Consider the following 46,494-nt stretch of genomic DNA (forward strand, 5'->3'; position numbering starts at 1 on the left):
TGGTTTTTTGTTTCGCTCACTTCGTTCGCTCAACACACTTAAGTGCACAAAAAAACGACTCATAAGAGTCGATTTCTAATAAATCTGAAATTATTGTCTTTGTCCCAATTCGTGGTCTAAAATTGCAAGACCTGCATTGCTGTTTTCTGTTCTTTCGATTTTTGCAATTATTGTTTCGAAAGTATCTTCTTCTTCAATTTGTTCGTCTATAAATTTTTGTAATAAAGTATAAACTTCATAGAATTTGATTTCTTGTGCTGCATCGAATAATTCTCTTATTCTTCTAGTAACTTCTTTTTCGTGAGCTAATGCTGCTTTGAAAATACTCAAAACATCTTTGTCGTATTCTGCTTTTGGTCCTTCAATTGTTTTGTAGATAATTTTTATACCCATTTGTTGTAACCAATGTTTGAAAAATTCAGCGTGTTCATATTCTTCATCAGCTTGTTTTTCCATAAAATGTTCAAATCCTTCCCAATTCATTTCATTAAATTCAGAAGCCATTTGTTTGTATTCATATCCTGATTGTAATTCAAATACTAGTTGTTCATCGATTTTCTTTAATAATTCTTCTCTGTTCATAGTTTTCATTCTCCTTTTAGTTTAACTGTTGTTATTATGATAATGAGCTTATTTTAGGAATATAAATCATACACTCCATAAACTCTCAAATTATTTTCAACCAATTGTTTCATAATTTCTGGTATTAGCTTAGCTTTTTGATTGGTTGTAAACCCATTGTAGTTTATTTCAGTGTTGTTTAAATCCATGTATTCAGATGAGCCTATTATTTTGATAATCTTGTCATGCACTTCTTGTAAGTGCATATCCGCAATAACAAATGTGATATTGCAAATTCTGTCATCGTCAATTTTTGGAATTATTCTGTTGATAAGCAATACATTATTCATAACTAACCCCTTTTTCTCTTCTGATACTAATATACCCAATTATAATTATTTTATTCAATTGACCATATGTTTTTTTTATATTATACTGATAAAAAAAGGAGTTTAAGATGAAAAATCTACATAAAAATACAAATACAGCCAAAAGATATAAAATTATTCGAATTGCTTTTTGTTTTATTATCTTTTTAATGTTCTTATTATTTGTACTCAAATATATAAATTCAAGGCCGGCTATTTATCGTGAAAACATTCCACAAAATTACACTCTCAGAGATTTTGATGTGCTGTGCAACAAGTTAGATAGTTCTTATATGAATTTAAACCAGACAATCAAATACAATGATATTGATTTCATATCATTAAAGCCAAATTTTAAGTCGAAAATCAAGCAAGCTTACTCAAGCAACAAGAAGGATTTGACTAGTCAACAAGTGTGTGGTCTGTACAATGATATTTTAGATAATTTATATGAATCAAATGTAAAAATTGTAGATAAATATACTTTTAATAAAATTTTATTACAAGAAAATAAAAATGAAATAATAAATAATTTATCTGCAAAAAGATATCAAAATTTAGAAAATATTTTTCCTAGTAAAAATTTCAGGGCTTTAGATGTAAAAGAGTACAAGGATGCCATTTATGTTAAGATTTCTGATTTTGATTCTGTTAATGTCGACAAGGATGCTGAAATTTTTACAAATATCCTAAAAAAATACAAGAAGAAATCTAAGATAATTGTAGATTTAAGAGACAACGAGTCGGAAAATTTGGATTACGCCTTGAATGTTGTTATTAAGCCTTTATTAAAATCTAGTATAAATGTTGATTTTAAGGTCGCAAACAAAACACACCCTATTATTTCAAAAAAACTTTTAGCTAAAAACAACATAACATTCAAGACTACAAATTATTCATCAAATTTAAAAATAAAAGATAATTCAAAGGATATAAAATACATAACGACTTTCAATTTGAAGGTCAATGCTTCAAATACAAATGAGCGTGATGTTTATATTCTGCAAAACAAAAATACAAAAAACAGCGCAGATTTTGTATGCCAAATAGCTAATCGCACTAGATTTGCATCTACAGTTGGCGAGACAACTTCGGGGAATGGTTTGAATATTGTTCACACTTACATCTCACTTCCAAATACTGGATTTTTAGTTCAACTCCCTCTCGGTCAGGGAATAAATGAAGATGGAAGCACAAATGAAGAAGAAGGAACAAATCCTGTGATTAAGTTGGATGATTCAGATGAAATTGTCAAACATTTATTGTCGCAAATCAATTAAAAAAACAACGATTAATTAAAAATTAATTAATCGTTGTTTTGCTTTATAAAATATTTTTAACTTTATCTCTGACTAATTTCATATCCACTGTTGGCTCAAATCTTTCTACTACATTTCCTTCTCTGTCAATTAAAAATTTAGTAAAATTCCATTTTATATATGCCTTTTCGCCGAATTTTTTGTTGTTGAGCTTTGCGAATTGATTTAGTGCCATATTTTTCAACCCTTTGCCAAAACCTTCAAAAGGTTTTTCATTAGCTAGAAAAACAAATAGAGGTTGTGCATTTTTGCCGTTGACATCTATTTTGTCGAACTGCGTAAACTCCGTGCCAAACTTCATTGTGCAGAAATTGTGAATATCCCCTGTGCTTTCAGGTGCTTGATTTGCAAATTGATTACAAGGGAAATCCAAAATTTCAAATCCTTTATCTTTAAATTCTTTGTACATAGCTTCAAGTGGCTCATAGTGAGGTGTGAATCCACATCCTGTTGCTGTGTTTACAATCAACAAAACTTTGCCTCTGTATTGTTCTAAGCTAACTTCGTTACCATTCATATCTTTTACTACAAAATCATATATACTTTTCATTTTAACTCCTTATCATTTTTTCTGAAACCTGGTCAAATAGTTCCACTTTTTTGAAGAAAACATCGTCTATTTGTTTTACAAATCGCATTTCCATCAATGAGTTTGTCACAAAACAGCAGTCCATATTTTTTATTTCTGATTTTTTAATCGATTCTATTTTTATTTCGTAGCCATTTTCAATCAAAAACTCTATCAGTTTTTCTCTGTAAATTCCATTCAACAAGCCATCTTCCACAGGAGGTGTTATAAATTCATTTTTCTTTATGAAAAAAATATTTGTATAAGTTCCTTCTGTGACATTGTCGTCTTGATTCAAGAAAACCCCTTCATCAAAGCCTTGTTTTTTAGCTTCTTTGTGAAGAAAATCATTGAGCAAGTAGTTGTTCGTCTTGTGAAAAATCAGTGGATTGTTTTTATCTCTAAGTGGTTTTAGGATTTTAAGCTTTAATCCATCATTGTATTTTTCATCGGAATAGTCTGTATTTCTGGTTGTTATTGCCAAATCAAACTTCTGATTGTCATCGAGAACCATTATTCTAATACAATCTACATCCATATCAGTTAAACTGAGTTGTTCTTTTATTTTTTCCCTCAAATTATGCGTATCAATTCCGAGAAATCTCATTGAATTTTCCAATCTGGCTAAATGTTCTTCGAGATAAATGGGCTTTTTATCGACAACTTTTATCGTCTCAAAAAGTCCCTTGCCGTATTTTATTCCATCGTTCATCGCAAGGCCTCGTATACTTTTCTCGATTTTTGAAGAGTTTCTTCGTACTCGCTATTCATCTCTGAATCCCAAGTTATTGCTCCACCGCCCGAAAAATAGCAGCGGTCTTTTATTTTTAAAATTGTTCTTATTAAAATATTAAAATCGCAATTTTGATTAAAGGAAATGTAACCAATAGAACCTGTGTAAACATTTCTGTTATATTTTTCAACTGTATCAATAGCTTCAATTGACGCTAGTTTTGGAGCTCCTGTGATGGAACCTCCCGGAAAAATATTTTTGATTAAACTAAAAACATCTTCATCTTCTCTTAATTTTCCGACAATTGTCGCTACCAAATGGTGAACATTTTCGTAAGTTTCAAGTGAATAATTGCTAATTGATTTCACAGTCTCATACTCACAACTCATTGCCAAGTCATTTCTCATTAAGTCAACTATCATCAGCAATTCCGAAATATCTTTGTGACTGTTCAATAGTTCTGCTTTTAATTTTTCATCTTCATTTTCATCGAGAGATCTTCTTATAGTTCCTTTAATCGGTCTTGCCTGCACAATTTTGTTCTGGCAATCGAAAAATCTTTCTGGTGATGAAGACAGTACACAATAGTCGCCAAAATCCATATACGCCATAAAATCCGCTTTGTTTACTTTTCTAAGCTTCTTGTATATATTGAACTTATCCTTTGTAGTGTCAACGATAAATTGCTGAGTCAAGTTTACTTCATAAACGTCACCATTTTCAATCATTGTCTTTATTTCATCGAAACTTTTAGCGTATTCCTCCTTGGTTACGGTTTTAATCAATTCACAAGTGTGGTATTCTTTTTCCTCAATGACAGGTTTTATAAACGCTTCTTCTAATTCAGAAACATCAACATCATCCATATAAAAAATAGTGTATTCTTTCGTGTTGTTGTCAAATTCAATAATTTTGAAATAAATTCCGAAAAAAGCATCGTAAACATCCGTATTTTTTTCGCAATTCAAAACAACTTTACAATTGTTTTTTGTAAAATCATATGACAATAATCCGACTGCACCGCCTACGAATTGATTGCAATCTTCACAGTAGTATTCATCCATCAAAATCTTAAGTTGATTTAATGGATTATCTTCTATTTTTTTGTTGACAAGTCCTGTAATTTCACACATATTATTCTTGGATTTCAAAACTATCTCTGGATTGAATCCAATATATGATTTATTGCCTTGATTGTAGCTTCCCTTTGCGCTGTCCAATAAAAAAGGAAATTTCTTGTCTTTTATGTTGTACAAAATATCCAAAATAGTGATATCTGATTTTATTTTCTTAGAATGAATCATTTCGTACCTCCTCCAAGAAGTTTTCAATCATTTTCAATCCAAAATCAGTTCCCACACTTTCAGGGTGAAACTGAACAGTTTCTATTTTGTTTTTAGAATCTCTTAGTCCCATTATAATATTATCTTTTGTTTTTGATGTAACGACCATATCTTTGAATTTATCACTTTCAAAATTACTATCGTCGACGATTAGGGAATGATATCTCATTATTTTTACTGGATTGGGAATATTTTTGAAAATCCCTTTACCATCGTGATTAATCTCTGATATTTTGCCATGCATTGGTCGTGGTCCCTTAACTATTTCAACTCCATTTGAAAATGCAAAAGCTTGATGTCCAAGACATATTCCGAGAATAGGATATTTGCCTTTCAGTTTTTTGAAAATTTCCAAGCTAATTTTAGATTCTTTTGGAGTTTTTGGACCTGGAGAGATAACAATTATTTCAGGATTTAATCGAACAATTTCTTCTATATTTATTTCATCGTTTTTCTTTACTACAACATCTTCATTTAAAATTTTCAAATAAGTCACGACGTTGTAAGTAAACGAATCGTAGTTGTCTATCATCAAAATCATTTTATCACCCAATAAAAATATAAATTATTTTTCGCTAAAAAGCAAATAAAAAAGAGCCTATCAAATTAATAATAAGCTCTTTGAATTTTAAATAATATCTATTACATTTTTGTTCGCCGCCGCATTCGCTGGTGAATAAGTGAATACAACGCCGATGCCCAAAGATATTCCCAGCGAAATCAACACCGGCAACAACTCTAATTTTATTGGGAATGGCAAGAATTTTGAAACGATAAAAGCCGCAATCATACCAATAAAATATCCAATTATTCCGCCTATGACTGTGACAATTATTCCTTCTAGCATAAATTGATACAAAATTTCTTTTTTCTTTGCACCAATAGCTCTCCTTATTCCTATTTCTTTTATTCTCTCTGCAACTGAAATGTACATCATATTCATCATTCCAATTCCAGCAATCAAAAGAGAAATAGCAGCAATCAACGATATAAATAAAGTTATCGAGCCCAATACCTTGCTTATGCCTTCTATTTGTGAAGCTATATCAACAAAAGCATAACTACCTGCTGATTTCATCGGGCCATTTTTATCGAGATATTCTTTTATTTCTTTGGCCTTGTTCTTTACCTCAGTACCGTTTTTTAAAACAACATTAATCATAGTGATGGAATTTTTATTTTTTGGTTGGCGATATTCAATGGTAGCCTTTGGCAAATCTACATCGGAGCCTACCGAAAATAAACTCGCAGCTGAATTATTTTCTTTTACACCGACAATTACATAATAATCATTTTTGTAAGTGAGAGTTTTATTTATTGGATTGGTATCTTTGAAAACCTCATCCGCCAATTTTTCACTGATTACAGCGACTTTTTTGTCCAAATCCCCATCCAGTTTAGTAATTGCTCTTCCTTTTAAAATTTTCGTATCGGTTTTTTCAACCGGCTTTGCAAAAGCATTTTCAACTTGACCCTTTTCCTTCGTGATTGACACACTCATCAAATTATTTTGAAATTTATCCGGGTCAGATTCTACTTTTATAACGTTACTCATCTGAGATATTTCTCTTATGTTTTTTTCAGTAAAAACAGAAGTATTCTCACCGACAGAGCCCATCATATTATCCGGCTGAAAATAAAATCCGACACTCAACTCTTTACCCTGACCGCCCATCAAACTATCTACTACATAAGACTGAAATCCTCTACCGATAGCTACAATTGTAATAACTGCAGAAATCCCAATTATTATTCCGAGCATTGTTAGTATAGACCTTTTTTTATTTTTAACGATATCTTTGAAGGCAGTGTTCAACAAAACATTAAACTTCATAGCTGTCCCTCTCTTGCAATACTCCATCTAACATAAAATATTTCCTGTTGCAATTGTGAGTCACATTTTTGTCGTGAGTAACCATTATAATCGTTATTTTCAATTTTTTATTCAATTCATTGAACAACTGGATGATTTCTCTGCTTGTTTCTGAGTCCAACGCTCCAGTTGGTTCATCAGCTATTATAAATTTTGGATTGTGAACAATTGCACGTGCAATCGCCGTTCTCTGTTGTTGCCCACCTGAAAGTTGTTTCGGCTTCTTGTCAGCTTGATTTTTTATTCCTACAAGTTCAAGAGCCTCCAATGCTTTTTGTCTGGAGTATTTGTATGATTTACCCTGATACAATAGAGGCAATTCAACATTTTCTACAATCGTATAATTTTGAATCAATTGAAACTGCTGGAAAATAAATCCTACAGCTTCATTTCTGAGTTCCGATAATTTATTATCTGAAAATTTACTTATTTCTACGCCTTCAAATTTATAAGTACCGGTAAAATTTTTGTCCAAAAACCCCAATACATTGATAAGAGTAGATTTTCCTGAACCAGATTCGCCCATTATTGCAACAAAATCTCCACTGTTAATAGTCAAGCCAACATTTTTGAGAACGTGAAGCTTATTCTCTCCTGAATTGTAAAATTTATTTACTTTAAATAATTCTATCATGGGCTTAACTTTCTATTTTAATTTCTTGATTGTCTTTCAAATCAGCTACGTTGTTGATAATCTTGTCGCCGGATTTCAAGCCCGAAATAACTGTGTACGATTCACCATTTTTTTCGAGTTGAACTTCTTTTTTTACAGCTTTTGAATCTTTATATTCAAACACATAAAATTTTGAATTTTCTTCCTTGACAACATCTTTGCCTATTATAATATTTTTAGATTTTTTTCTGACTTGAACATTGAAACCAACGTGTACCGGCTTTTCTGTTTTAATCTTGAAAACAAAATTAGAAGAATTGCTCGATTGTGAGTCTCCGAAGTTTTGCATTTGGTTCGGATTTACACTTCCCATTGAAGATTCAGGTGAATTTGAAATCTCCGTAACAATTCCTGTAGTTTTTTCAGCACCATTGATAGGAATTATTTCAACCTTATCATTGACTTTTAAATTATTGTAGTCGTATTCAGAAATATTACCTTCAATTACATTGTCACTGCTTGTAACTTCAATAATGGGTGATTGGCTCATTGGGTTATTAACATCTTTTTCATTGACTTTGACAGTTCCAGCTACATTCGCTTTGATTGTTTTTCTGTAAGAATCCCTTAAATCATCAAGCTGTTTTTTTTGCATATTAACTTGGTCAATAGCTTGCTTGTAGGCTCTTTGTGCTTGATTAATCGAAGGTTTCATTTGGTCTATTTGTGTTTCCAATTCATCTGAAAAACTTTTGTTGTATTGCTCAATCAATTTATTGTAAGATTCATACGCTGTGTTTCTATCCTCTAAAGCGTAAGAAACTTGGCTTTTTGATTGGTCAAGTTGCATTTTTGCCTGTTCGATTTGTTTTCCAACTTCCTTGTTGACAAAACTAACCAAATAATCTCCTTTTTTTACAGATTGCCCGTCCTTAACATAAAATTTCTCAACATCGCCATAGGATTGATTGTTGAAAACTTGCTGCGATTCATCAGATTTTGAAATAGCACTAAAAACCAAATCGCTGTCTTCACTAACTGTGTACAAACTGTACTTTGAAGATGATTTTTTGTTTGTGTTTACAATTCTGTACGCCAAAGTTCCTATACAAATTATCGCAATTATCGAAAAAACCACGATGAATTTTTTATTTTTTTTCATACGTCCTCCTAAATTGTTTTCTCTGTAATACTATTGTAATACAGCATAACTATTTAGTCAACATATTTATCATTTCTTCGTAGAAATTTATAAATCTTTCAAGTGATTTAACGTCCAATCTTTCCTTTGTAGTGTGAACATCATAAATAGTAGGTCCTATTGAAATGCAATCAATGTGTTTGTGTTTTTCCGAAAAAACTCCACATTCTAATCCCGCATGAATAACTTTTACTTCTATTTCAGAATTTGTTGCTTTCCTGTAAGCCTGTTTTGCAATCTCCATTAACTTCGAATTTTTTTTAAATTCCCATGTTGGATAATAATTGTAATCGTAAGCTTTAAAACCGCATCTTGATGATACTGTTTTTATGTCCTCTCTTAAGTTTTTCAATTCGTCGTGGTCTGACGACCTGGTCGATAAAATTACTTCAAAATTATCTTCAGTCGAATTTACGATTGCCAAATTAGAAGACGTCTGAACAACATTGTCCAATCCTTCGATGTAAGCTACGACGCCTGTTTTTAAATTTAATACCAAATCCACAAAATCCTCAGTTGTTTTTTGGTCCAAACATTTTTGAGCTTTTGTTTTTTCGACAATTAATTTCAAATTTTTATCAAAATCTTCAAGAGACAATTTCGATATAAAATCTTCGGCTTTTGCTATGATTGAATCGGCATCTTCATCCGTCGATATAATTACATATGCATTTGTCGGAATCGCATTGTCCTTTGTCCCAGCCTCTACATCACAAATATAAAAATCATTTAATTTATCAATAAATTCAAAAACAACTTTAATAGCGTTCTGGTGGTTTTTATCTATTTCCATACCAGAATGGCCGCCCTTCAATCCCTTTACAGAAATCGAATAGAAGTTTGATTTTGTTTCAGATGTAAAGTGTTTTTCAATATCTACGTTTACATTTTCTCCGCCGCTGCTGCCGACGATAAGCTCTCTATCATTTTCAGAATCAATATTTATGAAGTATTTGCCCTCCAATTCAAAATTAAAATTCAATGCACCACTCATATCAACTTCTTCACTTGTAGTTACCACTACCTCGATTCGTGGAAGCTTCAAAGGCGATGTCAAAGTTGCCATAGCAATTGCAAGTCCAATCCCATCATCAGCACCAAGAGAAGTCTTATCTGCCATCATAAAGCCATCTTCTTCGATGATTTTTACCCCTTTGTCAAAATCATAATTTTCATCAGAAACGCATACCATATCCATATGAGCTTGCAGAATTATTCCACCTACATCTTTTAAGCTTTCATCTGATTCTCTTTTAATATAAATATTGTTAAATTTATCTCTTTTACACTTAAAATTATTTTTTTTTGCAAAATTTTCAAGATATTCAGAGATTTTCTCCTCGTGTTTTGAACATCTGTTGAGCTTGGAGAAATCTCTGAAATAATCCAATACTTTTTCTTTGTCCACTACGCACCTATAATTTCTGATACAACTTTGTTTACAGTCTTGCCGTCAGTAACCTTACCATATTCTCCCATAACAAATTTCATAATCTGTCCTTTTGATTTGTTTGATTTTTCAAGATTATTTTCTTCCATAAATTTTTCTATAATTTCTTTTAATTTATCTTCAGAAATTTGTTCTGGCAAGTACAATTTTATTACTTCGATTTTTTGCTTAGTTTCTTCTATGGCTTCTACTCTATCCTTTGGTGTTTGTTCCAATGTATCCATAGTTTGTTTTAATTCTCTCTTGACAAACGCCAATTGTTCTTCTTCTGTTAAATCCCTCTTTTGTTCTTTTTGTTCTAATAAAATATTGCTCATTATCAAGGAAATAACACCTGATTTTAGCTTATCCTTGTTTTTCATCGCTAACATTTTATCTTTTCTCAATTTTTCAATAATACTCATAATATCTCTCCTATCCAAAAATAAATGTAAAATAATAATTCATTCTAAACATATAAATAGACCAATATGCACATATAAGCCCTAAAAAAATCCCTATGATTACATCTGTGAACCAATGCACTCCCAATACCACTCTCGATAAAGCTATCATAAATGCAAAAATAATCGCAAGTAGCATCGTCACGAAGAAGAATTTGTAACCATAGCTTAGCACATAAGCTATCGTCAAATAAAAGCTCATACTGACACAAGAATGCCCACTTGGGAAAGAATAACCAAAATAATTTATTCCTTTGTTTATTTTAGGTCTTTTTCTTCTAAATACAAATTTAAGTGTGTGAACTGAAATCACGCTCAAGAGCACGCTCATTATAATTGCAGATGCAGAAACGTAATTATGTTGACTCACTGTAAAAAAAACAATCGGAATACTTATCATCATAAGTGTTTCAACATTTCCAAATTTAGTAACTTTTGCCATCATAGTAACCAGAGAATTTTGTCCCATATCGTTAAAATGCTCTTTTAATTTTCTGTCCCAATTTGTCTCTTGTTCTTTCAAAATAACAAATCCCATAAAAAAAGTGACGATTAACAGGACAAATGTCAATATTACTACAAACCAATCGTATTTGTTCATTTTTATTCCTTTCTTTTTTTCTTAACTTAAATTTTATACCAATAAAGTTCAAATGTATAGTGCCAAATTTTACAATAAAAAATGAACTACGACAAATCATAGTTCATAATTTAAATTTTTCATTTTAAAAATGTGATTTTCAAAGACATAAATCGTGATTAAATAACACACATAGCCCAATAGCATTCCAAAAATCACATCTGTAGGCCAGTGTACTCCAACTACAAGTCTGCTAAACGCAATGACAAATGGAATTATTCTCAGATAAATAAATTTTTCGTTTTTAATGCTGATTAAAAGATAGCTCAGAGTAAAATAAAAGCTCGTGCTTACCAAGCTATGACCACTTACATAACTGTAACCGCCTTGAGTTATCTTGAAAAATTCTTGCGGCCTTATTCTCAAAAAACTATACTTGTACAAATTCATAATCAAAAATCCAATCAAACAAGACAAAAATGTTGTCGTAAAAAATGAATTTTTGCCTATCTTTTTTGAGTAGGCAAGGCAAATCGCCAAAATAAAAATATATGTGCTGAAATTTCCAAGCAAAGTGAACAATTTAAAAATATTAAATAAAAAATTATCTGTGATAAATTGTGCAAATTTCATTATGCCTGGTTCAAATATAAGTCCAGATTTTTTCCTTATAAAAATCCCAAAAACCACAGTGGTTATAATTATAAACACAGAAATATAAAATTTCTTCTTACTTAAAACTTTTCCAATCATAATCCCTTTCCATACTCACAATTTGGGAAGTGACAGTCATCACACTGCATACAAAATCCACCATAACCCAAACTATTAATCATATCTTTCGTTACTTTAATATTTGCAAAAATATAAGGCAAGATTATATCGAATACCGTTGATTTGTTGAACATAACACAGCCTGGAAGCCCCATAATTGCAGTGTTGTTTTTGTAGGCCAACATAAACATCGCACCCGGTAGTACAGGTGAGCCATAAGTTATCACTTCTGCCTTTGAATCTTTTATAGCTTTCGGTGTCATATCATCTGGGTCAACGCTCATTCCACCAGAAACCAAAATAATATCGGATTTATTTTCCAAAGCTTTGTTGATTTCTCGTGTAATATTGTCGCTATTATCGTCGACAATCACATGACTTACAACTTCGCAATTGTAATCTTTCATTTTTTGTTTTAAAACAGGTCCAAATTGGTCTTTGATAAGACCTTTGTAAACTTCAGAGCCCGTTGTAATAATTGAGCATTTCTTAGTTGTATCAAACGGAATGATTTCCAGAATAGGAACTCCGTTCATAATTTTCTTCGCGTCGTCCATGACTTTTTCTTTTGTGAAAAGCGGAATAATTCTCATTCCAGCGATTTTTTGTCCCTTTCTGACAGGTTGATTTCCAAGAACAGTTGCAATTGAAATATCATCAATCGAATTTAACCTGAATAATCTATCTCTGTCGACTTTCAAAAACCCATCCACATCAGATATTATTTCTATCTTGCCTTCTTTTATATCAGATGAGTGCATATGTTCATTGATGCAAATATCTTTTAAAATAATTGCACAATCATTCTCGTGCAAATCATCATCGTCTAATTCCATAACATAAATATGTTCCTTGCCCATGCTCAACAAAACAGGAATATCTTCTTCTGTAACGACGTGTCCTTTTTTGAAGGCTCTCTCTTTTACCACGTCTTTTACAATTCTAGTCATATCGTGTGGTAAGATGTGACCTACCGCATCTTCTGTTCTAACTACTTTCATTTTTAAACCCCTTCTATTTGATACCCCTATTTTATCACGAAATCATTATTTTTAAAAACACATAACGAAAAAAAAACTGGATTTTCCTCCAATTTTATTCTTCGCTTACCAAATTATAGTAGACATTGCTCGTTATTTTAAATATTATAAAATACACGACGATTATTATAGCAACGCAAATAGAAAATGGAATTGCAAATTCAGATATATTTCTTATTCCGAAAAATCCACACAATTGATACAACATTTTAGATGCTATTGCTGAGTGAATTACTGCCACAAAAAGCGGTAAAAAGAACATCCAATAAATTTGTTGCGATGATGTCTTTTTTATCATTTTGTTTGAGAGTCCGACTTTTTTCATTGTTTGAATGTTTTTTCTATCTTCAATTCCTTCTGACAAATGCTTGTAATAAGCTATTATCGAAGTTCCAATTAATAAAACAAAACTTATGATGAAACCAATGTATAAGAACGCTCCAAACATAGTGTACACAGCTGACTTTGTTTCTTTTCTTGATACAAATTGAAGAGAACTGTCTTTGGAGATAAATTCTTTTCCATCTAGTTTTTTGTCCGAATCTAAAAAGTAAGATACCTCCACGTCCAAAGGTTTACTTGCCACTTCATTGTCCGTAGGCATTCTGAAATCATTGCAAAATCTTACCAAATCCTCATCGTTTTTTACAACGACGTAGAACATATCCACACCAATATTTCTTCCTTCTATCTCGTTGATTTTTTTGAATTTGTAATCAGCACTTCCCAATGTTATCTTATTTGATGTCAAATATTTCATGTAATTTGAATTTAATAAAATTTCTCCGTTGTTAAGAGTGTATTTCTTGCCAAATTTATTATTGAACGAATCTAATGTTTGAATCATAATATAGATTGGATGCGTATTATTCTTTCCCATTTTAGAGAATTTATTGCCTTCAAGGTTTGCAAATATCATCGTACTAACTTGATAATAATCATTTTTAGGATTTGTTTTTTCTGTGACTAAATTTTTTAATCTGGACTTTTCTTTTCCGGTATTTTGGGAAAAATCCTTATCCGGTGTAATGGTTCCTGTCAATTTGTAATCTCGGTTCACAGTTGAATCCACAACTTTTTCTGCACTGTTGTAGATAGCCATTGTAGTCGACAATGATACTACAACTCCTGTGCATAAAATCGCAATACTAGCTAACCCTACTGCATTGGATTTCATTCTGTAAAGCATACCAGACACAGTGATGAAGTTTTTCGATTTGTAGAAGAAATTCTTGTTTTTCTTCATCATTTTTAGTACAAAAATAGTTACTGCAACAAATCCACAGTACGTTCCAAATAGTACAAGTAGACTTGCTACGAAAAACATCAACAAACTTTCCAAGCTTCCTTCGATTGTCAACGCGATGTAATAACCAATTGCTGTTAAAACTATTGCTAGAATGAAAAATATTACATTGACTTTTGGTTCAGATTCCGATTTTTGTCCTTTCGCAAATAAATCCCTAGTTGTAGCAGATTTTATATTTACGATATCGAATATATAAGTTATAATGCAAATACCAAAGTTAAAAATCAATGTTAATATAACCGCTTTGATTGAAATTCCAAACTGCATAACATTGAAATTTTCTCGCATCAATTTCCCTACGGCTAAGAACAATACTTTTCCCAATGTGATACCAAAAACAATTGTTAGGATTGAAATAATCACAAAAAATATCGACTTTTCTTTTAACAATATTCTATTTATGTGTTTGTTCTCCAATCCAAAAACACGATATAATCCAAATTCCTGAAACCTTCTTTTTACCAAAAATCTATTCGCATACATAATAATTGCAAATGTAAATATCGCAATAATAATTGATCCGAAAACTATTATCGTTCCAAATTGGTCTTTTTGCATAACGTATTTGTTATCTAATAGAGATATCATAATAAACAAAATCGCCACCATAATACTCGTTGACAAAATATATGGAATATTTACGATTTTGTTAGCTTTTAAGTTTTTGAGCGCGAACTTCGTAGATAATTTAGAATTCATTATCTACACCTCGATTGTTTATAACAGTCAATGATTCATTAATTCTCTCCATAAATTCTTTGTTGTCGCTATTACCCTTGTAAATTTCATGGAACACAACGCCGTCTTTTATAAATATTACTCTGTTAGAAAACGAAGCTGCTTTCACAGAGTGAGTTACCATCAATATAGTTTGTCCTAATTTATTAATTTTTGTGAATAGATCAAGTATCATATCTGATGATTTTGAATCCAATGCACCTGTCGGCTCATCTGCCAATATCAAATCCGGTTTTGTAATCAAAGCTCTTGCAATCGCAATTCTTTGTCTTTGTCCACCACTAACCTCATAAGGATATTTGCCCACAAAAGATTCAATTCCTAACAAACCTTGAATTTCAGATAATCTTTTCTCCATTTCTTTTGGCTTATAATCTGAAAGTACCATTGGCAAAAATATATTGTCTTTGTTCGAGAAAATATCCAATAAATTAAAATCTTGAAATACAAATCCAAGTTTTTCTCTTCTAAATTTTGCAACTTCCGATTCTTTTAATGCGGAAATATCTTTGCCATTTAATACTACCTTGCCGTTAGTTTGCTTATCTAATGTTGATATTACATTTAGTAAAGTTGTTTTTCCAGAACCTGATTCTCCCATTATCGCTATAAATTCATTCTTTTCTACAGAAAAATTCACATCTTTTAATGCTACTGTTTCTACATTTTTCGTTTTGTATACTTTTCTTATGTTGTTTAATTCTAAAATATTCATAACACCCTCCATAACTATATGTTAAATGAATTTAGAAAAAGTAGCATTTATCTAAACTAACAAAAATCATTCAATCTTACAAAATCGTAAGATTAGTTATTCACAATTATATAAAATTTACTACCTTGACCTACAGTAGAATCTACTTTCAATCTAATGTCCAGTTTATCCGCGATAGATTTTGCCAAATACAATCCCAAACCACTCGATTTTTGTTTTAATCTTCCATTAAATCCCGAATATCCTTTATCAAAAATTCTATTGATATCTTCTTCTGGAATCCCTATTCCGTGATCTTCTATTAAAATCACAACAGAATTATCTTTCCTAAAAGAATCTAAAATGATTTGAGAGTTTTCGGAATATTTAATAGCATTGGAGAGAATTTGTTCCAACAAAACACTTAGCCATTTGCTATCTGTGATACATTTTAATCCGTTTTTTCTAAAATCCAGGCTTATATGTGAATTAATGAACAGAAGCGAGTATTTTTTTATCAACATATTAAGTAAATTGTCTACATCTACAGCACTTATATCCATGTCTTTTTCGTGCAAATTAAGCTTCAAATAATTTATAGCCATATTCGTGTAATTGTCGATCGATTTAAGTTGCATTTTTATTTCTGTATTATCTTCTGTCAGAATTTCCAAGCAAGTTATTGGGGTTTTAATCTGATGCACCCACATAGAAAAATATTCTTGGATATCTTTTTGCCATGAAATGTAGTCATTTCTAATGTTTTCAATTCGCATTTCCAACTCTTTAATTTTCTCATCATTTGATAATTCTTTTTGAAAATCAAAGTATTTAATTACCAAATAAATAAAAAATACTATCAAACATATTTCAAATCCCTGGACAAACACTCTTATATCCACATTGTTCAAATAACAGACTATAAAATAAATAGCGTTTATTGAAATAAAAAACAAAATCGAATTGAGATTTTTCTTCAAAAAACACATTAATTTATTCATTTTGATTACTTCCGTCATTTAAATAGTATCCTGAATATTTCTTCGTCAACAAAAAGTCATCCAAGCCAAGTTTGTTTAATTTTTTTCTGATTCTGTTGATATTCACGGCCAATGTATTATCATCAATGAAAAAATCATTTTGCCAACACTGATCCATCAATTTTTCTCTTGTTACTATTTCACCTTTAGCTTCGAATAACGATTTTAAAATTAGCATTTCTGTTTTCGTAAGATTTGTTTTCCCATCGTTGAATTCCAATCTGAATTCATTTACAAAAAGCACGACTGACTTAAATTCCAAAACACTTTTGATGATGTTATTGCCGTAATATCGTTTCATAACGGCGTTGATTTTCACCATTAGTACATCAAAATTAAATGGTTTGGTGATATAATCATCTGCTCCCATCTGCATTCCCATTATGATATCCAAATCTTCTGATTTTGAGGATATAAAAATTATTGGAATGTCTGTTGTATTTCGTATTTTTTCGCACCAAAAATATCCATTAAAACTAGGAAGTATAATATCCATCAATATTATATCTGGCTTTATGTTTTTGACATCCTCCATAATATCTATTCCAGAATTTGTGAACACTTCGTATTCCCAATTTTCTAAATATTTTTTTAGCGAATTTGAAATTATTTTATCGTCTTCTATAATTAAAACCTTCATACTAAAATTATACATAAACTAAAGTTAAAATGATACTTTTGCTATTTTTGCAATAAAAAATTAGTGAACTAATAGAAGTCCACTAATTTTATTTACTAATCGTTCATTATTCCCATTCTATCAAATACATAGAATAATAAGCTCAAAACCACTGCAACGACTGATGCCAAAACCATTCCTGATAATGATACTCCCAAGAAGTTTATCTTCAATCCTGAAAGTCCTGTTACGAATATTACAGAAGTTAATATTAAATTTTTGGATTGTGAGTAATCTACTTTTTGGTCTACCAATAATCTGATTCCACTTGTGCCAATCATTCCGTAAAGCAGGAATGTTACCCCGCCGATTACGTTTCCTGGAATTGATGAAATAAGTGCTGATAATGGTCCAATGAATGCCATTAAAATAGATATACACGCAGCTCCCGCAATTACATACACTGAATAAACTTTTGTAATTGCCATTACTCCGATATTTTCTCCGTAAGTTGTTGTAGGAACACCACCTATCAATCCTGACAAAGCCGTCGAAAAATTGTCAGCAAAAATAGATCTGTGTAGTCCAGGTTCTTTTAACAAATCTCTTCCGATAATGTTGCTGGTTACAACTTGGTGTGAAATGTGTTCACTTGTTATTACCAAGATTACAGGCAACATCGTAACAATTGATTTGATGTCAAAAATTGGAAATTGAAATTTAGGTATTGTGAATAGTGATGCTTGCATAACCGGTGTGAAATCTACCATTTTTAAAGCAACACTTACAATATATCCTGTTATGATTGCGATTAAAATTGGAATTGTAGCCAAGAATTTTTTGAACAATACAGAACCCAGTATGGCAACTGACAATGTAACCAAGAAAACAATAAGGTCTTTTGTAGTTCTTGTATTAGTCATTATATTCGCACCAATTTTCCCTCCAGACACTGTGGCTTGTGCGAGTTCGAATCCAATCAAACTTACTACACTTCCCATAGCAGCCGGCGGCAAAACCACATCAATCCAATCCGTTCCGAATTTATAAATTATGTATGCGAGAATGCAACCAATAAGTCCTATCGCAACGAAAGCTCCTTGAGCATATCTAAATCCCGATTGCCCAATTATAATTGTAGCAGGTCCTAAAAAAGCGAAACTACTTCCCAAATAAGCAGGTGCTTTTTTTTGTGTAATCAAAATAAACAACAACGTTCCTATACCATTCATCAATAAAACAATACTAGGATTAATCCCCAAAACAATTGGTACTAAAACACTAGCGCCGAACATCGCAAAGGTATGTTGGATACTAAGTGGAAGCAACAACTTAGGAGATACTTTTTCATCTACTCCAATAATTTTTTTCATAAATCCTCCTGAATTTTTTTCTTATATATTCTACATTGAACTGAAATTAATTTCAAGTAGTTTGACGATTTATACTCTAAGCTGATATAATAAATATCGATATTTGAAAGGATTTTATTATGGAAAGACAGGAAAATTATTTAAAGAATAAATTAGTAAAAAATGGAATAAAACCTACATATCAGAGAATAGTAATACTAGATTATTTGGAAAATCATCAAATACATCCAACCGTTGACGACATTTACAGATTTTTGTCGCCAAAAATGTCTACACTATCAAGAACTACTGTTTACAACACAGTCAAGATTTTTGTACAAAGAGGAATTGTTTCGGAAGTTAATATCGACAATATCGAATTGCACTACGATATTACAACAAAAACTCATGGACATTTTAGATGTGATAAATGTGGTAAAATCTACAATTTTTCTATAGAGGATTACATAGAATCGAGTGACTTGAGTGGATTCAAAATTGACTCTACAAACGTGATGCTCAACGGAATATGCAAGGATTGTTTGGATAAAGAAAATGAATAGCGAGTTTTACAAAATAGAACCGAGAGATGATTTGTACATCAAATTGTTATACATTTCCAAGACCACTCTCGAAATGAATGAACAAATTGAACGCGGAATCCTTCCTTTTCATCACCTATATTACTGTTTAAAGGGAAGCGGAACATTTGAAGTAAACGGAGAAAAGATTTATATACAACCATTTGATTTTTTGATTGTGTATCAAGAAAGTACTATAAAAGAGATTTCGAAGTCTGAATCATTTGAATTTTACACGCTTGCAATATCTGAAGTTTCATTTGATACGGAGCAAAAAGACAAGGCAGTTCTCAGCATAAAACACAACCACATCAACGACAGAGAAATGGTAATTTTGCACTATATCAACAAAATTTTGGATGAAGCGAAGTACAAGAGGTTCAGATATCAAAGAGTTTGCTCGTGTTTGGTAAGTATACTTATAACAGAAGTCCAACGACGTGGGGATTTGAAATTTACAATGGATGACCCAGCTCAAGACTCTTTTACTAAAAATGTTGAAAATTATATCTATGAAAATTTTAATCAAGAAATAACATTAGACTCAATTTCAGAAAAATTTATGGTCTCAAAATCACATCTCATTCACGAATTTAAAAATCACTACGGGAAAACGCCAATGCAATTTTTGCTTAAAAGAAGAATGGATTCTGCAAAGCTACTTTTGAAGACTTCGAACAAACCAATAAGCGACATTTCCAAATTATGTGGATTTAATTCCCAATCTTATTTTGACCAAGCTTTTAGAAGAGTAGTCAAAGTAACTCCAAATGATTACAGAAATAAATACAAAACAAAAATAAAAAAAATAAAAAAATAAACAGAGTAGAATAATTATAGCAAAGATTCTACCCTGTTTTTTTATTTCAATGATTTCACAAATACAAACCTGTTATTTTTTGATTGCTTCTGAGAATAAAAATAACCATCACAAGAAAATTCTTTTAATTTTTCAGTGTCTCTAACTTTATTTTTCGCTATAAAATTCACCATTCTTCCTCGTAAAATTTTTGACGAAGTGGCTTTCGTTTTTAGCTTAACGCTCCCGTTTGAACATACTTCTTCTTTAAAATCAATTTTCAAAGGGATTTTATCAAAATATTTATAGATATTTTCTCCATACTCTTTTGATGCCAAATCAATTATATCTTCTCCTTTAAAATGGTCTTTTATTTCTTTTTCCCAATATTCATACATATTGATAAACTTGTCTTCAAAATCCAATCTGTATTTGGAAATCTCATCCAACGGCCTCAATATCCCGTAAAGCCCCGACATTATTCTCAAATGTTCTTCAAGAAAATCAATATCGTCCCGATTAAAAGACTCTATATCCATATACTGATACTGAAGTCCACAAAAACTTGCTATTGCACAACCTTTTGGTGATAACTCAAATTTATCGTATAATTCAAAACCTTCATTTGCTATGTTTTCAGAGCACTTCCAAGTATTTCTTAGTTCTTCAAGCGTTTTGCCTTTTAACATAGACACTAATTTTCCTGTCTTTTTCTCAAATAGCAAATCTTTGTTGCTCAATTTCATTTTCTTAATTTTAAATGTTTTAGCTGGAGAAATTATTATTTTCATTATCCGTTCCTGTTCATTTTTTCAAATCACTCGTGATAAAATCGCTCGTAAGAATTTTCCATCTACTCAATCAAATCTTTACGAATTTCTTTTTGTCTTTATCTCAATAGTCTTATCAGCGATATTCAACGCAGATTTCCTGTGAGACACTATTAACATAGATTTGTTTTCTTCTTTCGAAATCGCATTTAAAATAATGCCCTCATTCAACGCATCTAAATTACTAGTTGGCTCATCTAAGATATATAATGGCGCATCGTGTAAAAAAACCCTTGCTAGACCAATTCTCTGCTTTTCACCACTGGACAATTTTTCTCCGAGTTCTCCGACATTTGTCTCATATCCATCTTTAAGCGAGCAAATAAAATCATGAATCGATGCTTTCTTGCAAGCCTCTATCACCTCATTCAAACTCGCATCTTTTTTTGCTATCTTAATATTTTCTAGTATGCTACCTTGAAAAAGATACGTCTCTTGGGTCATATAATTTTCTATATCGCGCAAATCTTTTGTGTTGACTTGTTTGATGTTTCTGTCCGATATTTTAATCTTGCCTTTGTCGACATCCCAAAACCTCATTATAAGTTTCAAAAGAGTCGATTTTCCAGAGCCGCTTTTCCCAAAAATCGCTAATTTTTCGCCATTTTCTAAACTGAGGTTGAAATCATTCAAAATAATCTCATCATTATAGCTAAAAGTTATGTCCTCAATTTTCAAATCACTAAAATACGTTTTATTTTGGTCGTAAACTTCAAGAACTTGAGGTTTTTCTTCAAGTATGTTTAGCACTCTATCTCCACTGGCAAAAGTGCTTCTAAGATTTGCCGACAGACTTGAAAGAGCTATCACCGGCCCAAAACTCGACATAAAAATAACTGTTACTACAATTAATTTATTTATATCAAAGATAGCTACCATTTCGTTTTTCATAATTACAAACATAATAAGACCAAGAAGTGCAACAATCGATGTCGTAAAACCCCTATTTTGTGCTTCAAAAACTTTTATGCGTTCTTGTTTTCTATTGAGGTTAACAGTCGTTTCATCAATGTAGTCGAGTCTTTTTTCTCCATAAGAGTATTGTATCACTTCCTTCATTCCTCTCAAAGAATCCAAAAGATATGAATTTAAATCTGCAAATTCATTTCTCAATTCCAACCCTTCCTTCTTGCCACTTTTTGAAGAAAAAAGAGGTAGAAATAGCCCAACAATTAAATATGAAATCATCGCAAAAATCGCAGCCTTAACACTGTATGCGAATAAAATCGAAACAATTATAACGCTTGTGATAAAAGCTATAAAAATTGGCGATATAGTGTGTGCATAAAAAACTTCAAGAAGTTCTATGTCGCTTGTAATAAGAGAAATAAGATTTCCCTTTTCTTTTCCTTCTAGCTTTGCTGGCGCAAGTCTCCTAAGCGCTCTAAAAACTTTATTTCTTATTATAGCTAGAAGCTTAAAAGCGATAAAGTGGTTGCACAACTGCTCTGCATATCTCAAAAACCCTCGTGAAATCGCCAGCACTAACAACAATATGAAGCTCATATTCAAATTAATTTGAACTGCTCTTGATACAATATTCGCTATTACATAAGAAGAATATGCAGGGATAAAAATTGCAGCCAAATTCCCAATAACTCCTGCTATTATTGCCAGAAACATAAACCCTATTAGCGGTTTTACAAGAGTTATCAATTTCATCATAATATTAAATCCACTTCTTCTCATATTATATTTCTCCTAGATTTTCTAATTTATATTGCTCTGTGAACATCTTTTTATACAAACCATCATTCGAGATTAATTGCTTATGGCAACCTTGCTCTATAATATTTCCGTTTTTCAAAACGTAAATTTTTTCTGATGAAGTAACATTTGCAAGTCTGTGAGAAATCAACACAACAATTTTGTCTTTTGAAATTTCATTTATCAGATTCATTATTATTTCTTCGCTTTCCAAGTCTATGTTAGATGTCGCCTCATCAAAAATATATACTTTGCTATCTTTTAGTATGGCTCTTGCAATTGCTAATCTCTGTCTTTGTCCACCTGATAGATTTGAGCCCGCTTCGTTAATTTTTGTGTCCAATGAGTTTTCAGATTCGAAAAAATCATAGAGATTTACTTTTTTCAGTATATTAAACATATCATTGTCTGATACATCTACATCTCCCATAGAAAGATTATCTCTCAGACTGCCTTTAAAAATATAACTGTTAGCTGAAACCATCGTCACATTTTTCATTAAATCAGATTCTTTAATGTCGAAAAGCTCGGTATCTTCATACGTTATCTTTCCGGAATCTCTTTTGTTTATACCGAGAAGAAGAGATGCAACAGTTGATTTTCCCGAACCAGATTCTCCAACAAAAGAAGTAATAGAATTGGAACTTATACCAAAAGACAAATTATTAATTATGTTTCTATTACCATCGTATGAAAAATCCACATTTTCAAATTTAATAGAAGATAGTTCTCTCGGAAACTCTCTATCCCCTCTTTCTTCAATATTAGAATCAAGTATTTTAAATATTTTATCGCTCGCTGCCATACCATTCATTGATACGTGAAAAAACGAACCGAGTTGCCTTAGTGGAATGAAGAAATCCGCTGCAAGTAATATCACAATAATCGCAGATTTTAGTGAAATTTGACCATTTGCAAGTTGAACTATTGATATGATAGAACCAATTGCAGCTCCTCCAAATGCGATTACATCCATTACCGTAATGGAATTTAACTGCATACTCAAAACTTTCATCGTTATCCTTCTGAAATCTTCAGCTTCCCTGTCCATTTTTTTCTCGTAGTCGTAATCTCTTTGATATATCTTCAATGTAGTAAGACCAGCTACATTGTCAAGAAATGTCTGTCCTAAACTTGCGTAATTTCCCCAGTATTTTCCCAAAAGTTTTTTTGCAAATTTCATAATTGCTACTATGGATAATGGAATCAACGGAACTGCTATTATCATCACCAAAGCTGCCTTTGGCGAAAAAAACATAAGTACCGCAAATAGAGTAACTGGTGCAAGAATGCTATATCCAAACTGAGGTAAAAATCCACCAAAATACATTTCAAGTTGTTCTATTCCATCGACTGCAAGTTGCAATAATTCTGACGTGTTTACGAATTTGTTATATGATGTACCAAAGCTAAGTAATTTTTCGTATAATTTATGTCTCAACTCTTTTTTCACAATAACAGATGCTTTCTGCGATAGAATATGACTATTATAACTTGTAAAATACCTTACAATTATTGTCAAAATCATAATAACCAAAGAAATGTAAAATGAGTCTCCAATTTCTTTTTTTTCATAAATATTTTGAATAACGCCTGAAATCGTTATTACAAAAATAACATTAAATACAAGCCCAATCCAGTTTAATAAAACAGTGTACAAAACATATTTTGTTGAATCTTTCATCATAGCAATAAGTCTTTTATTTATCATTTAAATTCCTCCAAAAGTGATTAAATGTATGTCTGAGAAGAGCTAATGGTCTGTAAAAAACCAACCTCGGCCCTGAATATTTCATAACTCTCTTGATATCTTCTCTTCTGTTTTTGCTGAAACATCGAATTGAACATGATGAACAAAAATTTCTTTTATCTTTATTCTGACAATTTTCCAATCTATTGTGAGAATACAGCCTTAGGCTTTCCATCGAATCTTTTTCACTGTTATGGCCTTTTATGTAAATATCAAACATCATATCCAATAACTGTTTCTTATAATCTATCGTAATTTTCATTGAGCAGTCCCTTTCCAAGTATAAAGTTTTATATTTAAAAAATTCTAATTAAAAGCGATTTTTAATAAAAAACAATATTTTAAAATAGTTCAAAAATTAAATAACTAAATCTGATAAAAAATTTTTTCATTTATCCTTCAAACTTAGATCAATACTACTAAAATAATAGCATAGTAAATAAATATTATCAACATAACTAATCAAAATTTTATGCGAAATTTTCAAAAAAATTTATCCAAAAAACAAAAAAAGACTGCATTTAATAATTTTATTTATCAAATGCAGTCTAATTTTAATTTATTAGCTTTCTTGTTTTGCTATAATATCTTTTACTTTCATAAGTCTAGTGATATTTGCACGTTCATTTTCGTCAAGTTTCGCTCTGATATATTTAATTGTTTCTTCCAAATCAGGAATAGTTCTGTATTCCAAAGCATTGACTCTTCTTCTCGTTTGCTCAATTTCATCTGCCATCAACTGAGTAGCTTTTTCGATTTGTGCTAGTTCTAGCATTTCATCCATTACTGAATTTAATGAATCGATAGCCAAATCCAAATCTTGAGATGTCTGTGCATATCCATAAGGATATATTTCACTAGAATCAGCTTCACCTTCACGAGTAAACTTCATTTGTGGAATAATTACACTCATTACGTTTTTTGTTTCGATGTCTACGTTTACTTTTGTTTTAGGAAACGAAACAGCTTCGTCCAAAAACTCTGGGCTCATTATTGCACTCGCCATTAGAAAATCGCTGAATGAATTTTGAAGTTTTGCTTCAACTCTTTCTCTTAGAGCTTTATTTTCTTTTATCATGTCGATGAATTGTCTCATAAGTTCGTCTTGTTTGTCTTTTAGTAACTTATGACCTCTTGAAGATGTTTTAAGTCTAGCTTTCAGCTCCGATAGAGCCATTCTCGTTGGATTGACGTTGAGTCTTGCCATTACTCATCAGTCCCTTCACCGTTTCCAAGATATTTATCGATTAATTCATCTTTGATTCTCTTCAATTCTGTACGTGGAATTTCTTTCAACAAATCCCATCCTATATTAAGAGTTTCTTCAATTGACCTATCAGTGTAATAACCTTGATCTACGTATTCTCTTTCGAATCTTTCTGCGAATTTTGCAAATGCCTTGTCTGATTCGCTTAATGCAGATTCACCAAGAATTGCAGATAATTGTTTTGCATCAAGTCCAGATGCGTAACCTGCATAGATTTGGTTCATTGTATCTGCGTGGTCTTCTCTTGTCTTGCCTTTACCAATACCTTTATCTTTCAATCTTGATAATGATGGAATAGCATTAATTGGTGGCTCATAACCTTTCTTGTACAATTCACGAGAAAGAATTATTTGGCCTTCTGTAATGTAACCAGTCAAGTCTGGAATTGGGTGAGTGATATCGTCTTCTGGCATTGTTAATATAGGAATTTGTGTTATCGAACCTTCTCTTCCCACAATTTTACCAGCTCTTTCGTACAATGTAGCAAGGTCAGTGTACAAATATCCTGGGTATCCTCTACGTCCTGGAACTTCTTTTCTGGCAGCAGATACTTCACGAAGTGCTTCTGCGTAGTTTGTCATATCTGTCATAATTACAAGTACGTGCATTCCCTTTTCAAAAGCCAAGAACTCAGCACAAGTAAGTGCCATTTTTGGAGTTGAAAGTCTTTCGATTGCAGGGTCATCGGCTAAATTCATAAACAATACAGCTCTATCTATCGCGCCTGTTTTGTTGAAATCTCCGATGAAATATTGAGCTTCTTCGAATGTTATTCCCATCGCAGCAAACACTACGGCAAACTTATCGTCTTTACCCAAAACTTTCGCTTGTCTAGCGATTTGTGCTGCCAATTTATTGTGAGGAAGACCTGAACCAGAGAATATAGGAAGCTTTTGTCCTCTAACAAGAGTATTCAAACCATCTATTGTAGAAACACCTGTTTCGATAAATTCTGATGGATAGTCCCTAGATACTGGATTGATAGATGAACCATTGATATCAACCTTATCTTCTGGGATAATTTTAGGACCATTGTCAATTGGTCTACCCAATCCATCAAAAACTCTACCAATCATATCTTCTGATACTCCAAGTTCCAAAGGTCTACCTAAAAATCTTACTGTTGTCTCTTTTAGGTTGATTCCCTTTGTACCTTCGAATACTTGAACCATTGCTACGTCGTGGTCGATTTCAACAACACGTCCACGTCTTTTTTCGCCACTTTGTAATTCTATTTCAACAAGTTCGTCGTATTTAACGCCTTCTACACCTTCTACCGCCATTAATGGTCCGACTACTTCTGTTACTGAATTATAATCTTTAATCATTAACGTTCACCTCCATTAACTAAATCGGCAATTTGTGATTTGATTTCTTGTTTTATTTCATCAAATTTGTCCAAATTATCTTCTGGAATATTTTTTGCTCTTGTGATTTTTTCTCTTACAGGAAGTTTTGAAATTTCAGATACATAAGCACCTTCATCCAAAGCTTTCAAAGATTCTTCATGGAATGTAAGAATCAAATCCAACATTCTAGCTTGTTTTTGCAATGAACAGAATGTATCTGTTTCATGGAATGCGTTTTGTTGAAGAAAATCTTCTCTCAAAGATTTAGATGTTTCTAATTTAATTTGGTCAACATCACTCAATGAGTCACGACCAACCAATCTAACTATTTCTAATAATGATGATTCTTCTTGTAGAAGCTTCATTGATTGTTTTCTGTAATTTGAAAAATCTTTATCTACATTCGCATCCAAATATTCGTCAATCTTATCTTGATACAAAGAGTAAGAGTTAATCCAGTTTATAGCTGGGAAGTGTCTCATATAACTCAATGCGTAGTCCAATCCCCAGAATACTTTTACAATTCTAAGTGTTGATTGAGTAACTGGTTCTGAAATATCTCCACCTGGAGGAGATACCGCACCTATAACCGTCAATGAACCATCTCTTCCGTCACTACCTAGACATTTTACTTTACCAGCACGTTCGTAGAAATCAGCAATTCTTGATGCTAAGTATGCAGGGTAACCTTCATCACCAGGCATTTCTTCAAGTCTACCACTCATTTCACGAAGAGCTTCTGCCCATCTTGATGTTGAGTCAGCCATCATAGCTACTGAATAACCCATATCTCTATAGTATTCAGCGATTGTAATTCCAGTGTAGATACTTGCTTCTCTGGCAGCTACTGGCATATTTGATGTGTTTGCAATTAAAACTGTTCTCTTCATCAATGATTGTCCTGTCTTAGGGTCAATCAATTCAGGAAACTCATTAAGAACGTCTGTCATTTCGTTACCACGTTCTCCACAACCTACATACACTACTATTTCAGCGTCTGCCCATTTTGCTAATTGGTGTTGAACTACGGTTTTTCCACTACCAAATGGTCCCGGAATTGCTGCTGTACCACCTTTAGCAACAGGGAAGAATGTATCTATTACTCTTTGACCAGTTATCAAAGGCTTGATTGGATCTTCTTTTTCTTTGTATGGTCTACCATTTCTTACAGGCCATTTTTGAATCATATTGATTTCAATTTCTTCATTGTCTTTTTCAATTACGCAAACTGTTTGTTCTACAGTAAATTCTCCAGATTCAATTGATTTTATTTTACCTGAAACATTTGCCGGTACCATTATTTTGTGAAGAATAACTTCAGTTTCTTGAACTTCTCCAATAATGTCTCCTGCTTCTACTTCATCTCCAACAGATTTCACTGGTTTAAATTCCCATTTTTTCTCTCTGTTCAATGATGGAGCACTAACGCCTCTCAACAAGAAGTCACCTGCTTTTTCTTGCAATGATTTTAATGGTCTTTGAATACCATCAAACATTTGCTCTAATATTCCAGGTCCTAATTCAATAGAAAGTGGATGACCTGTAGATACAACTTTATCTCCAGGGCCAATTCCAGTTGTTTCTTCATATACTTGAATTGAGGCTTTATCGCCTCTCATTTCAATAATCTCTCCAATGAGCTTATCGTCTGAAACCTCAACCACGTCATATACGCTTGCGTTTTCCATTCCTTCTGCTACTACTAAAGGTCCGGATACTTTTAATACTTTACCTTCTTTCAATATAAGCTCTCCTTTACAAAATGTTTGCTCCAACAGCCTTTTCAACATTAGTATTGATTCTTTTCATACCAATATTTAAACTACCTTGATTTGAAGGAATCAAAATAATAGCTGGTGAAACTTTGTCATTATATCTATCTATCGTTTCTTTAATTTTTGCTGCAATTTGTTCAGTTATAAAGATTACACCATAATCTTCCTTGGCAAGTCTATCGACCGTTTTTCTAGCATCTGTGCTTTCAATAGATTCAAATACATCCACTCCCAAAGCTTTAAAGACCAATACCGAATCTCTGTCACCTACTACAGCTACTTTCTTACGCATAACTTAACCTCAACTTACTTCTGATATAATCAGGTTTTAATGAGTTAATCTTACCCACGAAAATAATTCTCAAATTTTTAATTTCTGTTTCTTTTGCAAACAAATAACCAAACAAAACTTCAGCTCCATATGTCACTTTTTTGATTTCTTTGACTTTTTCCATCAAATAATCATCCATAGCTTTTTCAAAAGCAGATAAGCTATTTGATTTTTTGTACTCAGAAATAGCGTCTTTTACAGAGTAGTAAATTCTCGCTTGTTTAAATAAAGAACTATCTTCTGTGATTTCAGAGTGCAAATGTGCTTCGAATTTTTCTGATTCAATACTTCCACCAGAAATTATTACTTTTTTAAGAAATTCGAGATTCTTCTTTTGATTTTGAACCCTTAGTAGTGTCTTGATATTTGTAAAATCAATCAAATCTTCTACGTATTCATTAATCAATTTCGAATCTATTTTTTCTGCAATTTCCGATGTTTCTTCGAAATACTCTCTATCGGCAAAAATATCAATCATTTGTGGGTCTTTGTTTTCTTCAAAGTCATTTATAGATTGTCTGATAACCTTGTCGTAGTGTTCAAACTCTGTCTCAGTATTTTCTCTCAAAGAATCTCTAATACTTTTATATTCTATTCTAGTAATCTCACTAAGCATATGTGAGAAATCTTCTTTTTTTAGATATTCTTTGATTAAAACTTTCAAATTATGATAGTCGTATTTCAATGCCATCAAATCCACTGGGTATTGAAAATCACTCATATCATACATATATTTATACGTCTTTTTTAACTCGTTTTTTAGGGCTTGATCATAGTGTTCGTACTTATCAAGCATTGCAAATTCTGATTGATAGACTGTATCGGACAACAATCTTACAGTTTCATCAAGATTAGTTGCATCAATCAATCTCTCATAATCATTTCTTGTCAAAAGTTCTTTTTCTTTTACACGAGTTATTGCAGATTGGTGTATGAAATCTTCTTTTTTCATATAATCACCTACTTCTTAAAAAGAGTTTTTGCAATTTCAACTTCCAATTCATCTTTCATTGAATCAACCAGAGAAGAAAAATTATTATTAATTAATACATTACCTCTTTTAATACAAAATCCGCTTTCAACAGTTTCTTCAGAAATATCAATGTTAAAGTCCTCATTTTTAAGACTATCGTATTTATCAGCTTGCAATACTAATTTATCATCATTTGACAAATCCATTTTTGACAAAGTTGATTTTAAATATTTCTTATAATCTTCAGTAGGCAAATTCTTCAATTTGTCTTTGACTTTTTCTAATATATCGTCGATTACTTCTTGTTTAGCAAATAGAGCGCTGTCCCTAGATTTCAATTCAACTTGTGATAGATGTCTATCGTACACGCTTTTTGCTTCAGATTCTGCTTTTTTTAATATTGTATCTTTTTCTTGGTTTGCCTGGTCTACTTTAGTTTCAATGATTTTTTCTTTTTCTTGGTTTGCCTGGTCTACAATCTTTTGGGATTCTTTCTTGGCATCTTCAAGAATTTCATTAATTATATTATCTAAATTAGACATCTAAATCACCACTAAGCTTGGATTTGGTTCATCAATAAGAAAGAAATAGCGAATGCTAAGATGGCATATAACTCAACCATTACCGCATAGATAATACCTTTTGCTTGTTGAGGTTCGTTCTTTGCTAAGATATTGATACCACTTACGGCTACTTTACTTTGAGCTACTGCTGAAAAATATCCAACAACACCTACTGGCAAAGCTGCTGCGATATATACATAACCTTGTGCTAATGAAACATTTCCACCAACTAATTTGAATAATATCAATATACCAATTACAAATCCATACAAACCTTGTGTACCTGGCAATAATTGAAGTACTAATGATTTACCGAATTTTTCTGGTTCTTCAATAACTACTCCAGCTGCAGCTTCCCCTGCCATTCCTACACCTTTTGCAGAGCCCATTCCTGAGAATAAAACTGCTATTACTACTGATAATACTCCTAAAACTAATCCACCATTTTCTAAAAAGAATTTTTCCATAATATCCTCCTATTTATTTGTTATGTTAAAATATTCTGATTCTGTTATAAGTTTTTTAAATGGTACTCCGCCGCCTTCGTAGAATTTATTAAACATTTCTACAAATATCAATCTTGCAGAGTGAACATAAGCTGACAAATATGACAAGAATGCGTTGAATCCTTGGAATACGACAAATACTATAAGTCCAAATACAAAACCGATTATGCTCGAAGAAGCCATCATCTTTACTATCATATTGATTGCAACTGCAATGTATGCTCCAGATAAGCCAAGTGCCATTAGTCTCATATAAGATACGAAATCCCCAATCCAGCTAGATATTCCATACAACGAATACAATCCTGAGCCTAATTTGCCTCCGACACTTTTAGCATCTCTTCCTGCTGTAAGAACAATTCCCACTGCTGAAGCTATTGCAATCCATTTTGCAATTGTTAATCCAATAGCTGGAATCGACAATGATTTTCCAACTAATAAAACCACTAAACTAACTATAATTAAATACCACAATCCCACATCATAAAACGCATCCATAACTTTATGGTCTCGAATAAGCATATATGCTTTTATACCAAGTCCAAAGAACAAGTGTATAAAACCAAAGATTAAACAAAGAACAATCAATGTCATCGCATTTTTACTTGTGTCAAGAATTGGAGTCATAGGAACAATTCCTCCGAAGAACGAACCATATATGAATCCCCAAAACATTGATGTGATAGATATGAACATAAAGAATTTCAAAAATTGTTTTTTCTTTTCGTCAAGATTAAAAACTTTTAATGCAAAAATTATTGCTAGAAATACAATAAGTCCATAACCTAAATCTCCTATCATCATTCCAGAAAAGAAACAATAGAATGGTGCTAATAATGGAGTAGGGTCTACTTCATTATATTTTGGTAAAGAATACATTCCTGTGATGTTTTCAAAAGCTTTTGAAAAACCTTTGTTCTTTAAAATAATAGGTACTTTTGGATCGTCTTTATCTGCTGGATTGATTTCCAAATAATACTTGTTGTCCAAAGAATTTACTATTACTTTTTCAAAATCGGCTTTTTTTTCGGTAGGAATATATCCTTCGATTATATCAATCTTATCTGTTTTCTTAATTTTACTTGTAGCTTCTTCTTTTAAGCTGTTGTTTTCGAGATAATCATGATAAATCATAAAATTTTCAATCAAATTTGTTTTGGATTTGATTTGATTTTCAATTTCTTCGTGTTTTTGCTTGTTAGTGACAATGTTATCATCAATATTTTTGATTTCGTCTTTTACAAAACCTTTAGATTTGATATTGATGTTTACAAATCCATTATCTCTCAGAACATCTTGAACAGATTCAAAATTCTTTGAGATTACAAGCAAATAAACAAATCCTTGATTACGAGAGATTTCTTCGATGTAAATATCTTCAATGTCTTTTGTGTTTACCTTCAACTGGTCAATAAATTTATCGCTCACAGTCCCTGTAACAACCTTTACCCTATCAAAATCATCAATCTTCGAAATATCGATATCCAAATTTTCCCAAGGAATTAATTCGGATTTCTTTTGATTCAACATTTGATTGTTTTGATCCAGTTCATTTAGTTGTTTATCCAATGAAGATAGTTCACTGTAGTGAGCTTCAAAGTCAAACGCCAACGCTTTTTGATTGATTTCTTCAAGCTTAAATGTTTTCTTACCTTCTTTAAGTGCTTCAAAAGTATTTTTCTTTTCAGCATACTTTTGTAACAAATTGATAGCCCAATTCGTTTTGGTAAGCTTTTCACTGATATCAACCAAATTTTCAGAATTGTCCAACTTTGTAAGCAAGCTGTTTTCATCTTCAACATTATTTTCATCTATATGAACATAATTGAATTTTTGAAGATTCTTGAGTAATTTCTCTCTATCATAATCAAATGAATACAAATCAAATTTGCTCATTTTTACAATAGCCATTAACTCACTATCCTTTCAACGATTTTGTTTACAAGTCCGTCAACTGTATCTTTGTCAATGTTTTTAATACTATCATTATAAATGGATGCCTTTTTTTCAAGTTCTTTTGAATCTTCTATCGCTTTTTGCTTTGAGGATTCTAATTTTTCATCTCTCTTGGAATTTGCTTCACTTATAATGCTGCTGTATTTTTCTAACGCTTCTGAAGTAGCACTCTCTATTATACTCTTTCTTTTTTCGTTAGCTTCATTGACAAAAAGCCTAGCCTTCTCTTCAGCTTCTTTAATTTTAGATATAGCAGTATCTGACATTGTTTCACCTCCTAATTAGAGATGGTTTTAGCATACGTTGAAATATCCTAAAACCATAAATATATAACTAATAGCAAATACTATTTAGTTCCAAATAATCTATCCCCTGCATCTCCTAATCCAGGTACGATATATCCGTGTTCGTTTAATTTTTCATCAAGTCCAGCCACATATATATCCACATCAGGGTGAGTTTTCTTAATCATTTCAACTCCTTCTGGAGCTGCGATGATGTTGACGAGTTTTATATTTTTACATCCATGTTCTTTTAAGAAAGTAATTGCAGCTTCTGCTGAACCACCTGTTGCAAGCATTGGGTCTACGACGATTATATCTCTTTCTTCAACGTCTTTTGGCAATTTGCAGTAGTATTCAACAGGTTTTAAAGTTTCTGGGTCTCTGTACAAACCAATATGTCCTACTTTTGCTGCAGGTAACACTGACAAAAATCCTTCAACCATTCCCAATCCAGCTCTCAAAATTGGAACTACTCCCAATTTTTTGCCTCTCAATGTTTGTCCAGTTGTTTTTGCAATTGGAGTTTCTATTTCACAATCTTCCAATTTAAAGTCTCTGGTAACTTCATAGCACATTAATGTAGCAATTTCTGAAACAAGTTGTCTGAATTGATTGCTGCCTGTGTTTTTGTCACGTAAAATTGATAATTTGTGTTTAATCAATGGATGATCAAATACAGTTACTTTACTCATAATTCCTCCTATAAAATAAACTTTATACCTATTATTATAACACACTAAATTTCTTTTATGTTATTGGCACAAGATTTTTTAAGCCTATTCATTATACTTATACCCATTTTTTCTTCGACGACTCCCTCACAAATTAGCAGTTTATAGTTGAGTTTGTCTAATTTTCTTAGGTACGAAAAAATATTGTGGGCAAATTTCATAAATTCATTTCTTTTTGAAATCACTTCAATATTTTTGTAATTTAATTTCTGAGCTGTCTGTTCAGATAAAATAAAACCAATTTCATCTGGGCAAATCCCCAAGTCGCCTACAAATTTTTCTATGTTGTTCATATTTCCTTTTATTACAATTAATTTTGTTTTTGGGGCATAATGCTTGTATTTTTGTCCCGGAGATTTTGGAATAGTATTTGAATCAATCAATGATTTGTCGTAAACAACTTCATCCAGATACTCTTCTAAGTCTTCTTTTGTAAAAAACCCCGGTCTTAATATTGTGTATGGTTTTTCTGTCAAATCTACTACTGTGGATTCTATTCCGATGTTGCAACTTCCTCCATCTAGTATCATTTCTATTTCACCTTTCATATCGCTGTAAACATCTTGTGCGTTTGTCGGTGATGGCCTTCCGGATTTATTTGCTGATGGTGCTGCTATTGGACATTTTGACTTGTCTATCAGAAATCTTGCAATTTCATTTGATGGGTTTCTAATTGCTACTGTGTCTCCGCCACAGCTTACAACATCATTTACTTTGTCACTTTTTTTAAATATTATTGTGAGTGGACCTGGCCACAAATTATTCATTAGCTTTTTTTGGTCTTGTGTGATTTCAGAAGATAAGTCCTCTACCATTTTTTCGTTTGTTACGTGGAGAATAAGAGGATTGTCTCTTTTTCTTTCTTTTACGTCAAATATTTTCTTACAAGCTTCTTCATCGAGTCCATTGGCTCCTAGTCCGTAAACTGTTTCTGTTGGAAAAGCTACAACAGCACCGTTTTTAATCAATTCAGCTGCTTTTTCCAGTGCTTTTAGCCTATTATCCCCTGATAAATTTTCTATAATTGTGTTCATAATTAATTTCTTTCCAATAAAATTTTCATCAATTTATTTGAATCGTGTCTTATATAATCGTATTTTATGTCGCATATTTCAGCTTCGATTACTTCAATTCCAAGTTCATCCATATTTATATAATCTTTTTGTGTCATATATATTGGAGTAGAGTTTTCTGTTGACTTGTATCTCAGTTTTGCGTACTTGTCAATTTCTTGTGAGTTTACTACAATTTTGTTTATGATATTAGAATTTGCATGATTAATTATAGCTTTGACATGGTCTGTAACGCTGTATCCGTTTGTTTCTCCTGGCTGAGTCATTATGTTTAAAATATATATGACGTCAGCTTTGGTTTCTTTTAGTGCTTGTGATATATCGTTTACTAAAAGATTTGGAATGATAGAAGTGTAAAGTGAACCTGGCCCTAAAAGAACCATATCTGCCTGCATTATGCTATCAATGGATTCTTTTAGTGGAAGGATTAGTTTCGGCGAGGTGTATACTCTTTTTATTTTACCACCGTTTTTTCGATTTAAAAATGTTATGTTTGATTCACCTTCAATTGTAGAGCCGTCTTCTAATTCTGCAAATAATTTAACGTCATCAAGTGTCATGGGTAACACTTTGCCTGTTATAGCGAGTACATTGCTCATTTCCTTGATTGCTACCTCAAAATCCCCACATATATCATTCATCGCTGCAAGCAATAAATTGCCAAGGCTTTGTCCTTTTAATTGTCCATTGGAAAATCTGTAGTTAATCAACTTTTGCATTATTGGCTCGGTATTTGCGAGTGACAACAAACAGTTTCTGATGTCTCCTGGCGGAAGCATTCCCAAATCTTCTCTGAGAACTCCGCTTCCTCCTCCATCATCAGCTACTGTGACTATTGTTGTTATATTGGAAGTGTACTTTTTGACCCCTCTAAGCAAAATCGAGTTGCCTGTTCCACCACCAATAGTTACAATTTTTTTACCAGAATTTTTGGTCTCTGTGGGAAACATAAACTTTCTCTCCATTTTTTTCAAGTCCTTCGGTTAACGCTTGAGCAATTGCAACTGATCTGTGTTTTCCTCCGGTGCATCCTATTCCAATAACCAAACTGTTTTTGCCTTCTTTGGAGTATTTTGGAATCAAAAACTCCAACATTTCTAATAGTTTTTCTAAAAATGTATTTGCCTCTTCAAATCCGAATACATATTCTTTGATATCAGAATTTAGTCCAGATGACTTCTTTAAAGCATCGATGTAATAAGGGTTTGGCAAGAATCTTACATCAAACACCAAGTCAGCGTCTAATAGTATTCCGTGTTTAAACCCAAAAGACACTACAGAAATACCCATTCTGGTTTCTGCGTTTTCTGATGAAAATGCCGATAAAATTTTTCTTCTGAGTTCTCCAAGAGTCAATTTTGATGTGTCAATAATTGTGTCGGCAGAATTTCTCACTTCTTTTAGAAGCTCTCTTTCGTTGGAAATCCCCTCTAATAACGTGCCTTTTATTGCCAAAGGATGCGGTCTTCTGTGTTCTTTGTATCTTCGGATTAAAATCTCATCTTGTGCATCTAAATACAAAACTTTGACATCTATGCTTTGATTTTTCAATAGGGATATCGACTTCATCAAATCGTCAAAGAACACTCCTCCTCTGATGTCGACTACGCACGCTATCTTGTTGATTTTTTTCTTGCTTTTTGCGGTTAAATCTATAAAATTGAGAAGTAGAGATGGCGGCAAATTGTCCAGAGTATAATATCCCAAATCTTCAAAAATATCACTGCTAGCGCTCTTGCCTGCTCCGCTCATACCTGTAATTATTACAACTTCCATTTATTCTCCCTAATTGATGTTTATAATCCTGTCAATATCCAATCCCGATTCAATAACTCTATTGATGCTGTTACTTACGTTTGCAATGTCTTTTTTGTGATGTGCATCGCTTCCTAAACTAAATTTAACATTATAATGTGAAGAAATTTTGATTTCTTCTACGGATAAATGTGCGTGGTGATTGTTTATTTCCATCACTGTGTTTGTTTTTTCGCATACTTTTGCGATTTTTTCAATATCGACATCTATTTTATCTCCTGGATGAGTTATTATAAAAATGTCATTATCTTCTAAAGCTTTTATCATTGCATTTGTATTTAATTCAATCATCTCTTTTCTTTTTGATTTGCTCAATTTACTCAATTTTTTTAAAATATGATAATTGTAAAAAGATTTCGCATCTACAAATTTTACTCCATTGTGAAATCCGACATTGATAAAGTCGAAGTATTTTTTTTCTTCTTCTCTTATATCTATCTCTCCGTTATATCCGATTACATTTGCCTCTACACCCATCAAAATTTCAATATCATCGTATTTTTCTTTGAGTTTGTCGATTTCTTCACGTTGCACCGGAATTAATTCTCTTTTAATTCCATACATCATATGACCTGGACCATGGTCTGTGATACTAATTGTCTTCAATTTTTTTAATCGCGCTTCTTCGACTATTTCTTCGATTGTACTTTTGCCATGATTGTTGCGACTGTAAACGGAGTGCACATGATATTCTCTTGTTAGTTTGATTTTATTTTCCACCGATAATTCTCACTTCCGGTTCTAATTTTACTCCAAATTTCTCAAATACAGTTTTTTGAACGTGTTCTATGACTTTGACTACATCGTCGCAACTGCTATTTCCGACATTAACTATAAATCCGCAGTGTTTTTCGCTTACCATCGCGTCGTTGTATCTGTAGCCTCGCAATCCAGCTTCATCTATTAGTTGACCGGCATAGTGACCTTCGGGACGTTTAAAAACAGAACCACATGAAGGAAGTTCAAGTGGTTGCTTGGAAGTTCTTCTTTCAGTGAAGTCGTTGTAGTTATGCAAAATTTCTTCTTTATCGCCTTTTACAAGCATAAATTCAGACGCTAAAACAACGAGTTTTTCATCTTGAACTCTGGAGTGCCTATATGAAAAATCCATTTGCTCACAATCCAGATATTTTACATTCAAATCATTATCTATGACTTTGACTCTTTTCACAAGTTCTTTTATTTCTGTTCCATATGCGCCTGCATTCATTGTAATTGCACCGCCAACATCCCCAGGAATGCCACTTACGGGTTCAAATCCCTTATAAGAGTTTTTAATAGCAGTTTTACTTACACAACTTAGCAACGCTCCCGATTGCGCCGTCATTACATCGTCTTTTATTGAAACTTCACTGAAATTGTCGTGCAATTTGATTATAACTTCCCTAAGCCCATCGTCACTCACTAGCAAATTCGAACCATTTCCGATTATTCTGTAGGAAAGATTGTTTTCTTTTATTATTCTCAACGCATTTATAATTTGCTCTTCACTTTCCGGCAAAATCATAGCATCACACTTACCACCAATTTTAAATGTAGTGTGATTTTTCATTGGCTCGTCGTATAAAATCTTCCCAACATCCTTGTTTTGAAACACCTTTTTATAAATGTTCATAAGCTTTCTCCGCACTGTATAATGTTCCAAAAATAATAATCACATCGTCTTTGTAGTTTTCGATGGCATAATCCACAGCTTCATTTACATTTGATTTAGCTACTACATTATCCGTGAAAGCTTGGATTTGTTTTTTTAAGTCTTCTGCTTTCAAAGCTCTTGGTGAATCTGGCGTGAATGTAACAAAAGCCTTGGCATTGTTGTGAATCAATTTTATTTCATCATTGTAGTCTTTATCTTTCAACACTCCATACACGAATACTATTTTCTTATCGCCAAACACCGATTCAATCGAGGATTTCAACGCCTTTACTCCGTCGGCATTGTGTCCACCATCGTAAATTACTGTAGGATTGTGCCTAATAACATCAAATCTAGCTGGAATGTAAGCATTTTTGAATCCATTGATTATATCATCATCTGTCAAGTTTAATTCATCTCTCAAAATATCAATTGCCGTCAATGCTAATTGCGCATTGTACAGTTGATATTTCCCAACCAATCTTGTTTCTATGTGAAGATTTTTCCAATCAAATGAGTTGTGCATTTCATTTATCTCAATATTTTTCGCTTCATTAAAATCACAAATATACAACTTAGTATTGCGTTCTTGTGCTACTTCTTTGAACACTTCAAGCACAGATTCTTTTTGATTGTAAACGACGCATCTTCCGTTTTTTTTCATAATACAAGCTTTTTCGTAAGCTATCTCTTCCACAGTGTTTCCCAGATACTCTTGGTGGTCAAGCCCGATTTTAGTGATTACCGATAGCAAAGTCTCATCAGTCGCATTTGTAGCGTCCAATCTTCCTCCCATTCCTACTTCAAGCACAACATATTCGCATTTTTGTTCGGCAAAGTAATAAATTGCGCACAAAGTTATAAATTCGAATGTCGACACTTTTATGCCATTTTCTTCGATAGTCTTCTTGATTATTTCGAAAATTCTCATAAAATCTTCTTCAGTGATATCCTTGTCAATTTTAATTCTATCGTAAAAATTAACAATATGCGGTGATGTGAAAAGTCCCGTTTTATATCCATGTTCTTTTAATGTTTGGTAGATGAAAGTTGAAGTCGAGCCTTTGCCATTTGTTCCTGCAACGTGAATTATTTTGAATTTTTTTTCGGGATTACCCAAAATTTTCAAAGTTTTTTGCATTCTATCGAGTCCCAACTTGTATCCATCTCGGCCAATTTTATCTAAATATTCATATATTAATTCGCTATTCATTTTTATCTCCTAAAATTTCAATATAATACAATTATATCATTATTGGCACAATAAAAAAAACCCGAGTTATTAAACTCGAGTTAAATTTAATTCATCATTTTTAATTTTTCTGCTTGGTCGTAACTTGTCAAATCATCAATCATTTCTTCGATATCACCATCTAAGAAATTTTGCAATTGGAAAATTGTCTTGTTGATTCTGTGGTCTGTAATTCTGCCTTGTGGAAAGTTATATGTTCTAATTCTCTCTGAACGGTCTCCTGTTCCAACTTGAGATTTACGAGCATCAGCTCTATCTTTGTTTTTTTCTTCTTCCATCAAATCGTACAATCTTGATTTCAAAACTCTCATTGCCTTGTCTTTGTTTTTAATTTGTGATTTTTCGTCTTGACAAGTTACTACAAGGCCTGTTGGAATATGCGTGATTCTTACAGCCGAGTCAGTCGTGTTGACACATTGTCCACCATTACCACTGGCTCTGAACACATCTATTCTTAAATCTTTTTGCTCGATTTTCACATCGACATCTTCAGCTTCTGGCAATACGGCAACTGTCGCAGTAGATGTGTGGATTCTTCCCGAACTTTCTGTTTGAGGAACTCTTTGAACTCTGTGAACTCCAGATTCGTATTTCAATCTAGAGTAAGCTCCCTTACCTTTAACCATCATGACAACTTCCTTGATTCCCCCAACACCTTGTTGCTGAATATCCATAATTTCAGTTGTCCATCGTTTTTTGTCCGCATACATTTGATACATTCTCAAAAGTTCTCCAGCAAAAAGTCCAGCCTCATCTCCACCAGCACCAGCTCGTATTTCGATAAAAACATTCTTTTCATCATTGGGGTCTTTTGGCAACAGCAAAACCTTCAATTCTTCTTGGTCTTTTTCGATTTGTTCTTCCAATGTTGAGATTTCATCTTTCAATAGTTCTTCCATTTCACCATCTCCAGTAGTACCCAACATCTCCTTGTCTTCTTGTAAATTTTTCAAATTATCTTTGTATGACAAATATTTATTGACAACCGGCTCTAAGTCAGCGTGTTCTTTCATTAATTTCGTCCAATTTTCCATGTCAGCGATAACTTCAGGGTCAGCAACTTTTTTCTCTAGTTCTTTGAATTTATCAACAACACTGTCCAAATTTTCAAACATAATTACCTCCTCGCAATTACTACTCTATCAAATCCATTAAAATCCTTGATGCACTTATGATTAATATAACCGTGTTCATCGAGAATTTTAAAAATACTTTTCTTTTGATTATATCCTATTTCAAAGGCAATTACACCATTTTCATTCAAATACTCGTTTGCCTTTTCAATAATTTTTCTGTAAAAATACAACCCATCTACTCCACCATACAACGCAGATTTTGGCTCTTTTAAGATTTTTTTGCCGAGTTTTCGATAATCAACTTTGTCGATGTATGGAGGGTTCGACACTATTAAATCAAATTTCCCTTCAACATTTTCGTACAAATCCGAATATATAAAGTCAACATCCGCCGCCTTTAAATTCTCGGAATTTTTCTTTGCCAAACGTATTGCTCTTTCATTAATATCTACACCTAAAACTTTAGAATGAAGCTGCAAATTCAAAGTAATAGAAATAATACCTGAACCTATCCCCAACTCCAATATATTATCAAATTTTCGGTTTAATTTAATAATCTCATCTACAAGTATCTCAGTGTCAAACCTTGGAATCAAAACATTTCTATCTGTGAAAAATTTTCTGTTGTAAAAATATTTGAATCCCAAAATATATTCAATTGGAATATCATCGTCATATTGTTTCTTGTACTCTAAGATGGTTTTTGCTTTTGTGTAGTCAATCAAATCATTTGAATGGATTATTGCATCAGTAAAATTATAGCCAAACAATTCTTCTAAAATCATCAAACAATCGGATTTGTCGAACAAATTATACAAGTCTGAAATCACCATATATCTTCGTCTTCTTTTTCTGGTATAACACTTTTTAGTGCAGTAATGGCGACTTCAATCATTTTGTCATCAGGTTCTCTAACGGTGAAATATTTTTGTACCCAAAGACCCGGCTTTACAAGAACTGATGTCAATTTGTTGTCGTATTTTCCTATCAATCTATTTATTTCGTATGAAAAAGATACAATTACTGGAAGTAAGAAGATTCGATACAATATTCTCATAAGTGGATTGGGCCAGCCAACCATTCCCAGTACTAAAATTGAAATAATCATTACTGTAAACAAAAAACTTGTTCCACACCTTGGATGAAGTCTGATTTGTTTTCTGACATTTTCAATCGTCAAATCTAGCCCTTTTTCATAGCAAAATATACTTTTGTGTTCTGCTCCGTGATACTCAAACACCCTTTTCATATCCTTTGAATGCGACATGATAAATAAGTATCCGAAAAATAAAATAATCCTGAACACACCTTCTATTAAATTAGATACAAAAGATGAATGATTTCTGGTTATAAACGAAGTTAAAAAAGTTGGAATGAAAAAGAAGAATATCAGCGCCAACAAAATCGAAAATGCTATTTGGAATATATTTTCAACTTTTCTGGCATTGTTTTTGAAGTGCCTATCAAAAAAATTTTCTTCATTGTCTTCAAAAAAACTTGCAGAATACATTAACGCATCCATCCCCAATTTCATTGAATCGTAAAGGCTGACAACTCCCCTAATAAACGGAATCTTCATCAAATTTATTCTATTATTTTCTAAATTTTTTACAACCAAATCTATATCTCCGTCTGGTTTTCTAACGGCTATTGAATATTTTGAAGGCCCTCTCATAAGGATTCCTTCGATTAAAGCTTGTCCTCCAATTGTTGTTTTTTTCATTATAATAAATTTCCCTTTTCTATTTATAAAATTTACCTTTTCTATTTATAAAATTTACCTTTTCTATTTATATTATCTATTTTTTAACACAAAAATACCAGCACCTAAACGGTACTGGCTAAAATGCTAATCCATGTTGTATTTTTTCTTGAATTTTTCTACTCTACCACCATGTTCTACAAATCTTTGACGTCCTGTATAAAATGGGTGACATTGACTACAAACTTCGACATTTATGTTTTCTTTTGTAGATCCTACCTTAAAAGTGTTGCCACAAGAAGCGCAAGTAACAGTAGCTTCGTGGAATTCTGGATGTAATTCTTTTTTCATATTATCACCTCGTTTTTCTCTAAATTATTTTCGACTTACATATTATAACACACGAACAAGATAATGTCTACCTAATTTGCGTTATAAAAAAATATTTTCGTATATTTTACAAATTTTTTATCGACTTCACAAACTCCTCGTTTGATTTTGTGTTTCTTATCATTTTAATAATTTGGTCTGTGTTTTCTTTATTTTCTTGTGAATCCAACTGCCTTCTTATCATATTTATTGCTGATAATTCATCTTTTGATAAAAGCAATTCATCTTTTCTAGTTCCGGATTTGGCAATATCAATGGCTGGAAAAACTCGCATTTCGGATAATGACCTATCCAATTTCAACTCCATATTTCCAGTGCCTTTGAACTCTTCAAATATAACATCGTCCATTCTTGAACCTGTTTCTATCAAAGCCGTTGCCAAAATTGTAAGGGAACCTCCTTCTTCAATATTTCTTGCCGCTCCAAAAAATCTTTTTGGCCCATTTAGTGCCAATGGGTCAAGTCCACCAGACAAAGTTTTACCAGAATAAGGACTTGTAACATTATAAGCCCTCGATAATCTCGTTATCGAATCTACCAAAATCACAACATCTTTTTTGTGTTCAACAAGGCGTTTTGCTCGTTCAATGACAATCTCTGCAACCCTAATGTGGTTTTGTGGCATCTCATCAAAAGTTGATGCTACGACATCAGCGCCTTCTACAGACCTTCTCATATCGGTTACCTCTTCCGGCCTTTCATCAATCAATAAAATGATAACTTGAATATTCGGATAATTTTTTCTTATCGAATTTGCAATATTTTTCAATAAAGTTGTCTTCCCAGTTTTCGGTGATGCAACGATTAGACCTCTTTGACCTTTACCAACCGGACTAATCAAATCCATTATTCTCATAGAAATATTGTTGGAATCTCTCTCAAGTTTTAATCTCTTAGTCGGATAAATTGGCGTTAGATTTTCAAAATCCGGTCTATTTCTGAGATTTTCAACAGTATCGCCATTAACCTTGTTAACGTAAATTAACGCATTGAACTTTTCTTTTTCATTTTTCTCACGAGATAATCCCTCTACAAAATCACCCGTTTTTAACTTAAACCTTCTAACTTGCACTGGGGGAACATAAACATCATCTTCTCCTGAATCATAGCCCTCTGAACGCAAAAAACCGTACCCATTTTCGTGCAAATCCAAAATCCCCTCTACTTTCAAGGAATCTTTGACTTCCTTATCATCATTTTGAGAATTTTCTACAATTTCATCTCTAGAATTATTTCTCTCATTAATATCAATTTGATTGAGTATTTCCTTAATCAAATCTTCCTTATTGTATTTACTGATTCCAGCAACCCCAACAGCTTTTGCAATTATTTTCAAATCTTGGAGTTTCTTAGTAACTAAAATATCTTTTTCCAATAAATATCCTCCTAAATGCCTTGATACAAGAAATATAAGCCAAATGACATAAGTATAACACCAAGGCAAATCTCAATCACCTTAGAAATCCTAGTATAAGAATCTCTCTGAATGATTTCTTCGATTTTTCCCATCAACAACGCTGACACAAAAACCAAAAAACAATTACCAATTCCATAAAAAACAAATAAAACTATAGACAGCAAAATATTTCTCGTATTAGCAGCTATAGCCATCAATGAAACCAAAACCGGCGTAGAACATGGAGATGCAAAAACAGCTTGCAAAGCACCCGCAATAAATGCACCAAAAATACCGGATTTGGTCAATTTACTCGATTTATTCAGACTAATAATTTTAATAAAATGCCAATTTTGGAACGCCATCAAAATCAACAAAATCCCAATTAAGATATAAAAAACCCTGCTGAATTGATTCAAAATCTTACCTATTATCGCCGCTGTCAATCCGAAAACAGTGAAAACTAAAATACTACCAATGCTAAAAGCCAATGCAACTTTGAAAGACATCTTTTTGTCATAATTATTTCCCGACAAATATCCTATTATAATCGGTATCATCGGAAGAGAGCAAGGTAGAAAACTCGTCAAAATTCCAGCCAGCAAAGCAATAACTGGTGCAATGAAAATATAATCATTTAAAAGCTTAGACAAAATTTCTAAAATACTATTCATTTATCATATCCGCAATCAATATTTCCAAATCTTTTTCTCTCAATAATCCCTCATGAATAAAAGCTTTTTTACCATTTACCTTTATCTCATGAAAGTAATCATCTATAACAGACTTAGCCTTTTCAGAAAACTTGAAATCTTCCTTCAGTGGAACAAAAATTTGAGTCGGAGTAACTCGTATTCCAGCTTGTGATGCGAAATCATTGCTAACACTAACTTCAACATCCTTTATGATAGCCTTTCCTCTGAATTTATCGAAAGTGCTTTCAATAAAAGGTGCCATTTTCTTGCAGGGTCCGCACTCAATCCACGTGAAATTTACAAAAACAGGTTTGCCATATGAAAAGAACTTCTCAAAACCAGCATCCTTTCCCGCAAACATAACATCCTCACTGTCTAATCTTTCAGAAGCCTTTTTAAAACTATCCAAATCCAATGAACTATCGTTTTTTGAACTCTGTTTACTCTCACTACTCTTTTGTTGTGAATTACATGTATTAACTTCATTTGTGTGATTTGGTTTATTTTTAATAAATATTATAGCCAATACAGCTAAACAAATAAATCCTGCAACAAAAAAAATCTTTGACTTATTATCTCTCATAATCATTTCCCATCCTTATTTCAATATACTATGAATTGTTAAAAAAATTAATTTACTATACTATTATATCAAACTTGTATTCTGATTGACACCTCATTATTTTCAGTTTTACATTTATGTTAATAAAAAAGACACAGCACAAATATTAATAAATTTTTTTCTCAGTGTTTTCTTTGCAATATTTATCCCACAAAATCTCTGAATAATTTCCTCTTACACTCCATCAATTTCACAACAAAAGTAACTATAAAGCAAAAATCGAGCTGGAAATAACCATATAAAATTTAATGCTTCTTATGAGCGAAATTTCGAACAAGGGAATTATCATTTCATTTTTCTTAAAAGAAGATTTCCGAAGTGAGGCTGAGGGAGTGAGAGCATTAAATTTTACCTTAGATATTCGTGCGAGATGTTTGCGCAAATATTGAGCTATGTGTGTCTAGCAACTGTTACCCCGCGAAATCTTTGCACCATTTTCTACCATTGTCTGACAAAAACAACACAAAAAAGACCTAGCGGACATTGTCATCACTAGATCTTAATTTGTTTTGCGACTACCTACGTGCCGCCAGTTCCTACGAATCAAAGATCCGTGGCAACTCGTTGCACCAGACTCCTTATATAACTCAGAAATTTAATGTTTTTCATGAGCGACGCTTCGAACGAGGAAATCTTCATTTCATTTTTCTTAAAAGAAGATTTCTGTAGTGAGGCTGAGCGAATGAAATTATTAAATTTCCTGTCTTGCTCTCCCACAAGTGGGCTCGTAGGTCTTTTTTGTAAAATAAAAAAAGATCTAACGGATTAAATCACGTTAGACCTTAATTGTTTGGCGACTACCTACTCTCCCACGACG

49 protein-coding genes are annotated in these 46,494 nt (G+C 32.3%); 3 read left to right on the forward strand and 46 right to left on the reverse strand.

Features of this window, described 5'->3' with window-relative positions:
* Positions 1–90: 90 nt before the first annotated feature.
* Both Q0X02_RS03345 and Q0X02_RS03350 read right to left on the reverse strand, forming a co-directional pair.
* Positions 91–591, reverse strand: a complete 501-nt coding sequence (locus Q0X02_RS03345) for a ferritin (RefSeq protein ID WP_297811532.1) — start codon at positions 589–591, stop codon at positions 91–93.
* Between the two features lie 44 nt (positions 592–635).
* On the reverse strand, positions 636–911 hold the full coding sequence (locus Q0X02_RS03350; RefSeq protein ID WP_297811535.1) for a hypothetical protein: 276 nt from the start codon (positions 909–911) through the stop codon (positions 636–638).
* Positions 912–1,099: 188 nt separating this feature from the next.
* On the opposite strand from Q0X02_RS03350, the gene Q0X02_RS03355 reads away from it, so the two are divergent.
* Positions 1,100–2,209 (forward strand): S41 family peptidase, encoded by a 1,110-nt coding sequence (locus Q0X02_RS03355; RefSeq protein ID WP_297811538.1) that lies wholly within the window; start codon positions 1,100–1,102, stop codon positions 2,207–2,209.
* Positions 2,210–2,252: 43 nt separating this feature from the next.
* On the opposite strand, the gene Q0X02_RS03360 is transcribed toward Q0X02_RS03355, so the two are convergent.
* The 17 genes from Q0X02_RS03360 to uraA all read right to left on the reverse strand — a co-directional run bounded on the left by Q0X02_RS03360 (position 2,253) and on the right by uraA (position 18,639).
* Positions 2,253–2,798, reverse strand: coding sequence for a glutathione peroxidase (locus tag Q0X02_RS03360; protein ID WP_297811540.1), 546 nt, complete (start codon positions 2,796–2,798; stop codon positions 2,253–2,255).
* 1 nt (position 2,799) lies between these two features.
* The gene (locus tag Q0X02_RS03365) at positions 2,800–3,528 is read right to left on the reverse strand and encodes an aminotransferase class IV (RefSeq protein ID WP_297811543.1); all 729 of its coding nucleotides are present in this window, start codon (positions 3,526–3,528) and stop codon (positions 2,800–2,802) included.
* Positions 3,525–4,853 carry an anthranilate synthase component I family protein gene (locus Q0X02_RS03370; RefSeq protein ID WP_297811545.1) on the reverse strand — a complete coding sequence of 443 codons (1,329 nt, stop codon included), beginning with the start codon at positions 4,851–4,853 and terminating at the stop codon, positions 3,525–3,527. The genes Q0X02_RS03365 and Q0X02_RS03370 overlap by 4 nt, the downstream gene beginning before the upstream one ends.
* Positions 4,840–5,433: an aminodeoxychorismate/anthranilate synthase component II gene (locus tag Q0X02_RS03375; RefSeq protein WP_297811548.1), complete on the reverse strand. Its 594-nt coding sequence runs from the start codon at positions 5,431–5,433 to the stop codon at positions 4,840–4,842. Before Q0X02_RS03375 ends, Q0X02_RS03370 begins: the two co-directional genes overlap by 14 nt.
* A gap of 87 nt (positions 5,434–5,520) precedes the next feature.
* The gene (locus tag Q0X02_RS03380) at positions 5,521–6,726 is read right to left on the reverse strand and encodes an ABC transporter permease (RefSeq protein WP_297811550.1); all 1,206 of its coding nucleotides are present in this window, start codon (positions 6,724–6,726) and stop codon (positions 5,521–5,523) included.
* Complete coding sequence (locus Q0X02_RS03385) at positions 6,716–7,399, reverse strand: ABC transporter ATP-binding protein (RefSeq protein WP_297811553.1); 684 nt, start codon at positions 7,397–7,399, stop codon at positions 6,716–6,718. The genes Q0X02_RS03380 and Q0X02_RS03385 overlap by 11 nt, the downstream gene beginning before the upstream one ends.
* A gap of 4 nt (positions 7,400–7,403) precedes the next feature.
* Positions 7,404–8,540 (reverse strand): efflux RND transporter periplasmic adaptor subunit, encoded by a 1,137-nt coding sequence (locus Q0X02_RS03390; RefSeq protein WP_297811556.1) that lies wholly within the window; start codon positions 8,538–8,540, stop codon positions 7,404–7,406.
* Between the two features lie 49 nt (positions 8,541–8,589).
* Positions 8,590–9,987: a beta-Ala-His dipeptidase gene (gene pepD, locus Q0X02_RS03395; RefSeq protein WP_297811560.1), complete on the reverse strand. Its 1,398-nt coding sequence runs from the start codon at positions 9,985–9,987 to the stop codon at positions 8,590–8,592.
* On the reverse strand, positions 9,987–10,433 hold the full coding sequence (locus Q0X02_RS03400; RefSeq protein ID WP_297811563.1) for a GatB/YqeY domain-containing protein: 447 nt from the start codon (positions 10,431–10,433) through the stop codon (positions 9,987–9,989). The genes pepD and Q0X02_RS03400 overlap by 1 nt, the downstream gene beginning before the upstream one ends.
* Before the next feature lie 10 nt (positions 10,434–10,443).
* Positions 10,444–11,073, reverse strand: coding sequence for a phosphatase PAP2 family protein (locus Q0X02_RS03405; RefSeq protein ID WP_297811565.1), 630 nt, complete (start codon positions 11,071–11,073; stop codon positions 10,444–10,446).
* 96 nt (positions 11,074–11,169) lie between these two features.
* Positions 11,170–11,805 (reverse strand): phosphatase PAP2 family protein, encoded by a 636-nt coding sequence (locus Q0X02_RS03410; RefSeq protein WP_297811568.1) that lies wholly within the window; start codon positions 11,803–11,805, stop codon positions 11,170–11,172.
* Positions 11,802–12,827: a molybdopterin-binding protein gene (locus Q0X02_RS03415; protein WP_297811571.1), complete on the reverse strand. Its 1,026-nt coding sequence runs from the start codon at positions 12,825–12,827 to the stop codon at positions 11,802–11,804. The genes Q0X02_RS03410 and Q0X02_RS03415 overlap by 4 nt, the downstream gene beginning before the upstream one ends.
* 94 nt (positions 12,828–12,921) lie before the next feature.
* On the reverse strand, positions 12,922–14,874 hold the full coding sequence (locus Q0X02_RS03420; protein WP_297811574.1) for an FtsX-like permease family protein: 1,953 nt from the start codon (positions 14,872–14,874) through the stop codon (positions 12,922–12,924).
* On the reverse strand, positions 14,864–15,628 hold the full coding sequence (locus Q0X02_RS03425) for an ABC transporter ATP-binding protein (RefSeq protein ID WP_297811577.1): 765 nt from the start codon (positions 15,626–15,628) through the stop codon (positions 14,864–14,866). Before Q0X02_RS03425 ends, Q0X02_RS03420 begins: the two co-directional genes overlap by 11 nt.
* A gap of 92 nt (positions 15,629–15,720) precedes the next feature.
* Positions 15,721–16,608, reverse strand: coding sequence for a sensor histidine kinase (locus Q0X02_RS03430; RefSeq protein WP_297811580.1), 888 nt, complete (start codon positions 16,606–16,608; stop codon positions 15,721–15,723).
* Positions 16,601–17,302, reverse strand: coding sequence for a response regulator transcription factor (locus Q0X02_RS03435; protein WP_297811583.1), 702 nt, complete (start codon positions 17,300–17,302; stop codon positions 16,601–16,603). Before Q0X02_RS03435 ends, Q0X02_RS03430 begins: the two co-directional genes overlap by 8 nt.
* Positions 17,303–17,382: 80 nt before the next feature.
* Positions 17,383–18,639 (reverse strand): uracil permease, encoded by a 1,257-nt coding sequence (gene uraA, locus Q0X02_RS03440; protein ID WP_297811585.1) that lies wholly within the window; start codon positions 18,637–18,639, stop codon positions 17,383–17,385.
* Between the two features lie 119 nt (positions 18,640–18,758).
* On the opposite strand from uraA, the gene Q0X02_RS03445 reads away from it, so the two are divergent.
* Together Q0X02_RS03445 and Q0X02_RS03450 are read left to right on the forward strand one after the other, a co-directional pair.
* Positions 18,759–19,181, forward strand: coding sequence for a Fur family transcriptional regulator (locus Q0X02_RS03445; protein ID WP_297811588.1), 423 nt, complete (start codon positions 18,759–18,761; stop codon positions 19,179–19,181).
* A complete protein-coding gene (locus tag Q0X02_RS03450; protein ID WP_297811590.1) occupies positions 19,174–20,019 on the forward strand; it encodes an AraC family transcriptional regulator in 846 nt (281 codons plus the stop codon). The genes Q0X02_RS03445 and Q0X02_RS03450 overlap by 8 nt, the downstream gene beginning before the upstream one ends.
* 41 nt (positions 20,020–20,060) lie before the next feature.
* On the opposite strand, the gene Q0X02_RS03455 is transcribed toward Q0X02_RS03450, so the two are convergent.
* From Q0X02_RS03455 to Q0X02_RS03585, 27 genes are all read right to left on the reverse strand, one after another.
* Positions 20,061–20,789: a YaaA family protein gene (locus Q0X02_RS03455; RefSeq protein WP_297811593.1), complete on the reverse strand. Its 729-nt coding sequence runs from the start codon at positions 20,787–20,789 to the stop codon at positions 20,061–20,063.
* 78 nt (positions 20,790–20,867) lie between these two features.
* Positions 20,868–22,517 carry an amino acid ABC transporter ATP-binding/permease protein gene (locus Q0X02_RS03460; protein ID WP_297811596.1) on the reverse strand — a complete coding sequence of 550 codons (1,650 nt, stop codon included), beginning with the start codon at positions 22,515–22,517 and terminating at the stop codon, positions 20,868–20,870.
* Position 22,518: 1 nt separating this feature from the next.
* Entirely contained in the window at positions 22,519–24,246 is a 1,728-nt protein-coding gene (locus Q0X02_RS03465) for an ABC transporter ATP-binding protein/permease (protein ID WP_297811600.1), read from the reverse strand.
* On the reverse strand, positions 24,236–24,547 hold the full coding sequence (locus Q0X02_RS03470) for a nitrous oxide-stimulated promoter family protein (protein ID WP_297811603.1): 312 nt from the start codon (positions 24,545–24,547) through the stop codon (positions 24,236–24,238). The genes Q0X02_RS03465 and Q0X02_RS03470 overlap by 11 nt, the downstream gene beginning before the upstream one ends.
* Positions 24,548–24,847: 300 nt before the next feature.
* On the reverse strand, positions 24,848–25,492 hold the full coding sequence (locus tag Q0X02_RS03475; protein WP_297811606.1) for a V-type ATP synthase subunit D: 645 nt from the start codon (positions 25,490–25,492) through the stop codon (positions 24,848–24,850).
* Entirely contained in the window at positions 25,492–26,880 is a 1,389-nt protein-coding gene (locus Q0X02_RS03480) for a V-type ATP synthase subunit B (RefSeq protein ID WP_297811609.1), read from the reverse strand. Before Q0X02_RS03480 ends, Q0X02_RS03475 begins: the two co-directional genes overlap by 1 nt.
* The gene (locus Q0X02_RS03485; protein ID WP_297811611.1) at positions 26,880–28,643 is read right to left on the reverse strand and encodes a V-type ATP synthase subunit A; all 1,764 of its coding nucleotides are present in this window, start codon (positions 28,641–28,643) and stop codon (positions 26,880–26,882) included. The genes Q0X02_RS03480 and Q0X02_RS03485 overlap by 1 nt, the downstream gene beginning before the upstream one ends.
* Before the next feature lie 13 nt (positions 28,644–28,656).
* Positions 28,657–28,968 carry a V-type ATP synthase subunit F gene (locus Q0X02_RS03490; RefSeq protein WP_297811614.1) on the reverse strand — a complete coding sequence of 104 codons (312 nt, stop codon included), beginning with the start codon at positions 28,966–28,968 and terminating at the stop codon, positions 28,657–28,659.
* Positions 28,961–29,959, reverse strand: coding sequence for a V-type ATP synthase subunit C (locus tag Q0X02_RS03495; RefSeq protein WP_297811617.1), 999 nt, complete (start codon positions 29,957–29,959; stop codon positions 28,961–28,963). The genes Q0X02_RS03490 and Q0X02_RS03495 overlap by 8 nt, the downstream gene beginning before the upstream one ends.
* Before the next feature lie 8 nt (positions 29,960–29,967).
* Positions 29,968–30,522 carry a V-type ATP synthase subunit E gene (locus Q0X02_RS03500; protein ID WP_297811620.1) on the reverse strand — a complete coding sequence of 185 codons (555 nt, stop codon included), beginning with the start codon at positions 30,520–30,522 and terminating at the stop codon, positions 29,968–29,970.
* 11 nt (positions 30,523–30,533) lie between these two features.
* On the reverse strand, positions 30,534–31,010 hold the full coding sequence (locus Q0X02_RS03505; protein WP_297811622.1) for a V-type ATP synthase subunit K: 477 nt from the start codon (positions 31,008–31,010) through the stop codon (positions 30,534–30,536).
* Positions 31,011–31,019: 9 nt separating this feature from the next.
* Positions 31,020–32,960 (reverse strand): V-type ATP synthase subunit I, encoded by a 1,941-nt coding sequence (locus tag Q0X02_RS03510; RefSeq protein ID WP_297811625.1) that lies wholly within the window; start codon positions 32,958–32,960, stop codon positions 31,020–31,022.
* Entirely contained in the window at positions 32,960–33,271 is a 312-nt protein-coding gene (locus Q0X02_RS03515; protein WP_297811628.1) for a hypothetical protein, read from the reverse strand. The genes Q0X02_RS03510 and Q0X02_RS03515 overlap by 1 nt, the downstream gene beginning before the upstream one ends.
* Positions 33,272–33,351: 80 nt before the next feature.
* A complete protein-coding gene (upp, locus tag Q0X02_RS03520) occupies positions 33,352–33,981 on the reverse strand; it encodes a uracil phosphoribosyltransferase (protein WP_297811631.1) in 630 nt (209 codons plus the stop codon).
* 44 nt (positions 33,982–34,025) lie between these two features.
* A complete protein-coding gene (locus tag Q0X02_RS03525; RefSeq protein WP_297811634.1) occupies positions 34,026–35,054 on the reverse strand; it encodes an L-threonylcarbamoyladenylate synthase in 1,029 nt (342 codons plus the stop codon).
* A 2-nt stretch (positions 35,055–35,056) separates the two neighbouring features.
* Entirely contained in the window at positions 35,057–36,043 is a 987-nt protein-coding gene (locus tag Q0X02_RS03530; RefSeq protein ID WP_297811637.1) for a gluconeogenesis factor YvcK family protein, read from the reverse strand.
* Positions 36,012–36,869, reverse strand: coding sequence for an RNase adapter RapZ (gene rapZ, locus Q0X02_RS03535; RefSeq protein ID WP_297811640.1), 858 nt, complete (start codon positions 36,867–36,869; stop codon positions 36,012–36,014). The genes Q0X02_RS03530 and rapZ overlap by 32 nt, the downstream gene beginning before the upstream one ends.
* Positions 36,870–36,878: 9 nt before the next feature.
* Positions 36,879–37,628: a PHP domain-containing protein gene (locus Q0X02_RS03540; RefSeq protein WP_297811643.1), complete on the reverse strand. Its 750-nt coding sequence runs from the start codon at positions 37,626–37,628 to the stop codon at positions 36,879–36,881.
* Positions 37,618–38,523 (reverse strand): UDP-N-acetylmuramate dehydrogenase, encoded by a 906-nt coding sequence (gene murB / locus Q0X02_RS03545; RefSeq protein ID WP_297811646.1) that lies wholly within the window; start codon positions 38,521–38,523, stop codon positions 37,618–37,620. The genes Q0X02_RS03540 and murB overlap by 11 nt, the downstream gene beginning before the upstream one ends.
* Positions 38,510–39,757 (reverse strand): folylpolyglutamate synthase/dihydrofolate synthase family protein, encoded by a 1,248-nt coding sequence (locus Q0X02_RS03550; protein ID WP_297811649.1) that lies wholly within the window; start codon positions 39,755–39,757, stop codon positions 38,510–38,512. Before Q0X02_RS03550 ends, murB begins: the two co-directional genes overlap by 14 nt.
* An 86-nt stretch (positions 39,758–39,843) precedes the next feature.
* Positions 39,844–40,911: a peptide chain release factor 1 gene (gene prfA, locus Q0X02_RS03555; RefSeq protein WP_297811652.1), complete on the reverse strand. Its 1,068-nt coding sequence runs from the start codon at positions 40,909–40,911 to the stop codon at positions 39,844–39,846.
* 2 nt (positions 40,912–40,913) lie between these two features.
* On the reverse strand, positions 40,914–41,705 hold the full coding sequence (gene prmC / locus Q0X02_RS03560; RefSeq protein WP_297811655.1) for a peptide chain release factor N(5)-glutamine methyltransferase: 792 nt from the start codon (positions 41,703–41,705) through the stop codon (positions 40,914–40,916).
* Positions 41,699–42,595: a DUF1385 domain-containing protein gene (locus Q0X02_RS03565; protein ID WP_297811658.1), complete on the reverse strand. Its 897-nt coding sequence runs from the start codon at positions 42,593–42,595 to the stop codon at positions 41,699–41,701. Before Q0X02_RS03565 ends, prmC begins: the two co-directional genes overlap by 7 nt.
* A 126-nt stretch (positions 42,596–42,721) precedes the next feature.
* Positions 42,722–42,925, reverse strand: coding sequence for a 50S ribosomal protein L31 (gene rpmE / locus Q0X02_RS03570; protein ID WP_297811661.1), 204 nt, complete (start codon positions 42,923–42,925; stop codon positions 42,722–42,724).
* Positions 42,926–43,031: 106 nt separating this feature from the next.
* A complete protein-coding gene (gene rho / locus Q0X02_RS03575) occupies positions 43,032–44,339 on the reverse strand; it encodes a transcription termination factor Rho (protein ID WP_297811664.1) in 1,308 nt (435 codons plus the stop codon).
* A gap of 11 nt (positions 44,340–44,350) precedes the next feature.
* Positions 44,351–45,034, reverse strand: coding sequence for a cytochrome c biogenesis CcdA family protein (locus Q0X02_RS03580; RefSeq protein WP_297811667.1), 684 nt, complete (start codon positions 45,032–45,034; stop codon positions 44,351–44,353).
* Positions 45,027–45,644: a co-chaperone YbbN gene (locus Q0X02_RS03585; protein ID WP_297811671.1), complete on the reverse strand. Its 618-nt coding sequence runs from the start codon at positions 45,642–45,644 to the stop codon at positions 45,027–45,029. Before Q0X02_RS03585 ends, Q0X02_RS03580 begins: the two co-directional genes overlap by 8 nt.
* Between the last annotated feature and the right edge of the window lie 850 nt (positions 45,645–46,494).

This window comes from uncultured Finegoldia sp., from assembly GCF_947252345.1.
In the GTDB taxonomy this organism is placed as follows: domain Bacteria; phylum Bacillota; class Clostridia; order Tissierellales; family Peptoniphilaceae; genus Finegoldia.

What these genes read in the sequence shown, in the direction of transcription:
- Q0X02_RS03345 (WP_297811532.1), bottom strand. Translation starts at nt 591, where the DNA reads ATGAAAACTATGAACAGAGAAGAATTATTAAAGAAAATCGATGAACAA.
- Q0X02_RS03350 (WP_297811535.1), bottom strand. Translation starts at nt 911, where the DNA reads ATGAATAATGTATTGCTTATCAACAGAATAATTCCAAAAATTGACGAT.
- Q0X02_RS03355 (WP_297811538.1), top strand. Translation starts at nt 1,100, where the DNA reads ATGTTCTTATTATTTGTACTCAAATATATAAATTCAAGGCCGGCTATT.
- Q0X02_RS03360 (WP_297811540.1), bottom strand. Translation starts at nt 2,798, where the DNA reads ATGAAAAGTATATATGATTTTGTAGTAAAAGATATGAATGGTAACGAA.
- Q0X02_RS03365 (WP_297811543.1), bottom strand. Translation starts at nt 3,528, where the DNA reads ATGAACGATGGAATAAAATACGGCAAGGGACTTTTTGAGACGATAAAA.
- Q0X02_RS03370 (WP_297811545.1), bottom strand. Translation starts at nt 4,853, where the DNA reads ATGATTCATTCTAAGAAAATAAAATCAGATATCACTATTTTGGATATT.
- Q0X02_RS03375 (WP_297811548.1), bottom strand. Translation starts at nt 5,433, where the DNA reads ATGATTTTGATGATAGACAACTACGATTCGTTTACTTACAACGTCGTG.
- Q0X02_RS03380 (WP_297811550.1), bottom strand. Translation starts at nt 6,726, where the DNA reads ATGAAGTTTAATGTTTTGTTGAACACTGCCTTCAAAGATATCGTTAAA.
- Q0X02_RS03385 (WP_297811553.1), bottom strand. Translation starts at nt 7,399, where the DNA reads ATGATAGAATTATTTAAAGTAAATAAATTTTACAATTCAGGAGAGAAT.
- Q0X02_RS03390 (WP_297811556.1), bottom strand. Translation starts at nt 8,540, where the DNA reads ATGAAAAAAAATAAAAAATTCATCGTGGTTTTTTCGATAATTGCGATA.
- Q0X02_RS03400 (WP_297811563.1), bottom strand. Translation starts at nt 10,433, where the DNA reads ATGAGTATTATTGAAAAATTGAGAAAAGATAAAATGTTAGCGATGAAA.
- Q0X02_RS03405 (WP_297811565.1), bottom strand. Translation starts at nt 11,073, where the DNA reads ATGAACAAATACGATTGGTTTGTAGTAATATTGACATTTGTCCTGTTA.
- Q0X02_RS03410 (WP_297811568.1), bottom strand. Translation starts at nt 11,805, where the DNA reads ATGATTGGAAAAGTTTTAAGTAAGAAGAAATTTTATATTTCTGTGTTT.
- Q0X02_RS03415 (WP_297811571.1), bottom strand. Translation starts at nt 12,827, where the DNA reads ATGAAAGTAGTTAGAACAGAAGATGCGGTAGGTCACATCTTACCACAC.
- Q0X02_RS03420 (WP_297811574.1), bottom strand. Translation starts at nt 14,874, where the DNA reads ATGAATTCTAAATTATCTACGAAGTTCGCGCTCAAAAACTTAAAAGCT.
- Q0X02_RS03425 (WP_297811577.1), bottom strand. Translation starts at nt 15,628, where the DNA reads ATGAATATTTTAGAATTAAACAACATAAGAAAAGTATACAAAACGAAA.
- Q0X02_RS03430 (WP_297811580.1), bottom strand. Translation starts at nt 16,608, where the DNA reads ATGAATAAATTAATGTGTTTTTTGAAGAAAAATCTCAATTCGATTTTG.
- Q0X02_RS03435 (WP_297811583.1), bottom strand. Translation starts at nt 17,302, where the DNA reads ATGTATAATTTTAGTATGAAGGTTTTAATTATAGAAGACGATAAAATA.
- uraA (WP_297811585.1), bottom strand. Translation starts at nt 18,639, where the DNA reads ATGAAAAAAATTATTGGAGTAGATGAAAAAGTATCTCCTAAGTTGTTG.
- Q0X02_RS03445 (WP_297811588.1), top strand. Translation starts at nt 18,759, where the DNA reads ATGGAAAGACAGGAAAATTATTTAAAGAATAAATTAGTAAAAAATGGA.
- Q0X02_RS03450 (WP_297811590.1), top strand. Translation starts at nt 19,174, where the DNA reads ATGAATAGCGAGTTTTACAAAATAGAACCGAGAGATGATTTGTACATC.
- Q0X02_RS03455 (WP_297811593.1), bottom strand. Translation starts at nt 20,789, where the DNA reads ATGAAAATAATAATTTCTCCAGCTAAAACATTTAAAATTAAGAAAATG.
- Q0X02_RS03460 (WP_297811596.1), bottom strand. Translation starts at nt 22,517, where the DNA reads ATGAGAAGAAGTGGATTTAATATTATGATGAAATTGATAACTCTTGTA.
- Q0X02_RS03465 (WP_297811600.1), bottom strand. Translation starts at nt 24,246, where the DNA reads ATGATAAATAAAAGACTTATTGCTATGATGAAAGATTCAACAAAATAT.
- Q0X02_RS03470 (WP_297811603.1), bottom strand. Translation starts at nt 24,547, where the DNA reads ATGAAAATTACGATAGATTATAAGAAACAGTTATTGGATATGATGTTT.
- Q0X02_RS03475 (WP_297811606.1), bottom strand. Translation starts at nt 25,492, where the DNA reads ATGGCAAGACTCAACGTCAATCCAACGAGAATGGCTCTATCGGAGCTG.
- Q0X02_RS03480 (WP_297811609.1), bottom strand. Translation starts at nt 26,880, where the DNA reads ATGATTAAAGATTATAATTCAGTAACAGAAGTAGTCGGACCATTAATG.
- Q0X02_RS03490 (WP_297811614.1), bottom strand. Translation starts at nt 28,968, where the DNA reads ATGCGTAAGAAAGTAGCTGTAGTAGGTGACAGAGATTCGGTATTGGTC.
- Q0X02_RS03495 (WP_297811617.1), bottom strand. Translation starts at nt 29,959, where the DNA reads ATGAAAAAAGAAGATTTCATACACCAATCTGCAATAACTCGTGTAAAA.
- Q0X02_RS03500 (WP_297811620.1), bottom strand. Translation starts at nt 30,522, where the DNA reads ATGTCTAATTTAGATAATATAATTAATGAAATTCTTGAAGATGCCAAG.
- Q0X02_RS03505 (WP_297811622.1), bottom strand. Translation starts at nt 31,010, where the DNA reads ATGGAAAAATTCTTTTTAGAAAATGGTGGATTAGTTTTAGGAGTATTA.
- Q0X02_RS03510 (WP_297811625.1), bottom strand. Translation starts at nt 32,960, where the DNA reads ATGGCTATTGTAAAAATGAGCAAATTTGATTTGTATTCATTTGATTAT.
- Q0X02_RS03515 (WP_297811628.1), bottom strand. Translation starts at nt 33,271, where the DNA reads ATGTCAGATACTGCTATATCTAAAATTAAAGAAGCTGAAGAGAAGGCT.
- upp (WP_297811631.1), bottom strand. Translation starts at nt 33,981, where the DNA reads ATGAGTAAAGTAACTGTATTTGATCATCCATTGATTAAACACAAATTA.
- Q0X02_RS03525 (WP_297811634.1), bottom strand. Translation starts at nt 35,054, where the DNA reads ATGAACACAATTATAGAAAATTTATCAGGGGATAATAGGCTAAAAGCA.
- Q0X02_RS03530 (WP_297811637.1), bottom strand. Translation starts at nt 36,043, where the DNA reads ATGTTTCCCACAGAGACCAAAAATTCTGGTAAAAAAATTGTAACTATT.
- rapZ (WP_297811640.1), bottom strand. Translation starts at nt 36,869, where the DNA reads ATGGAAGTTGTAATAATTACAGGTATGAGCGGAGCAGGCAAGAGCGCT.
- murB (WP_297811646.1), bottom strand. Translation starts at nt 38,523, where the DNA reads ATGAACATTTATAAAAAGGTGTTTCAAAACAAGGATGTTGGGAAGATT.
- Q0X02_RS03550 (WP_297811649.1), bottom strand. Translation starts at nt 39,757, where the DNA reads ATGAATAGCGAATTAATATATGAATATTTAGATAAAATTGGCCGAGAT.
- prfA (WP_297811652.1), bottom strand. Translation starts at nt 40,911, where the DNA reads ATGTTTGAAAATTTGGACAGTGTTGTTGATAAATTCAAAGAACTAGAG.
- prmC (WP_297811655.1), bottom strand. Translation starts at nt 41,705, where the DNA reads ATGGTGATTTCAGACTTGTATAATTTGTTCGACAAATCCGATTGTTTG.
- Q0X02_RS03565 (WP_297811658.1), bottom strand. Translation starts at nt 42,595, where the DNA reads ATGAAAAAAACAACAATTGGAGGACAAGCTTTAATCGAAGGAATCCTT.
- rpmE (WP_297811661.1), bottom strand. Translation starts at nt 42,925, where the DNA reads ATGAAAAAAGAATTACATCCAGAATTCCACGAAGCTACTGTTACTTGC.
- Q0X02_RS03580 (WP_297811667.1), bottom strand. Translation starts at nt 45,034, where the DNA reads ATGAATAGTATTTTAGAAATTTTGTCTAAGCTTTTAAATGATTATATT.
- Q0X02_RS03585 (WP_297811671.1), bottom strand. Translation starts at nt 45,644, where the DNA reads ATGATTATGAGAGATAATAAGTCAAAGATTTTTTTTGTTGCAGGATTT.